The sequence below is a fragment of the Bifidobacterium pullorum DSM 20433 genome (assembly GCF_000771405.1).
Classification (GTDB): Bacteria; Actinomycetota; Actinomycetes; order Actinomycetales; family Bifidobacteriaceae; genus Bifidobacterium; species Bifidobacterium pullorum.
Map to the genome: position 1 here is coordinate 1 of NZ_JDUI01000016.1, position 41,328 is coordinate 41,328.

Annotated in this window: 32 protein-coding genes and 2 tRNA genes; 11 read left to right on the plus strand and 23 right to left on the minus strand. The window is 63.9% G+C overall.

Going from position 1 to position 41,328, the window contains the following annotated elements:
- The first annotated feature begins 402 nt into the window (after positions 1 to 402).
- Entirely contained in the window at positions 403 to 1,149 is a 747-nt protein-coding gene (locus tag OU11_RS08040; RefSeq protein WP_033516001.1) for an SIR2 family NAD-dependent protein deacylase, read from the plus strand.
- Positions 1,150 to 1,231: 82 nt separating this feature from the next.
- Here OU11_RS08040 and OU11_RS08045 read toward each other — a convergent pair whose 3' ends face one another.
- Complete coding sequence (locus OU11_RS08045; protein ID WP_033516003.1) at positions 1,232 to 2,926, minus strand: threonine/serine exporter family protein; 1,695 nt, start codon at positions 2,924 to 2,926, stop codon at positions 1,232 to 1,234.
- Between the two features lie 252 nt (positions 2,927 to 3,178).
- On the opposite strand from OU11_RS08045, the gene OU11_RS08050 reads away from it, so the two are divergent.
- On the plus strand, positions 3,179 to 5,926 hold the full coding sequence (locus OU11_RS08050; RefSeq protein ID WP_033516005.1) for a phosphoenolpyruvate carboxylase: 2,748 nt from the start codon (positions 3,179 to 3,181) through the stop codon (positions 5,924 to 5,926).
- Positions 5,927 to 6,040: 114 nt separating this feature from the next.
- Here the strand turns inward: OU11_RS08050 and OU11_RS08055 are convergent, their stop codons facing one another.
- On the minus strand, positions 6,041 to 6,430 hold the full coding sequence (locus OU11_RS08055; protein ID WP_152597125.1) for a hypothetical protein: 390 nt from the start codon (positions 6,428 to 6,430) through the stop codon (positions 6,041 to 6,043).
- A gap of 578 nt (positions 6,431 to 7,008) precedes the next feature.
- On the opposite strand from OU11_RS08055, the gene OU11_RS08060 reads away from it, so the two are divergent.
- The 4 genes from OU11_RS08060 to OU11_RS08075 all read left to right on the plus strand — a co-directional run bounded on the left by OU11_RS08060 (position 7,009) and on the right by OU11_RS08075 (position 12,298).
- Positions 7,009 to 7,593, plus strand: coding sequence for a MarR family winged helix-turn-helix transcriptional regulator (locus tag OU11_RS08060; protein ID WP_161782770.1), 585 nt, complete (start codon positions 7,009 to 7,011; stop codon positions 7,591 to 7,593).
- A 7-nt stretch (positions 7,594 to 7,600) separates the two neighbouring features.
- Complete coding sequence (locus tag OU11_RS08065) at positions 7,601 to 9,496, plus strand: ABC transporter ATP-binding protein (RefSeq protein WP_052122795.1); 1,896 nt, start codon at positions 7,601 to 7,603, stop codon at positions 9,494 to 9,496.
- On the plus strand, positions 9,493 to 11,391 hold the full coding sequence (locus OU11_RS08070; protein ID WP_052122796.1) for an ABC transporter ATP-binding protein: 1,899 nt from the start codon (positions 9,493 to 9,495) through the stop codon (positions 11,389 to 11,391). Before OU11_RS08065 ends, OU11_RS08070 begins: the two co-directional genes overlap by 4 nt.
- 232 nt (positions 11,392 to 11,623) lie before the next feature.
- Positions 11,624 to 12,298, plus strand: a complete 675-nt coding sequence (locus OU11_RS08075) for a carbonic anhydrase (RefSeq protein WP_033507766.1) — start codon at positions 11,624 to 11,626, stop codon at positions 12,296 to 12,298.
- Here OU11_RS08075 and OU11_RS08080 read toward each other — a convergent pair.
- Positions 12,295 to 14,064, minus strand: coding sequence for an FAD-dependent oxidoreductase (locus OU11_RS08080; RefSeq protein WP_033516009.1), 1,770 nt, complete (start codon positions 14,062 to 14,064; stop codon positions 12,295 to 12,297). The two genes, OU11_RS08075 and OU11_RS08080, sit on opposite strands and share 4 nt — an antisense overlap.
- 130 nt (positions 14,065 to 14,194) lie before the next feature.
- The gene (gene ahpC / locus OU11_RS08085) at positions 14,195 to 14,758 is read right to left on the minus strand and encodes an alkyl hydroperoxide reductase subunit C (RefSeq protein ID WP_033507768.1); all 564 of its coding nucleotides are present in this window, start codon (positions 14,756 to 14,758) and stop codon (positions 14,195 to 14,197) included.
- Between the two features lie 172 nt (positions 14,759 to 14,930).
- Between ahpC and OU11_RS08090 the strand changes: the two genes are divergently transcribed.
- Together OU11_RS08090 and OU11_RS08095 are read left to right on the plus strand one after the other, a co-directional pair.
- Positions 14,931 to 16,238, plus strand: coding sequence for a hemolysin family protein (locus OU11_RS08090; protein ID WP_033516010.1), 1,308 nt, complete (start codon positions 14,931 to 14,933; stop codon positions 16,236 to 16,238).
- Positions 16,239 to 16,444: 206 nt separating this feature from the next.
- Positions 16,445 to 16,924 carry a Dps family protein gene (locus OU11_RS08095; protein ID WP_033516011.1) on the plus strand — a complete coding sequence of 160 codons (480 nt, stop codon included), beginning with the start codon at positions 16,445 to 16,447 and terminating at the stop codon, positions 16,922 to 16,924.
- Positions 16,925 to 17,018: 94 nt separating this feature from the next.
- On the opposite strand, the gene OU11_RS08100 is transcribed toward OU11_RS08095, so the two are convergent.
- A complete protein-coding gene (locus tag OU11_RS08100; protein ID WP_161782771.1) occupies positions 17,019 to 17,684 on the minus strand; it encodes a M48 family metallopeptidase in 666 nt (221 codons plus the stop codon).
- Positions 17,685 to 17,792: 108 nt separating this feature from the next.
- Here OU11_RS08100 and OU11_RS08105 point away from each other — a divergent pair.
- Positions 17,793 to 17,866, plus strand: a tRNA-Ile gene (locus tag OU11_RS08105).
- A gap of 50 nt (positions 17,867 to 17,916) precedes the next feature.
- A tRNA-Ala gene (locus OU11_RS08110) sits at positions 17,917 to 17,989 on the plus strand.
- A 157-nt stretch (positions 17,990 to 18,146) separates the two neighbouring features.
- Here the strand turns inward: OU11_RS08110 and nrdF are convergent.
- From nrdF to OU11_RS08160, 10 genes are all read right to left on the minus strand, one after another.
- Complete coding sequence (gene nrdF, locus OU11_RS08115) at positions 18,147 to 19,139, minus strand: class 1b ribonucleoside-diphosphate reductase subunit beta (protein WP_033516013.1); 993 nt, start codon at positions 19,137 to 19,139, stop codon at positions 18,147 to 18,149.
- Positions 19,140 to 19,216: 77 nt separating this feature from the next.
- Positions 19,217 to 21,391, minus strand: a complete 2,175-nt coding sequence (gene nrdE, locus OU11_RS08120) for a class 1b ribonucleoside-diphosphate reductase subunit alpha (protein ID WP_033516015.1) — start codon at positions 21,389 to 21,391, stop codon at positions 19,217 to 19,219.
- Entirely contained in the window at positions 21,388 to 21,813 is a 426-nt protein-coding gene (nrdI, locus tag OU11_RS08125; RefSeq protein ID WP_033516017.1) for a class Ib ribonucleoside-diphosphate reductase assembly flavoprotein NrdI, read from the minus strand. The genes nrdE and nrdI overlap by 4 nt, the downstream gene beginning before the upstream one ends.
- A complete protein-coding gene (locus OU11_RS08130; RefSeq protein WP_033516019.1) occupies positions 21,810 to 22,088 on the minus strand; it encodes a glutaredoxin domain-containing protein in 279 nt (92 codons plus the stop codon). The genes nrdI and OU11_RS08130 overlap by 4 nt, the downstream gene beginning before the upstream one ends.
- A gap of 287 nt (positions 22,089 to 22,375) precedes the next feature.
- Positions 22,376 to 22,918, minus strand: coding sequence for a 6-phospho-3-hexuloisomerase (gene hxlB, locus OU11_RS08135; RefSeq protein WP_033516020.1), 543 nt, complete (start codon positions 22,916 to 22,918; stop codon positions 22,376 to 22,378).
- Between the two features lie 59 nt (positions 22,919 to 22,977).
- Positions 22,978 to 23,601 carry an orotidine 5'-phosphate decarboxylase / HUMPS family protein gene (locus OU11_RS08140; RefSeq protein ID WP_033516022.1) on the minus strand — a complete coding sequence of 208 codons (624 nt, stop codon included), beginning with the start codon at positions 23,599 to 23,601 and terminating at the stop codon, positions 22,978 to 22,980.
- Complete coding sequence (locus OU11_RS08145) at positions 23,598 to 24,569, minus strand: sugar kinase (RefSeq protein ID WP_033516023.1); 972 nt, start codon at positions 24,567 to 24,569, stop codon at positions 23,598 to 23,600. The genes OU11_RS08140 and OU11_RS08145 overlap by 4 nt, the downstream gene beginning before the upstream one ends.
- Positions 24,570 to 24,628: 59 nt before the next feature.
- A complete protein-coding gene (locus tag OU11_RS08150; RefSeq protein ID WP_033516024.1) occupies positions 24,629 to 25,372 on the minus strand; it encodes a sugar phosphate isomerase/epimerase family protein in 744 nt (247 codons plus the stop codon).
- 51 nt (positions 25,373 to 25,423) lie between these two features.
- Positions 25,424 to 26,749, minus strand: a complete 1,326-nt coding sequence (locus OU11_RS08155) for a hypothetical protein (protein ID WP_033516028.1) — start codon at positions 26,747 to 26,749, stop codon at positions 25,424 to 25,426.
- A gap of 762 nt (positions 26,750 to 27,511) precedes the next feature.
- Complete coding sequence (locus tag OU11_RS08160) at positions 27,512 to 28,525, minus strand: LacI family DNA-binding transcriptional regulator (RefSeq protein WP_033516030.1); 1,014 nt, start codon at positions 28,523 to 28,525, stop codon at positions 27,512 to 27,514.
- A gap of 133 nt (positions 28,526 to 28,658) precedes the next feature.
- Between OU11_RS08160 and gdhA the strand changes: the two genes are divergently transcribed.
- Positions 28,659 to 30,005: an NADP-specific glutamate dehydrogenase gene (gdhA, locus tag OU11_RS08165; protein ID WP_033516032.1), complete on the plus strand. Its 1,347-nt coding sequence runs from the start codon at positions 28,659 to 28,661 to the stop codon at positions 30,003 to 30,005.
- Between the two features lie 161 nt (positions 30,006 to 30,166).
- Here the strand turns inward: gdhA and OU11_RS08170 are convergent, their stop codons facing one another.
- The 8 genes from OU11_RS08170 to OU11_RS08205 all read right to left on the minus strand — a co-directional run.
- Positions 30,167 to 30,745: a DUF3566 domain-containing protein gene (locus OU11_RS08170; RefSeq protein WP_033516034.1), complete on the minus strand. Its 579-nt coding sequence runs from the start codon at positions 30,743 to 30,745 to the stop codon at positions 30,167 to 30,169.
- Positions 30,746 to 30,801: 56 nt separating this feature from the next.
- Positions 30,802 to 33,483 (minus strand): DNA gyrase subunit A, encoded by a 2,682-nt coding sequence (gyrA, locus tag OU11_RS08175; protein WP_033516036.1) that lies wholly within the window; start codon positions 33,481 to 33,483, stop codon positions 30,802 to 30,804.
- A 21-nt stretch (positions 33,484 to 33,504) separates the two neighbouring features.
- Positions 33,505 to 35,574, minus strand: coding sequence for a DNA topoisomerase (ATP-hydrolyzing) subunit B (gene gyrB / locus OU11_RS08180; protein WP_152597128.1), 2,070 nt, complete (start codon positions 35,572 to 35,574; stop codon positions 33,505 to 33,507).
- A gap of 183 nt (positions 35,575 to 35,757) precedes the next feature.
- On the minus strand, positions 35,758 to 36,225 hold the full coding sequence (locus OU11_RS08185; RefSeq protein ID WP_033516040.1) for a DciA family protein: 468 nt from the start codon (positions 36,223 to 36,225) through the stop codon (positions 35,758 to 35,760).
- Positions 36,222 to 37,445 carry a DNA replication/repair protein RecF gene (gene recF, locus OU11_RS08190; RefSeq protein WP_081963540.1) on the minus strand — a complete coding sequence of 408 codons (1,224 nt, stop codon included), beginning with the start codon at positions 37,443 to 37,445 and terminating at the stop codon, positions 36,222 to 36,224. Before recF ends, OU11_RS08185 begins: the two co-directional genes overlap by 4 nt.
- A gap of 17 nt (positions 37,446 to 37,462) precedes the next feature.
- The gene (gene dnaN, locus OU11_RS08195; protein WP_033516046.1) at positions 37,463 to 38,587 is read right to left on the minus strand and encodes a DNA polymerase III subunit beta; all 1,125 of its coding nucleotides are present in this window, start codon (positions 38,585 to 38,587) and stop codon (positions 37,463 to 37,465) included.
- A gap of 520 nt (positions 38,588 to 39,107) precedes the next feature.
- Positions 39,108 to 40,589 (minus strand): DUF1846 domain-containing protein, encoded by a 1,482-nt coding sequence (locus OU11_RS08200; protein ID WP_033516047.1) that lies wholly within the window; start codon positions 40,587 to 40,589, stop codon positions 39,108 to 39,110.
- Positions 40,590 to 40,615: 26 nt separating this feature from the next.
- Positions 40,616 to 41,328 (minus strand): chromosomal replication initiator protein DnaA (locus OU11_RS08205; RefSeq protein ID WP_033516049.1); only part of this gene is annotated, 713 nt, incomplete at its 5' end.

Sequence of the window (41,328 nt, forward strand, 5' to 3'; positions counted from 1 at the left end):
AAACACGCTCTTGAGTTCTCAAACCACCACCGCTCGGCCAACCCGAACCACCCCAGCGGGGCGACCCGCGCCGACCGGCAGCAAGGGAATAACTTACACCAACCCAGCCACCAACGCAAACCAGACCCAACCCAACACCCCCAAAACCCTTGAAACACAACACCACCACCGGCGTGTCGCAAACACCCAAAAAACACGTCGAAACCACCAACAACGGCCGTCACAACCACCAATGACCGCCCAAAAACCATCATCAACGGCACCGCACCGGCGTGTCGCGCCAACTTCAACTCCGGCAATTGTCCACCGACACCTAGGCGCACACCATGCAACCTCACGTACGTGTTGTCCTATGGAGACGACGGACGACGCGCACCCTCAAATCGTGCTAAGCCTGTAGTCATGAAGAACATCGCAGTATTGACCGGCGCGGGCATCTCCACGTCCGCGGGCATCCCCGACTTCCGCGGGCCGGATGGCGTGTGGACCAAGCATCCAGAGCAGCAGAGCGTCTATGACATCGACGCTTTCCTCTCCGACCGGGAGGCGCGCGAATACTCATGGCGCTGGCAGAAGGAATCACCGGTGTGGAACGCACAACCCGGCGAGGCGCATAAGGCGCTGGCTCGCCTGGAACAGGCCGGACTGCTCACGCTGCTTGCCACGCAGAACTTCGATGCCCTGCATGAGAAGGCCGGCAACACCGACAAGGTGATCGTGAACCTGCACGGCACCATCGGCACCTCGCACTGCATGAAATGCCACATGAAGTACAGCACCGCCGACATCATGACCAAGCTCGACGACGAGCCGGACCCGCATTGCCGTCGCAGGCTGCCGTACAGCGGCAATATGCCCTGCAACGGTCTGATCAAGACGGATGTGGTCTACTTCGGCGAAATGCTGCCGGACGGTGCCATGGAAACCTCCATGCAGCGGGTCTGCCAGGCCGATGAATTCTGGGTGATCGGCTCCACCCTGGAAGTGTTCCCGGCGGCCTCACTCGTGCCGGTGGCGGCGCAGGCGGGCGTGCCCATCACCATCATGAATATGGGTCGCACGCAGTACGACAGGCTGGCGGCACGCCTCATCCATGAGGACATCGCCGTGGCGCTGCCGCGGCTGGTCGACGAAACCATCGCCGAGTGAGGTTCGCACTACCTCAGGATTCGATTATCGGATGACGGAATATGGCCGATGTGGGATCCGATCCTTGAAGTAGTGCGAACCGCTATACGTCGTACCGCCAGGACTTGTCGGTGATCACCCGGGCCATGGCCAGGCCGATCGGCAGGCAGACGATGACCATGAACGCGCGGAACGCCCAATCCAAGGCGAGCTGCGTATCGAACTGGCCCAAGTGGAACATCGCCCGGTACAGATACATGCCCGGCACCATGATCACGATGGACGGCACCGTCAGGCAGATGCGCGGGTAATCCAGATACCTGGGCAGCCAGCCTCGCCGCACCGACGCCCGCCAGGCGGCGGCGAGCATGCCCGCCAGCAGGGCACCGATGAAGGCCCCCGCCTCGGCGGGCATCCCGTAATCGACGATGATCAGACGGAACGTATCGGTGATGGCGCCGATGGTGGCCGCCACCAGACACATGCGCTGCGGGGAGTTGAACAACACGGAGAACCCCCAGACGCCCACGAAGGCGGCCACGAAACGCAGGCAGTTGTTCAGCAGCGGGTCCAATCCCAGCGGTTCGAACCCTTCCGGGTTCAGATGCACCACAAACGCGATCATCCACCCGGCCAGCGTGGCCATCAGGATGATCGACAGGGTATAACACAGCCGCTGAATGCCGGACGGGAAATCGATCTTCGCGATATCCAGACCTCCGGTGATCAGCGGGAAACCGGGGATGACGAACAGCATGGCCCCGATGTACGCGGTATCGTGCTGCAGGGCCACCGGATCGATCAGCCCTATCGCGCGCAACATGCCCGTGCATGCGAGCGCGGCGACCGCCACGCACACGAAGGTGACGAAGAACTGGTTCAGATGTTTGGCGAACAGCCGCCGGCGCAGCCACTGGCCCAATCCGGCGCCGACGAACGCCCCCACCATGTCGTACGCGCCGCCTCCCAGCAGGAACACGAACGCGGCGCAGGCGATGCCTGCCGCCAGACCGGACTGCCATGGCGCGTACAGCGGTTTGCGGCGTTCGATCAGGTCCAGCCGGTCATGGGCCTGCTGCACGGTCAATGCGGGGATGTCACGCCCCGCATCCCCCTCCTCGGCGAGGTGGTCGAAGTGTTCGGCGTACCGTTTCGGCATCCGCCGGGTCTGGGGTTTGGATTCCGCTGAATCCGCGCTCCCGTTGGCATCGTCCCGGCCGCCGTCTCCGTCTTCGGGCCGTTCCTGTGACGTTATGGCGTCGATGATTTCCTGCGCGGTCTCCTGGGCCTCCTGGTCCTTCTCCACGGCCCTCATCAGCGAGGTGCGCGCCTCGGGATCGTCCAGATGCTCGACCAGTTCCTCGGACACCACCGACTGCGCGTGGTATACCGAGCCTTTGCCCAGATGCACATTGAACCAGTCCGCGAAATGTTCCAGCAGCCAGATGCGTTCGGTGTTCACACCAGTGGTCGGCAGGTCGATGACCTCGGTGATGCGGCTGCGCCCGTCGGTGCACGTGGCCGCGATATCGGTCAGGTTCACGTCCGCCCGTACATGAACGCCCAGCGGGTAGGCGATGCGGTGCATCATCTCCCGGACGCGGAAACTGCCGGTTCCGGCACCCAGGTCCAGCATGCCGACGCGTACGATCACGCTGGCCTTGGCGGCGATGCCCGCCTCCGCGATCGGCTTGTCCCAATCGCGTTCGATATCCTCCATATCCAACGGGATGGAGTGCGTGTGATAGTTGCTGACGGCCTTGGCCGTGCCATCGTTCTGCTCGCGCCGGAATCTCACGATTCCAGTAGTACCGCACGGCATGCCCGTATCCGATCCGCCGCGGCAGCCGTCGCGCATCATACCGGCATGATGCGCATGATGTGAACACCGTGTTACCGTCCTTCCAGAGACAAGTCGTACAATAAACGGGACAACCGCCGGACCCTGCGGCTTTGGGTTCGCAACGGTCGGCCAACACAACCACGGAGGAGCCGTGGATGGCCGACTGACCGAGCAACCGCAGACCGGGGCAAAGGAGGTCCGATTTACATGACAGATAACAATCACGCCATCACCGAGGAGCTGGCCGTTGTGGCTCCGGTGGGCGCGAAGGGGGATGAGGAGCACGAGCTGCCGCCCTCGCTGCGAAACAACATGGAGCTGTGTCTGCAGATCCTGCGCGAGGTACTCAAGGAGTTCGATCCCAAGCTGCTCGCCATGTTCGACGAGGTCCGCACCGACGCCGTCGAAGCCAGCGCCGAGCATTTCGCCGGGGTCCTGGAGGATCCCGATCCGGAAAACGATGGACTGCGCAAGGCGGTCGAAGTCATCGACACGATGAGTTTGCACGACGCCCAGCTGATGGCGCGTGCGTTCACCACCTATTTCCATCTGGCGAACCTGTGTGAGGAGAACCACCGTGTGGCGGTGCTGCGCCAGCGCGAATCCGAGGTGGACGACCAGCAGGCCGTCGACCCTGTCAATGCGCTGACCGTGGCCTACCATCAGCTGATCACCGAGATGGGCCCGGCCAAGGCCAAGGCGCTGCTGGACAAGCTGGAGTTCCACCCCGTGTTCACCGCGCACCCGACCGAGGCCCGCCGCAAGGCCGTGGAAGGCAAGATCCGCCGCATCGCCGATCTGCTCGACATCCGCCCGCTGCTCGGCGGTTCCGAGAAGCGTGAGAACTACCGTCGTCTGTTCAACGAGATCGACGCGCTGTTCCGTACCTCCCCGATCGAGCATCGCAAGCCGACCCCGGTCGAAGAGGCCAACACCATCATCGACATCTTCGATTCCACACTGTTCAACACGATTCCCCAGGTCTACCGTCGGTTCGACGACTGGCTGCTGGGCGACCAGGCTGGTCTGGTGGAGCCGGCCTGCCCCGCGTTCTTCCATCCGGGCAGCTGGATCGGCTCGGACCGCGACGGCAACCCGAACGTCACCGCCAAGGTGAGTCGCCAAGTGGCGCGCAACTTCAGCGATCACGTGATCGCCGCATTGGAGGAGGCCACCCGCACCGTCGGCAAGAACCTGACGATGGACTCCGAGGCGACCCCCGCCAGCGAGGAGCTCAAACTGCTGTGGGGCCGTCAGAAGGAGATGAGCGAGCGGCTGACCGACAACGCCGATCAGCTCTCCGTCAAGGAGCCGCACCGCGCGGTCATGCTGGTCATGGCCGACCGCCTGCATTACACGATCGCCCGCGACACCGATCTGATGTACCACAGCTGTGAGGATTTCCTCGCCGATCTGAAGATCGTGCAGCGTTCCCTGGCCGCCAGCGACCCGCGTTCGGCGTACGGCCCGCTGCAGGACCTGATCTGGCAGGCCGAGACCTTCGGCTTCCATATGGTCGAGATGGAGTTCCGTCAGCATTCCGTCGTGCACTCGCGCGCCCTGGAGGACATCCGCGAGCATGGCCTGCACGGCGAGCGTGGCCCGCTGCAGCCGATGACGCAGGAGGTGCTCGACACCTTCCGCGCGCTCGGCGCCATCCAGAAGCGCAACGGCATGAAGGCCGCCGGCCGCTACATCATCTCGTTCACCAAGTCGGCGCAGAACGTGCGCGACGTGTATGAGCTGAACCGTCTGGCCTTCTCCAACCCGAAGGACGTGCCGGCCATCGACGTCATCCCGCTGTTCGAGCAGCTGGAGGATCTGCAGAACTCGGTGAACGTGCTCGACGAGATCATCAAGATTCCGGAGATGCAGGCCCGGCTCAAGGCCACCGGCGGCAAGATGGAGGTCATGCTCGGCTACTCGGATTCCTCGAAGGACGCCGGCCCGACCACCTCGATCTTCGCGCTGCACGAGGCCGAGGGCAAGATCGTCGAATGGGCGGAGCACAACGGTATCGACCTGACGCTGTTCCATGGCCGCGGCGGCGCCGTCGGCCGCGGCGGCGGCCCGGCGAACCGCGCGGTGCTGGCCCAGCCGAAGGGTTCGGTCAACTGCCGGTTCAAGCTCACCGAGCAGGGCGAGGTCATCTTCGCCCGCTACGGCAACCCGACGCTGGCCGTCCGCCATATCGAATCGGTCGCCGCGGCCACGCTGCTGCAGTCCGCGCCGAGCATCGAGAAGACCAACACCGAGATGACCGAGAAGTACGCGGACATGACCCAGCAGCTCAACGACGCCTCGCATGAGCGATTCCTCGACCTGCTTGGCACCCCGGACTTCGCGCCGTGGTTCTCAATCGTCACGCCGCTGACCGAGGTCGGTCTGCTGCCGATTGGTTCGCGCCCGGCCAAGCGTGGTCTGGGCGCCAAGTCGCTGGACGATCTGCGCACGATCCCGTGGGTGTTCGCCTGGGCGCAGGCGCGCATCAACCTGGCCGCATGGTATGGCCTGGGTACCGCCTGCGAGCAGTTCGGCGACCTGGATACGCTGCGTCAGGCGTACAAGGAGTGGCCGCTGTTCTCCACGTTCATCGACAACATCGAGATGTCGATCGCCAAGACCGACGAGCGCATCGCCAAGATGTACCTGGCGTTGGACGACCGCGAGGACCTCAACGAGAAGGTGCTGGGCGAGATGGAGCTCACCCGCGAGTGGGTGCTTCGCATCGTCGGCGACGAGTGGCCGTTGGAGCACCGTCACGTGCTCGGCCAGGCCATTCGCATCCGCTCGCCGTATGTGGACGCGCTCTCGCTCACCCAGGTGCTGGCGCTCAAGTCGCTGCGTCGCCGCGTGGACAAGGAGGAGCTCAGCCAGAGCCAGCAGGCCGGGTTCATCTACCTGATCCTGTGCACCGTGTCGGGTGTCGCCGCCGGCCTGCAGAACACCGGCTGATTCGAAGCCTCTGCGCCATTGCGGGGCCCTGCGTATGCGGAACGTCGCCATGTTCGGCGACCCGCACGCGCAGGGCCCCGCCCGTATACGCGCAGCAGCGCAAAACCGCTTCGATTAGACCTGCGCGATCTCGATCAGACGGATCGTTTCGGGATGGCAGCGGGGGATGCGCACGCCGATCGTACCCAGAGCCGCACCGGTGATGGTGGCGTCCGGACCCAATGGGCCCGACTCCGGCAGCGGATCCCAGTCGCGGCGGGACGCCTCCCGCAGCACGTCCTCGGCCTCATCAGCCATCGGACCCGCCCACCGCAGCCGGTAGCGCGCGTCCGGAACCAACCCGGGAACACGCAGCCACACGCCGCGGCTGGAGGGCGACTCCTCATACTGCACGTGGGCGATGATCGCCCGGGAGGCGTCGCCGCCTTGCTGCCAACCGAACGGATCAGCCCACGGTAGCGTCGCTGCAGACGTACCCCACGATGTAGGCAGATTATCCCTCAAGTAGGCAGGTGGATTGGAGCAACACTCAGCCCGCGATGACGGAATCAGGCCGTTTTCCGGAAAGAGACCCACGGATGACCTGCCTACTTAGGCGCCCATCTGCCTACAAAAGCAGAATTCCTCACCAAGACGTACCGCGTCGTCTCGCACCTTTCTCACAGCTCCCCTTTCATTCCCCTTTCACGAGTTCCAACATGAAAGAATCCTCCGCCAACACGTTAGATTTCGCGCTTCAAGCCAACCACAACGACGTTTCGGGGCGGGTGTCACACGGCATCGCCAGCTTGCAAATGTACGAAATCGGATTATCATGAAATAAGACTGTCCGAACTTTGACAAAGCAAGCCGCAGCGATCATCGATTGCCGCGGCTTTCCTGACGTCAGAGACGAATCGGCATCAGGAATATCGTTGTACGGAAACCTCGGCCTCAGGTAACGACAACGGATGCGACCGACGCCCGAGCCCCATTCGGACCGGTACGCTGCATACGCCGGCAAGGCGTATACACCAACACGACGTATACAACGACACAGTGCACGCACCGACACGACACATGACAGAAAACGAGGGATGGCCATGTCCGACAACGCGACAACACTGCTGGAGCAGTTCAACCGCTCCTGGAAGGGCATCGACCGCGTCTACCACGAGATCGCCCGACGCAGCGGCCTGTCCGACTGCGCGTTCTGGATCCTGTACGCCCTGCGCGACGCCGGTACCGCCATGCCGCAGAACGAGCTTTCCCAGGTCTGGCTGTACAGCAGGCAGACCGTGTCTTCCACCCTGCGTCAGCTTGAGGAACGCGGACTCATCAGCGTCCGGTACGCCGCCGGCAGCCGGCGAGACAAACAGATCAGCCTGACCGAGGACGGTGAACGCTTCACCGGTGTCTACATCGAGCCGGCCATGCAGGCGGAGAAGAAGGCACTGATGGCGCTTGACGCGCAGGACCGGGATGCGCTGATTGCTGGCATCGACCGATACGCGGGACTGCTCAACGACGCGATGGAGGCCATACGCCTCCCCGGCCCGGCACCGGTTCGGGACGCCGACCAGCTGGCGGCGGACGGACCGGACGCCACGGACGCCACGGAAGCCACGGAAGCACCCGACACTTCAAATGACACCGAACCGAACGACTTGACCCAGGAAGGAGAGTAGAACACCCATGAAACTGCTGTTGCGTTTCCTCAAGCCGTACAAGGGCCTGATCGCGGCGACCACGCTGGCGCTGCTGCTGGATGTGGCCGGCGCGCTGTTCATCCCGACGATCCTCGCCGAAATGATCAACATCGGCACCACGGAGAGCGGCATCGACCACATCATCGTCACCGGCGCGGCCATGCTCGCCGTGACCGTAGTCTCCGGCGCCGCCGCATTGGCTGGCAGCTGGCTGTGCGCCAAGCTGTGCGCGAATGTCGGCCGTGACATCCGCAACGCCATCTACGATTCCTCGCTCGCCTTCTCGGACGGCGATTTCAAGGAGTTCGGCACCGGTTCGATGATCACCCGCACACTCAACGACGTCAACGTCATCCAGCAGGCGTTGATGATCGGCATGCAGATCCTGCTGCCCGTGCCGATCATCTGCGTGATGGGCGTGGCGCTGTCCTTCTCGCTCGACGTGCAGATGGGGTGGGTCATGCTCGCCGTGGTCATCTTCGTGCTGATCCTGGCGGCGATTATCGTGTGGAAGGCCGCCGGCATCTTCGAGAAACTGCAGGGCTTCATCGACCGCATGAACGTGGTGCTGCGCGAGAACATCACCGGCGTGCGCGTCATCCGCGCCTTCGGCCGGGACCGCCATGAGATCAAGCGACTCGACAAGTCGTTCTCCGACTACGCGAACAACGCGATCCGCGTCAACTATCTGTTCGCCGGGTTGGACAGCCTCACCTTCTTCCTGATGAACATCGCCATCGTGCTGATCATCTGGGTGGGCGGCGACCGCGTCGGCGCCCATGCGATGCAGATCGGCGACATCACCGCGCTGATCGAATACTCAATCCTGATCCTCTTCTACATCATGATGGCCCAGTTCGGCGCGCTGATGGTGCCGCGCGCGATCATCTGCATCGGCCGCGTGCGCGAGGTGGTCGAGAAGCAGCCGAGCATCCGCGACGGCCAGCCGACCGAGGCCTCCACCCGCGAGGCCACGCAGGCCTGGATCGGGCAGACCGACGACGGCCGGCAGATTGTGCCGCAACCGGACGCCGCAACCGGTGCGATGATGACGTTGGAGGAGATGGCCAAGGCCCGTGCCGCCAACAACCCGAACCCGAAGGTCGCCTGCTTCAACCATCTCTCGTTCCGTTTCCCGGACGCGGAGGAGGATACGCTGCACGACCTGACGTTCTCCTGCCGCCGCGGACAGACCACCGCCATTATCGGTCCGACCGGTTCCGGCAAGTCGACGGTCGCCCGGCTGATGCTGCGCCTGCTCGACGCAACCGACGGCCGCGTGCTCCTGCACGGCCGCAACGTCAAGGACATGACCCAGCACGAGCTGCGCGAGCACATCGCCTACGTGCCGCAGAAGGCCTGGCTGTTCTCCGGCACGATCGCAGACAACCTGCGGTACGGCAATCCCAACGCCACCGAGGAGGAGATGTGGCACGCGCTCGAGGTGGCCCAGTCCGGCTTCGTCAAGGAACTGCCGCTGGGACTGAACACCCGCGTGGCGCAGGGCGGCACGAACTTCTCGGGCGGCCAGCGCCAGCGTCTGGCCATCGCCCGCGCCCTGACGCGCAAGGCCGACCTGTACATCTTCGATGACAGCTTCTCGGCGCTCGACTTCGCCACCGACGCGGCGCTGCGCAAGGCGCTGGCCACCGAGGTCAAGGATTCGGCCATGCTGATCATCGCCCAGCGCGTAAGCACCATCGTGCACGCCGACCAGATCATCGTGCTTGAGGACGGCCACCTCAAGGGCCGGGGCACCCACGAGGAACTGATGCGCACCTGCGACACCTATCAGGGCATAGCCCGTTCGCAGATGCGGGCCGAGGACCTCGCCGCCCTCGACGAGGCCGCGGACGTCACCGGAAAGGAGGAGAACCGATGAGCACCACCGAACACACCGATGAGATTCGCCCGGAGCATGCCGGCCACGACGGTTCGGCCACCGATACGCCGCATGACCCCGTCGTACAGGCGGACCTCGCCCCGGAAGAGGAGGAGCTGGAGGTTCCCCGCGACCTGAAGGCCACCATCCGGCGCATGTGGGACGCGGCCCGCGAACAGCACTGGCGGCTCTATGTGGTCGGCACCGCGCTGGTGTTCTACGTGATCATCACGCTGGCCGGACCGATCTACACCGCCTACCTGCTCGACCTGCTGTGGGAGAAGATCCAGGCGGCGTGGAGCGGCGAGACCGCGTTCACCGTCACTTGGACGGACGGTGGCATCCAGATCATGGGATTGCTGCTGCTGTACACCGTGCAGTGGGTGTTCTACTCCACCCAGACCTTCGTGATGGCGAGTTTCGCGGAGCGGCTGAACCTGAAGCTGCGCAACCAGGTGGGCGTCAAGCTGACCAAGCTGCCGCTCAAGTACTATGACGCGCACCAGCCCGGCCGCATCATCAGCCGTGTGACGAACGACCTGGACAAGACCAGCGAGGTGCTGCAGACCGGTCTGCTGCGTCTGCTCACCGCGGTGGGCAACGTGACCGGCGCCGTGATCATGATGTTCACGATCAACGTCTGGCTCACGCTGATCTTCCTGGTGTTCGCCATCGGATCGTCGTTCGTCACCAAGGTCGTGGCGCACAAGACGCTGGTCCTGGCCGCCGAACGCCAGCGCAGCGTCGGCATCCTGACCGGCCACGTCGAGGAGGCGTACTCCGGGCGCGCGATCATCCGCGCGTTCAACCAGGAGGATTCCAGTTCCCGCCGCATCCATGAGGCCACCCAGGACCTGGCCGACACCACGCGCCGCGCCGACTTCATGACCAACGCCATCAACCCGGCGATCCGCCTGATCACCCGCTTCGCGCAGGTGTTCATCGCGGTGTTGGGAGGCTTCTTCCTGACCACCGGCACCCTGACGATCGGCACCTTCCAGGCCTTCTTCCAGTACATCAACCAGGCCTCCGAGCCGCTGACCGAGCTGTCGTTCATGATCAACAGCCTGCAGTCGGCCTTGGCTTCGGTGGAGCGCGTGTTCGACATCCTGGACGAGGAGGAGATCGAGCCCGATCCCGCCGAACCGGAGCATGTGCCCGAGCCGATCCGCGGACGTGTGGATTTCGAGCACGTCAAGTTCGGCTACGACCCGGACCGTCCGCTGATGAAGGACGTCTCCTTCACCGCGGAGCCCGGCCACCGCACCGCCATCGTCGGCTCGACCGGCGCCGGCAAGACCACGCTGATCAACCTGCTCATGCGGTTCTACGAGATCGACGGCGGCCACATCCGCCTCGACGGCGTGGACACGCATACGATGGACCGGATGGACCTGCGCCGCCATTTCGGCATGGTGCTGCAGGACGCCTGGCTGTTCGACGGCACGATCGCCGAGAACATCGCCTACGGCCGCCCGGACGCCACGCGCGAGCAGATCATCGAGGCCGCCAAGATGGCGCGCGTCGACTACTTCGTGCGCACGCTGCCCGACGGCTACGACACCCGGCTGTCCAACGACGCGGAGAACATCAGCCAGGGCCAGCGCCAGCTGCTGACCATCGCCCGCGTGATCCTGTGCGATCCGAAGATCCTGATCCTCGACGAGGCCACCTCCTCCGTGGACACGCACACCGAGCAGGAGATCGGCAAGGCGATGGACACGCTGATGCACGGCCGCACGAGCTTCGTGATCGCGCACCGCCTGTCAACGATTGTTGACGCGGACCTGATCCTGGTCATGGACCACGGCACGATCATCGAACAGGGCACGCACGCCGAGCTGCTGGCCGCGGACGGCGCCTACGCCAAGCTGTACAACAGCCAGTTCGCGTAGGATTCGACCGCCCACGGCAATACAAACCCGAACGGCCCCCGATTCCCGCAGGAACGGGGGCCGTTCGCATAGCATCCGCCGATGATCCAGCCATACCGCCGATGGATACCGAAACAACGTCGTCCACCTGATGAGCGTCGGCAGCGGCGGGTGGTATCATCTCGATACAACGTTGACGCATCCGCGGGGTGCCGCGGGACCGACTGCAACCAAAGGGGAGCGCGATATAGAGATGCAGGACGTCAGGGAATCGACGGCGAACGCGACCTGGAGCCGCATGCTGGCGGGCAACCGCCGGTTCGCCGAAGGCAAGGCCGAGCATCCGTGGCAGGATGCGGAGACACGCGAATCGCTGATCGACCGGCAGACACCGGATGCAGCCGTGCTGGCCTGCTCCGACTCGCGCGTACCGCCGGAGATCATCTTCGATGCCGGGCTCGGCGACCTGTTCACGGTCCGCAACGCCGGCCACATGGTGGACGACGCGGCGATCGCATCGCTGGAGTACGCGGTCGCCAAGCTCCATGTCAGCCTGCTGGTCGTCCTCGGCCATGAGCGCTGCGGCGCGGTCGCGATGGCGTCGGACGGCCTCGACGCCCTGCTCGCCCGGGCCACCGCCGAGATCGAAGACTCCCTGGCGGCGGCCGAGGCGATGGATACGCTGGACGAGCGCATCGCCGAGGACGCGTCGATCATCATGCGTCAGATCGGGTTCTCGGTCTGGCAGGCGCGCGAAGCGGAGCTGGAGGACGCCGCCGACTACGAGCGCGTGCACATCGCCCGCACGATCGAGGAACTGGTGACCCGGTCGGAGGTCATCCAGTCCGCGTTGGCCGAGGAGCGTCTGATGATCGTCGGCGCCCGCTACCAGCTGGAATCCGGCAAGGTGGAGGTCCTGAGCTTCTAGGCGCCGAGCAGGTCCAGCATCTGGGCCACGTTCCGCTTGCCGAACTCGATCGTCTGCGAGCCGTCGGCTTTCGTGATGACGATGCACGGCACGCTCATCACGTTGTAGTGGTCCTTGATGTCCGGGAAGTGCGCCACGTCATAAGCCTCGGCCCGTACCAGCGGGTTGGCGGCGGCGATGCGCTGCGCGGCGAGCACGGTCTCCGGGCACATCGTGCAGGTCAGCGAGACCAGCAGCATGATGTTCACCGGCTCCTTGATCGCGTCGATACGGGACGTCGCGTCGGCATCCAGCGCCTGGCCGGGGCCGGCCGCGTTATACAGGCCCAACACGAACGAGTTGAACTCGTGGCCGCTGGGCACGCCATGGAACGCGAGTCCGGTCGGGCGCACGTCGCCGTCCCCGTCCGCCACGCACATCCGCACGCAGGGCAGCGCCTCGGGCAGCACGCCGGCCGGGTCATACGCCGCATCGGCTGCGGCCGTATGCCGTTCGACGGCGATCCTGCCGCCGCTCAACGCGGCCAGTTCGCCGATGAAGCCGTCAAGCTGCGCCGACAGCGGGGAACCGTCGAGATCCAGACGCAGGGTCACCGGACGCGCCATGCGGCCGAACACCACGTCGAGCTGTTTGCGGATCGCGTCGTTGAAGAAGCCGGACGACTTGCCGACGGCACCGGATGCGGCATCGGCGGAACCCCCGTCGCGCGTGGACGCAGGGGCCGGGGACGTGCCGGAACGGGCCGCCGAAGCCGCCGCATCGCGTTCCCGACGCTCGTACGCCGAATCGACGGGACGCGGCGGCACCAGACCGGTCCGCTCGCTCATCTGCGAGGCGTACCGCTCCAATTCCACGGCCGCAATCGCACCGTCGGCGGTCGCGGTGACGACCTGCCGCAGGTTCTTGACGCGCAGGTCGCCCGCCGCATACACGCCCGGCACCGAGGTCTCCAGATAGCCGTGCGTGACCACATACCCCTGCTCGTCAAGTTCGACGACGCCGCGTACCAGGTCGGTGGCGGGCACGTAACCGGCGAATACAAAGACGCCGAATGTGCCACCCGCCGACGGCCGCCACGTCTCGACGGCCCCGGACGCCACGTCGCGGATCGTCGCCTCGGTCAGGCCACCCTGCCCGGCGGTGACGCCGTCGAGCACGGTGTGGTAGCGCACCTCGATCTTCGGGTTGTCCTTCGCCTCGGCGGCCACCGACGCATCGCAGGTGAAGTCGTCCTCGCGCACCAGGATCGTGACCTTGCTGGCGTACTTGGTGAGGAACACCGCTTCCTCGGCCGCGGCGAACCCGCCGCCGATCACCAGCACCTCACGGCCGGTGAAGAACTCGCCGTCGCAGGTCGCGCAGTAGGCCACGCCGCGGCCGGCGTATTCGGATTCCCCTTCGAACCCGAGCTTGCGCGGGCTGGCACCGGTGGCCACCAGGATGCCGAAGGTCCTCAAATCGCCGCGCGAGGTGTGCACGACCTTGACATCGCCCTCCACATCCAGACCGGTCGCCTCGGCGCTAAGGAACTCGGCGCCGAAATCCTGCGCCTGCCGGCGCATCGTGGCCGTCAGCGCCCTACCGCTGGTCGTGCCGACGCCCGGATAATTGACCACTTCATCGGTGATGGTGATCTGGCCGCCGAAATCGGCCTTCTCCAGGATCAGCACGCGGTAGCGCGCCCGGGCCAGATACAGGCCCGCGGTCAGGCCGGCGGGGCCGCCGCCGATCACAATCACGTCATAGAGATTCTCGTCCTGGACCATTGCGTCCTCCTTCCATCACCCCGTACCGGTAGTCCGACCGCGACGGTGAGGGGAGACCGTGCATCACGCACCGGTCTCCCCTCGTCATCGGTTGTCAGCCGTATCGACCGCTGTCAGGGGTGTACCCGAATCAGAGCTGGCCGACCAGATCCAGCGTCGGCTCGATGGTCTCGTCGCCGGGCTGCCACTTGGCCGGGCAGACCTGGTCGCCATGCTCGTACACGAACTGCGAGGCCTGCACGCGGCGCAGCAGTTCGTCGGCGTTACGGCCCACATTCGAGGAGATGACCTCATAGGCCACGACCTTGCCCTCGGGGTTGACGATGAAGTCGCCGCGCTCCGCCTGGCCAAGCTCCTCGTTGTAGGTGTCGAGGTCGCGGGCCAGCGCGGCGGTCGGATCGGCCAGCATCGGGTACTGGATCTTGGCGATCTTCTCGTTGGCGTCGTGCCAGGCCTTGTGCACGAAGTGGGTGTCGCAGGACACCGAGTAGATCTCGCAGCCGATGGCCTTGAACTCGTCGTACTTGGCGGCCAGGTCCTCAAGCTCGGTCGGACACACGAACGTGAAGTCGGCCGGATAGAAGAAGAACACCGACCAGTGACCGAGCACGTCGGCCTTGCTCACTTCATGGAAGGCGTCGTTCTGGTAGGCGTTGACGGTGAAATCCGTAAGTTCATGCTGCAGAAGGGTCATTGTCGTTCCTTTCGTTATGACGCGGGGACGGCGTGATCGCGCCGTCGCGTCTGCCTTCATCGTAGCCAAGAAACCTTGGAATTCCAGTCCTGGAACTGTGAGATTGCCCACACGGCCGACCCCCGAACGGCCGGCACCCCCATTGACGTGCCAATGCCCTAGTGTTGATGACATGTCACTTGGTTTGAACATCCTGCTCATCTTCGTGTTCCTGTTGGTCGGCGCCGTGTTCGCCGGCACCGAGCTGGCGCTGGTCTCGCTGCGCGGCTCCCAGATCGAGCAGATGGAACAGACCGACGCGAGAGGAGCCCGCGTCGCCAAAATCGCCCGCGACCCCAACACCTTCCTGTCCACCGTGCAGATCGGCGTCACGCTCTCCGGCTTCCTGTCGGCATCGTTCGGCGCCTCGTCGCTCGCCCCATACATCATCCCCGTCGTCCAAGGCTGGGGCGTGCCGAGCGTGGTGGCCAATCCGCTGGTCACCGTGGTGCTGACCCTAGTCATCTCCTACTGTTCGATCGTGATCTCCGAGATGGTGCCCAAGCGCATCGCCATGCAGAAGGCCGAGCAGATCTCCCGTGCCGTCGTGCCCGCCATCGACGCGTTCGCGAAGGTCTGCAAGCCGATCATCTGGCTGATCGGCAAGAACACGAACGGCATCGTCCGCCTGCTCGGCTTCGACCCGAACGAGACGGAAAGCGAGGTCTCCGACGAGGAGCTGCGCGTGCTCGTCAACACGAACACCAACCTGAGCAAGGACGAGCGCACCATCCTCGACGATGTCTTCGACGCCTCGGAGACCATCGTGGCCGAGGTCATGCGCCCGCGCGCCGACGTGGTGTTCCTGGACGGCGACATGACGCTTGAGGAGGCCGCCGCCTACGTGCGTGAGATGCCGTACTCCCGTTACCCGGTGACCGGCAAGGACTTCGACGACGTGCTCGGATTCGTGCATGTGCGCGACCTGCTCGACGTGCGCGACCCGAACGCCAAGATCGTGGCCGACGTGGTGCGCGAGGGCATCTCCCTGCCCGGCACGTCCAAGCTGCTGCCGAGCCTGTCGCTGCTGCGCAAGCGCGGCATCCACCTGGCCGTGGTCATCGACGAGTACGGCGGCACGGACGGCATCGTGACGCTGGAGGATATGACCGAGGAACTGGTGGGCGATATCCGCGACGAATACGACCTGCCCGAGGAGAAGGGCGGGGAGCACCGCGAAACGACCGTATTCGTTGACGGCGTGGCCACCATTGAGGGCGGCACCACGCTGGAGGACTTCGAGGACCTGACCGGCATCGAGCTCGCCGACGGCCCGTACGAGACGGTGGCCGGCTACTTCCTGGCCCAGACCGGCAAGATGGGTGCCGAAGGCGACGTGCTGCACTCCGACGACGGCTATGACATGGTGATCACCAAGGTCGACGGCCGCCGCATCGAGACCATCGAGGTCCGCAAGCAGACCGCGGAATCCAACGACTGATCCCGTCCGTCACCCATCGCCCGCACGCAGGCGCGACGCCCCCATTATCGGGGGCACGTCGCGGGGACGGGACGACCGCGGAATCCACGCGCCATCGCGGGCCGACCATGACGCGCCGGCCGTCCAGTACGTCGTCAGCGTAATCGCCAACCGGGTGGTTCCACGTAGACTGGAACCACCCATACCATCGAGGGAAAGGAAACGTTATGGCATTGACTTTTGTGGTTCCCGGTCTGGATGAGGCCGCTTCGGAGAAGGCCATCGCGATCCTGCAGAACCGGCTCAGCCAGGAGCAGGAGGCCGCGCTGGTGCTCAAGCATGCGCACTGGAACGTGACCGGACCGAACTTCATCGCCGTGCACGAGATGCTCGACCCGCAGGTCGAGGCCGTGCTCGGCATGGCCGACGAGACGGCCGAGCGCATTGCCACGATGGGCGGCGCACCGGACGGCAGCGCCGACACGATCACCCGCAACCGCACGTGGAAGCCGTTCGATCTGGAAGGCCGCCATTCTACGGAGGAGTATCTGCAGGCGCTGATCGAATACTATGACGCCATGATCGTCGACGACCGCAAGGCAATCGCCGAGCTTGACGAACTGGATCTGGTCAGCTCGAACATCATGCAGGACCATGTGCAGGAGCTGGAGAAGTTCCAGTGGTTCATGCGCAGCCATCTGGCCTGACCGGTTCCCGCATATACACAGAACGCGAATCGCACACCGCCGGAGGGTATTCCACAATCCTACGTGGAACGCCCTCTGGCGGTTCCGTATCGAACTACCCCGCCGTATAGCGATTGAGCTCGCGGCGCAGCCGACGCCAATCCGGCAGATACTGCGTCATACGGCGTTGGAACTCAGCCCCATGCCCGTTGGCCCACAGATGCGTCATCTCATGGACGAGCACATATTCGAGATACTGGGGCGGCAACAGCCCCAGTTGCAGATTCAACCGGATGCGACCGGTCCGCGGCGTGCAGGATCCCCAACGGGTCGTCATCGCACGCAATGTGATATGCGTCGGACGTTTGCCGATGACTGCGGACCAATGCTCCACCAATGCCGGCAGCCGCGCGTCGATCGCCGATGCGGCGCGCTCCCGGCGCTCCGGCGTCCACCAGGATGCCGCGTCATGGATGAAGCCGGCCGGGTCCCCGCCGTGCGGCGCACCAGGCTCGGCCCCCGTTCCGTCCGCCAGACGTTGCCGGGCCTCCCGTATGCGCTGCTGCTGCGCCAGTATCCATGACCGACGTTCACGCGCGAACCGTTCTATCTGTCCGTCGGTCATCCGCAGCGGTGCGGAGACGACGATGTCGCCCTGCGGCGGTTTGATGCGCAGATACATGTTCTTGATGGCTTTGCGCGTTACGTGCAGCACCAAACCGTCAACAACCAGCATCTCGGGTCTAGACGATCGGCTTCGGGCCGTGGCACGGTATGACATGCCCTCCATTGTCCCGCATGCCCACGTCACCCACTGCGACACGCCGGTTGACAAATTACGGCGAACTGGTAAGCTGTCTTTTTGTGCGCGAAAGCGTGCGATAACTTTGGGCCCGTAGCTCAGGTGGTTAGAGCGCATCCCTGATAAGGATGAGGTCGGAGGTTCAAGTCCTCCCGGGCCCACTTCAGAACAGGAAAGCGGCTTTTACGGCCGCCTTTTTTGTACTGGATGCGGGGCTATAGCGCAGCTGGTAGCGCATCTGCTTTGCAAGCAGAGGGTCGCCGGTTCGAACCCGGCTAGCTCCACTTACAAAACCCGCGGAATCGCAACGGTTCCGCGGGTTCTTCATATCACGCCGAAATGCCGTGTCGTCATGTCCACGCGACAACACGGCATCCTAGCGGACGCTACGCGCACGTGTTGTCGCAACTGTATGACGACACGGCATCCAAAGCGAGCGTGTCAGAAATCCCAATCGTCGTCATCGGTTTCGACGGCCTTGCCCATGACGTACGAGCTGCCGGAACCGGAGAAGAAGTCGTGGTTCTCGTCGGCGTTCGGGGACAGGGCGGCCAGAATCGCCGGGTTCACATCGCAGATCTCGGCGGGGAACAGCGCCGGATAGCCCAGGTTCATCAGTGCCTTGTTGCCGTTGTACCGCAGGAACTTCTCCACATCCTCGGTCAGACCCACGCCGTCGTACAGCGACCGCGTGTACTCCACCTCGTTGTCGTACAGCTCGTTGAGCAGATCGTACGTGTACTCCTCCATCACCGCGCGCTCCGCATCGGAGACCGCCGCCAGACCCTTCTGGTACTTGTAGCCGATGTAGTACCCGTGCACGGCCTCGTCGCGGATGATCAGGCGGATCACGTCGGCCGTGTTGGTCAGCTTGGCGTGCGCCGAGAAGTACATCGGCAGGTAGAACCCCGAGTAGAACAGGAACGATTCGAGCAGCGTGGAGGCCACCTTGCGCTTGAGCGGGTTGTCGCCCTCGTAGTAGTCGAGCACGATCTGCGCCTTGCGCTGCAGGTGTTCGTTGCTCTCGCTCCATGCGAACGCTTCATCAATCTCGGCGGTCGAGCACAGCGTCGAGAAGATCGACGAATACGACTTGGCGTGCACCGACTCCATGAACGCGATATTCGTGTACACGGCCTCCTCGTGCGGCGTCAGCGCGTCCGGGATCAGCGACACCGCGCCGACCGTGCCCTGGATGGTGTCCAGCAACGTCAGACCGGTGAACACGCGCATCGTCAGCGTGTGTTCTGCCTCGCTCATCCGCTGCCAGACCGGGATGTCGTTGGATACCGGGACCTTCTCCGGCAGCCAGAAGTTGCCGGTAAGCCTGTCCCAGACCTCAAGGTCCTTCTCGTCCTCCAGACGGTTCCAGTTGATGGCGGTGACGCGGTCGATGAGCTTGAGCGGCTGGCGGGGGATGGAGATGGGTGCCATGGTATGCTCCTGGTTCTTTCTACTGTGCGGTGGGTGATACGGGTGTGCGGTGTGTGATGAGGGGTGGAGGCGCGGCGTTACAGCATGCAGCTGACGCAGCCGGCGACCTCGGTGCCTTCGAGCGCCTGCTGGCGGATGCGGATGTAGTACAGGGTTTTGATGCCCTTGCGCCAGGCGTAGATCTGGGCTTGGTTGAGGTCGCGCGTGGTGGCCGTGTCCGGGAAGAACAGCGTCAGGCTGAGTCCCTGGTCCACATGCTGCGTGGCTTCGGCGTAGGTGTCCACGATGGCGCGCCAGCCGATCTCGTAGGCGTCGCGGAAGTATTCGAGGTTCTCGTTGGTCATGTATGCGGCCGGGTAGTAGACGCGCCCGATCTTGCCCTCCTTGCGAATCTCGATCTTCGAGGCGATCGGATGGATCGAGCTGGTGGCGTGGTTGATGTAGCTGATCGAGCCGGTCGGGGGCACGGCCTGCAGGTACTGGTTGTAGATGCCGTCGCACAGGATTGCGTCGCGCAGCTCCGCCCAGTCACGCGCCGTGGGGATATGGATGCCGCGATCGGCGAAGAGTTGCCGAACGCGTTCGGTGCGCGGCTCCAGCGACCGACGGCCGTCGGTGTACTTGTCGAAGTAGTTGCCTTCGCCGGCCGGCTTGGCGTAGTCCGACGTGGGGAACGAGGCGAACGCGCGCCCGCGCTCCACAGCCAGGGCGTGCGATACCCGGTAGGCGTGGTAGGCCACGGTCATGAAATACATGTCGGTGAAGTCCAACGCCTCCTCGCTGCCGTACTGGATGCGTTCGCGGGCCAGGAACCCGTGCAGGTTCATCTGCCCCAGACCGATTGCATGCCCTTCCTCGTTGGCGCGCAGCACCGACGGCACGCAGGCCATCGAGGTCTGTTCGGACACGGCGGTCAGCGCACGGATCGCGGTGCGCACGGTGGCGCCCAGGTCGGCGTCCATCGCCTTGGCGATGTTCAGCGAGCCGAGGTTGCAGGACACATCGCGCCCGACGTACTCGTAACTCAGATCCTCGCGGAACGTGCTCGGCTCCTGCACCTGCAGGATCTCCGAACACAGGTTGGACATCACCACGCGCCCCTCGATCGGGTTCGCCCGGTTGACCGTGTCCTCGAATACCAGGTAGGGGTAGCCGGATTCGAACTGCAGCTCGGCCAGCGTCATGAAGAACTGCCGGGCGTCAATCCAGGTCTTGCGGATGCGCTCGTCGGCCACCATGCGATCGTATTCCTCGGTCACGCTGATGTCGGCGAACGGTTTGCCGTACACCCGTTCCACATCGTAGGGGCTGAACAGCGCCATCCGTTCCTTGCGCTTGGCCAGTTCGAACGTGATGTCCGGCACCACCACGCCCAATGCCAACGACTTGATGCGAATCTTCTCGTCGGCGTTCTCGCGCTTGGTGTCCAGGAAGCGCAGGATGTCCGGGTGGTGCGCGTTGAGGTACACCGCGCCCGCTCCCTGCCGCGCGCCCAACTGGTTGGCGTAGGAGAACGAGTCCTCCAACAGTTTCATCACCGGCACCACGCCGCTGGACTGGTGTTCGATCTGCTTGATCGGGGCGCCCAGCTCGCGCAGGTTGCTCAGCAGCAGCGCCACGCCGCCGCCTCGCTTGCTCAGCTGGAGCGCGGCGTTGATGCCGCGCGAAATCGATTCCATGTTGTCCTCGATGCGGATCAGGAAGCAGCTGACCGGTTCGCCCCGCTGCGCCTTGCCCAGGTTCAGGAACGTCGGGGTGGCGGGCTGGAAGCGGCCCGCGATGATCTCGTCGGCCACACGCGTGGCCATCTGCTCGTCACCGGCGGCCAGCGCCAACGCCACGGCGGCCGCACGCTGCGGAAAATCCTCCAGGTATCGGGTGCCGTCGAAGGTCTTCAGCGCGTATGACGCATAGAATTTGAATGCGCCAAGGAACGTACCGAATTCGAAGCCCGACGATTCCACGTGCGCATAGAAGCGGTCCAGGAACTCGGGAGAGTAGCGGTCGAACACCGCACCGTCGTAGTAGTTATTGCGGATCAGGTAGTCCAGCCGCTGCCGGGTGGTGGGGAACGCGATGGTGTTCGCCGCCACATGACCGGTCACGTATTCGCGCTCGGCGGCCTTGTCCTTGTCGAACTGGATGCGCCCCTGCGCGTCGTACAGGTTGAGCATGGCGTTGAGCGCGTGATAGTCGTGCGACGGGTCGTAGGCGGCGTCCGCCGGCGGTACCGTGCCGTTCATGGTGGTCATGAGTGGTTGCCTTTCGTGAGGAAATCGATGACGCCCTGTCGGACCTTGTCCGCGTCTCCGGGCATGCCCATCAGTTCGAAGCGGTAGAGGAACGGGACGCCGCATTTGGCGGCGATGATGGTTCCGGCGGCGCAGTACGCTTCGCCGAAGTTGGTGTTGCCGGAGGCGATGACGCCCCGGATCCACGTCCGGTTGCCGGGGTCGTTCAGGAACCGTTTGACCTGAACGGGCACGGCCTTGCGGGAATCGCCGCCGCCGTAGGTCGGCACCATCAGCACGTAGGGTTCGCGTACGACGAGCGCGGGATCGCCCGCCCTCAGCGGGATGCGGTATACGGCGATGCCGGTGTCCTCGAACCGGCAGCGGGCGACGAATCGTGCGGTGTTCTCGGAGGCGGACGAGAAGTAGACGAGTGCGCTCATGCCGCCACCGCGGCCGCCGTATGGGAGGCGGCATGCGACTCCTCGCCATGCCGTTCAGCCAGGGTGCGCAGCAGGTCCGGCCGGTATCCGGTCCACACGCGGTCTCCGTCCATAACGACCGGTGCCTGCCGGTACCCGGCCGCACGCAGCATCGCCGACGCCTCGGTATCGACCGTCACGTCGATCTGCCGATAGGGCACACCCATGCGATCAAGCTGACGTTTTGTGGCGTTGCACTGCGGGCAGCGCGGGGTGCTGTAGACGATGACGGTCATGGCGTACTCCTCGGTTCCTTCTGGATCCTGTCGGTTGATGTGTCCCCTACGGTACCCCGAAAGCCACGCGACGTCACCACTATTTCTAGTGATACATATCACACCGAACCACCATATCTAGTGGTTATGGGCGTCATTACCCCAATCCGCCAACCACCTCGACACCCCCGACACGCCCCAGTTCCCCCGTAGCGGACGTAAGACCGTTCTGTGCATAAATACGTTTGGGTGCCGTGAACCGGCCGAGGTCCACGGCACCCAAACGTCATACAGCCGCCGACGGCCGACTACTCCACGTTGGCGTGGTTGGCGTTCGCGTCGGCGTCGGAGACCTCGTCACGGCGCGAGATCATCAGGCACAGCGCGTCGAGCGCAATGTGCACCGACTGGTCGAACAGCGAACTCAGCAGCTGGATGGATCCGCCGGCCTCGCCCTTGACACGCCCCGGCACCACGATCACCGCATCGGCCACGTCCGCCAACGGCGACTCGGGCTTCGAGGTGACGGCGATCACCTTGACGCCGAGTTTCTTGGCGGCTTCGGCATCCTCCACGGTGTGCTTGGTCTTTCCCGAGCCCGAGATAGCCACCAGCACGTCGCCTTCATGCATGGAGGGGCAGATGGTTTCCCCCATCATGTAGCTCGTATAGCCGATATGCATCATGCGCATCGCAAATGCGCGCGCCTGGAATCCGGACCGGCCCTCGCCGGTGGCGTAGACGCGATCGTTGCGCCCGATCACCCCCATGGCGTTGACCAGGTCCTGCTCGTCCATCTTGGCGATCACGCCGTTGATCTCCTCGGCGATCTGATCCAAAATACGGTTCATCGTATGTCTCCTTAGTGATTACCTGTAGTCCCGTTGACGTTCCGCGGCCGTTTCCGGACCTACACCGTCAAATCCTTGCAACGGCGGGCTGCCGCGGCGATGTCGGCGGCCTTGGTGACGGCCGATCCCATGATCGCGATCTCCACGCCTTCCGCCGCCAACCCGGCCAGCTGGTCGGGCTTGATGCCGCCGGCGACCGCGATGCGACGGATCTGCGGGAACCGCTCACGGAACGCACGCACCTGTCCGACCGGGTCCGCGGTGGTACCGGAGTCGACCGAAGTGTGCAGGCAGTACACGGCGTCGACGAATCCGCCGATTCGTTCGATACGCGCGTCGTCGCACTCCAACAGGTCGATCATCATCGTGCCGTGGTGGGCGGCCGCGGACGCCGCGCACGCCTCCAACGTGCCCATCGACGCCGACCCCATGACGGTCAGGTATGTGAACCCGCAGTCGTACCCCAGATCGAACTCGTACTTGCCTTCGTCGCAGGTCTTGATGTCGGCGAGCAGCGCCACTTGGCCGCCATAGTCCTCCGTCAGCCTGGTCAGCGCCCGCAGACCGTATTCCTTGGTCAGCGACGTACCGATCTCCACGATGTCGGCGGCATCCGCCACCTGCGCGACGATCGATCGCGCCTGCAGCATGTCGACCCGGTCGATGGCCACCTGCAGCTTCACAGCTCCACCTCCTTGCGCGGCGTGAACGCGATGAACTTCCGCAGCTCTTCCACGGTCGGCAGCCCCTCCGAATCGGAGACGCTGGTGACCTGGATTGCGCCGACGGCGTTCGCCCGCTCCAGCAGCGCATCGTCGTCAAGGTCCTCAAGCAGACCGGTGATCACGCCGGAGGCGAACCCATCGCCGGCACCGACGGTGTCGACCACGTCCACCACGAAGCTGGGCACCACAATCTCCGTGCGGCCGCCGTCGGCATTGCGCCCGAACGCCACCGAGCCGGTGTCACCGAGCTTGATGATGACCTTGCTGATGCCCATATCCAGATAGTAGTCGGCGATGTCGCGCGGGTCCTGGCGCCCGGAGAACAGCTGCCCCTCGGACAGGCCGGGCAGAAACACGTCGCATTTGGCGGCGAGCCGGTTGGTCGCCTCAATCATCGCCTGCTGGCTCGGCCACAGGGTGGGCCTCGGGTTGGGGTCGAAGACCACCGTCACACCGTGCGCCTTGGCGGCGTCCACCAAGGCGTTGACGGTCTCATACGTCTGGTCGGTGAGCGCGGAGAAGATGCCGGTGACGTGCAGGATGCGCACACCGGTGAAGTCCACGTCGTTCACGATGTCCGGGGTGGTCTTCGACGCGGCGGAACCGGCGCGGAAGTAGATCACCTTGGGCTCGCCGTCGCTGGAGCGGACCTTGAGCTGGAAGCCGGTGGCCGCGCCCGAGACGCGGCGGATGGCCGAGGTGTCGATGCCGGTGGCGTTCATGTAGTCCACGATGAGGTCGCCCTGCCAGTCGTCGCCCAGCTGCGTGACGTACCCGATGCTGTGCCCCTGGCGGCTGACGCCGATGGCGACGTTGAATTCGGCGCCGGCCATCTGTCGGGGCAGCTGCCGGGCTTCGAGATAGGTTTCGGTGGAATCGGCGATGAGGTTCACCATGGGTTCGCCGATGGTCATGACTTCAGGCATGATGCGCTTCTTTCTGATGCTGTTTGGCGTGTCGATTCGGTTTTGGGATGACAGCGGGGTCAGGCGACCGCCTGGCGGACGAGAGCGACCTGTTCGGCGACGCGATCGGCCGGAATCGGGAACTCCAGGAAGACCGGCACGCTCGGGGCCAGCTGCGGCAGCATCGCCTGCCAGTCGATGACGCCGTCCTGCAGCATCGTGGTGGATAGCGCGGCCCGATCCGTCGCCCCGTTGACGTTCTTCAGATGGAAGACGGTGATGTCCGTCAGCAGTTGGGCGAACGCCGCGTCGGCGTCCTCGCCGCGCCAGAACCAGTTGCCTAGGTCGAAGGTGTATCCGATGGCGCCGCCGACCTCATGGATATGGGCGAGCGATGCTGCGGTGCAGGCCAGCGTGCCGTTCTCCGGGGTCTGGTCGTTCTCGATGGTCAGCGTCAGGCCGCATGCGGCGGCGGCATCGTCGATCGCGGCGATCACCGCCGCATCCACGTCCTTGACGTCGCCTTGGTTGAATTTGACGTTCCGGACGCCCATGCGCACCGCCTCATCCAGGAAGCCCTCGAAACCGGGGTTGGCCGCGCCGCCGATGGTCAGGGATTCCGGCACCGAGTAGAACAGGTCCAGCCCGTTGGCTTCGGCCGCCTCGCGGATGCGGTCGAATTCCGCATCATCCTTGATGTATTCGCGGCGGACCTCGGCCAGGGTGACGCCGTGTCCCGCGATGGTCGGCAGCAGCGCGGACTGCGCGATGCCGTTGTTGAGTTCCTGCATGTAGACGAGCAGGTTGATGCCGATGGTGGTCATATCAGCTCCTTGATTGACATTGGTGACGATGTTGACGATGTTGGATACGGATCAGAACAGGGTGAGCGCGGCGAGTCCCATGATCGGGAACGTGCACAGCCAGTAGACCGGCACACCGTTCTTCAGGAAGGTCTTGGGCTCCAGCTCGTTATATTCCACGGCCCACATGTTCCAGGACTGGGTCACGCAGCTGGAGATGCAGGTCATCGACGGGACCACAAGCATGGCGAACAGGAACCAGACGTCGAAGATGCCCATGCCCATCAGGATGCCGATGACGGCCGAACCCGCGCCGTACAGCTCCAGCGGGCCACGGAACAGGGCGAGCGGCGCCAGGACGCAGACGGCCAGGCCGAGGATCAGCTCGTTGTTCGGCACCACCGAGGTCAGCGCCGGTCCGAAGTCGGCCATGACGGTGACGGCGGTCTGCTGGAAGAACCGCAGCACAAGCAGCATGATGATCAGGCTGCCGATGTCGCCGATGGCGGTTTTGGCGGTGGAGTTGAGCATGTCCACGAAGCCCTTGTAGGTCTTCATATGGCCGGTGCCGAGGAAGGCCAGGATGGAGGCCAGGAACAGGGCGGGGACCGAATCCCACTGGAACAGGATGCTCAGCGCCACAGGCACGATCGGCAGCACGTAGGTCCATACCGGCACCTGCGGGATCTCGCCGGTGCGATCGGCTGGGTTGCCCACCTCGTACGGGGTGCCGTTCTTGATGGCCTTCGAGTTGATCAAGATGAAGATGATGACGGCCACCATCTGGATGACCATGGCGGGGATGCCGAAGCCCAGATAATGGCTGCCCCATTCAACCACCTGGCCGTCGGGGGAGTCGTAGTTCTGGTAGAAGGCCGCGAACTGCGCGAACATCACGCTGTTAATCCACATGGCGGCGCCGATCGACAGGGTGAACACCGGCACGGACACGCGCTTGGGGACGCCCAGATGACCGAGGATCGGGAACAGGATCACGCCGATGGCGATAGCGGAGCCGACGCCGTAGGCGCTGGTGAAGATCAGGCAGGTCACCAGGGCCACGGCGATGGTGGCCAGCACCGGGCTTTTCTCACCGACCTTGGCGGTGCGGTAGGAGATCGAGGCGGCGATGCCGGTATCAACCAGCACACGGCCGAACCATGCGCCGCAGACGATCTGGATGATGGTCGGACCGTACGTCAGGGCCGGTTGCGCGAAGACATCATTGATGATGTCGAACGGCTCGCCGACTCCGAAGGCCACGCCGAGGAAATAGATGGCCAACCACACGATGGTCAGAATGAAGAACCCCACGGTGAGGTTGCCGCCACGCATGGCATAGAACACGAAGCACGCGAACGATGCAATGAGCAGTATGCCCATGATCCAGATAATCACGTCACTTCTCCTCTCTACGTTGAGCGGAACCGGCAATACCATCGCTGCCATCACCGTTTCCATTGTTACATCCATGTATTGTGTACCGATTTCGTTTATCGGTTACGTTAATCGGTAAACAACATGATATACCCGTCTTGTTTATCGGTTAACCACGGCGTGTCGTAAGTCAACAGTTGAACAGGCTGCGCAGATACGCTGGTTTACGCGCATCAGTCAACGGTTGAAAAGATGGTGGAACCACGCCGATTCCGCACACTTTTGCACAGCACCACTAGTCAACAGTTGCAAAGGTTGCGCCAACAGGCCGGTCTATGCGCGTAAGCCAACAGTTGAATACCTTGACCCGTACATACCGCCACGCAAACAGGCCCATCCGTGCACGATCCCCCCAGCGCCACATCATCAACAGCTGAAAAGGTGGCGGAAACAAGCGCACCTATGCGCGTAAGTCAACAGCTACAAAAGGGACTGTTGAAAACCTTGCGTCCAAAGACCCATTTAAGCGCGTAATTCAACAGTTACAACGGTGGCCGTGTAGAAAAGGTGGCGGAAACAAGCATAGTTAAGCGCGTAAGCCAACCGTTGAAAGTGAGACTGTCGAAAACCTTGCGTCAACAGCCCTGCTTACGCGCGTAAGCCAACCGTTGGAAAGACGGCGACAACGGACATGACCGCTCAGATAAGGCAACAACTGACCGGTCTCACGACCGGAAACCCGGCATGACCGGTCTCACGACCGCCCCCCTGATATGGACGGGCTCATCGTGTCGAATCGAATATGCACAGCCGTGCGGGGACATCCACCACGGCATACGGCGCGTCGGAACCGTCATAGACGCGGGCCATCAGCGTCTCGGCGGCCACCCGCCCCATCTCGACCGGCCCCTGGTCCAGACAGGTGATGCCGAACCCGCAGAACCGGGCCCACAGCTCCTCGGCGAACGCGCACAGCCCGACACCGTCCGGCAACGGCTGCGGCAGCGTCTCCAACAGGTCGCGCATCGTCTCCTCGTTGTTGGAGAACAGGCACACCCGGCCGTCGGCATACCGGGACAGCACTTGCGGCAGCATCGCCCGCAACCCGTCGACGGTCTCATACACCGCGATCTCGCCGCGGACATCCCCATCCCGTAGGTATGACTCCACCGCACCACGCCTGGCGGTACGCGTGCTGATCCCCTCCGTCGGCCGGGTCACGAAAACCACGGCGTCGAACCCCCGCTCACGCAGATGCCCCATCATCGCCGACACGGCCGCAGGATTGTCGGTCTGCACGCAGTCGCAGGCGATCGGCTGCACAATGCGGTCCAACAGCACCATCGGCTTGTGTCCGTCGGCGGCGCAATACGCGGTCAGCCACGTGTCGTTGCCACCCACGGTGTTCACGATCAGACCGTCCACCTGCGCGTCAAGCAGCGATTCGATGTTTGCCTGCTCCAGCTCACGCCGGTTGTTGGAGTCGCTGACCAGCAGCTGCACGTCACGTTCGCGGCACACCTGCTGGATGCCCTTGAGCAGCAGCGAGCTGAACGGGTTGCCGATGTCGGCGATCGTCACGCCGATCATGTGACTCACGGTGGCCTTCAACCCCTGCGCCATGCGGTTCGGCCGATATCCGAGTTCGTCGATCACCTGGGCGATGCGCGCCTTCGTCTCGTCGGACATATACCCGAAGTTGCCGTGCAGATACCGCGAGATCGTGGTCTTCGACACCCCCACGGCCGCGGCCACGTCACCCATGCTGGGTTGCCGGTTCGTCGTTCTCCTGCTCATGCCTCTATTGTCCACCATTTTCCGCCGCACTCCGGCAACATCCCGTAATCGGATGTTGGACAGTTCCGTGGGACTTGCCGCACCACCGCATAGAATATTGCCGTTTGGCAATGACCCAAGGTAGGGAGAGACTATGTTCACCAACGAATATGTCAAGCGCGTGTATGCCCAGGTGGAGCAGCGCGACGGCGACCAGCCCGAGTTCCTGCAGGCCGTGCGCGAGGTTTTCGAGACCCTGGAACCCGTGTTCGACAAGCACCCGGAGTATGAGGCGAACGGCGTGCTCGAACGGTTCGTCGAGCCGGAGCGCGTGGTCAAATTCCGCGTGGTCTGGATGGACGACGAGGGCAAGCCGCAGGTCAACCGCGGTTACCGCGTCCAGTTCAACTCCGCCATCGGCCCCTACAAGGGCGGTCTGCGCTTCCACCCGACCGTAACCGAATCGGTAATCAAGTTCCTCGGCTTCGAGCAGATCCTCAAGAACTCCCTGACCACGCTGCCGATGGGCGGCGGCAAGGGCGGCTCCGACTTCAACCCGAAGGGCCGTTCGGATGCCGAGGTCATGCGCTTCTGCCAGGCCTTTATGACCGAGCTGCAGCGTCACATCGGCCAGTTCACCGACGTTCCGGCGGGCGACATCAACGTCGGCGCCCGTGAAATCGGCTATCTGTTCGGCCAGTACAAGCGCATCCGCGACGAGTATTCGGGCGTGCTGACCGGCAAGGGCTTGGAATTCGGCGGCTCGTTGGCCCGTACCGAGGCCACCGGCTACGGCCTGTGCTATTACACGCAGGAGGCCCTGCGCGTGCTGCGCGGCGATTCGTTCAAAGGCAAGACCGTGGCGATCTCCGGCTCCGGCAACGTGGCGATCTTCGCCACCGAGAAGGCGCAGTCCCTCGGCGCTAAGGTGGTGACCGCCTCCGATTCCAACGGCTACATCTACGACCCGAACGGTATCCAGCTCGATGTGGTCAAAGACATCAAGCTCGGACACCGCGGCCGCATCAAGGAGTACGCCGACCGGGTGCCCGGCTCCGAATACCACGAGGGCTGCAAGGGCGTGTGGACCGTGAAGTGCGACATCGCCCTGCCGTGCGCCACCCAAAACGAGATCGACGGCGAGTCGGCCCAGGCGCTGATCGACAACGGCTGCACCGTGGTGTGCGAGGGCGCGAACATGCCGTCCACCCCGGAGGCCATCGAGGTCTACAAGGCCAACAACGTGCTGTACGGCCCGGCCAAGGCCGCGAACGCCGGCGGCGTGGCCGTCTCCGGTCTGGAGATGAGCCAGAACAGCTACCGTCTGTCTTGGACCTTCGAGGAGACCGACGCCAAGCTCAAGGGCATCATGGAATCCATCGTGGCCAACACCCTGGCCGCAGCCAAGGATTTCGGCATGGAAGGCGATCTGATGGCCGGCGCGAACATCGCCGGCTTCGTCAAGGTGGCCGACGCGATGGTCGCCCAAGGCTGGTGCTGACGCCGTTTACCGCCCGGTAGCATCCGGTAAACGTGTGAAGGCTCTCGCGATTGCGGGAGCCTTCGTCGTATCCGGATGCCTCGCCCATATCGGCGCATACGAAAAGATCCCGCATCGGTGATGATGCGGGATCTGCAGTATCTGCGGACCAGTGTGAGCCGTCAGTCGTCGCCGAGCGTCATGTGGACGCCACCGACCAGCGAGCTGACCACGTTATAGAGCAACGCGATGATGGTGATCAGCACGGTGAACAGCACGACCTCGATGATCGAGAAAATCGTGACGGCGGACAGCACGGTGCTGAGCGAGAACACGTTTGCCAGATCCAAACCGCCCGCATCCAGGCCGGTAGAGGATACGATCTGCGTGACGGAATCGAACACGCCGACAATGTTCAGCATCACCCACAGCAGGCCTGCGGCCACGATCTGGATGATGCCGCCGGCGATCGACAGCATGAACGTCACCTTGGCCACGGACCATGCGTCCACACGTGTCAGCGACAGGCTCATACGCCGGGCGCGGGGCACGGCGCGGCGCACGGGGCGGACCGGGGTGGACGCACCGGCATGTTCGCGGGCCTGCTCCTCGCTGATCAACGGCTGGTTGGAAGCGGAACGAGCCACACGCGGGGCGGCCTCCTCCGATTCCTCCCCCTCGGGCTGCACGTCGATTTGATCGGCGACCTGTTCGTCGACCTGATCCATCTCGGGGTTCTGATCCTCAAGATTCTCGCTCATCGTTGCTCCTTGGAATCGATCTTCTTGTACGTGACGCTACCAGCGTTTCGGGACGATTACTCGCCGTCCGACACGGTCTGCACATTCTCGCCGGATTGCGACTGCCCCTTTTCGGACGGTTCGCCGGCCGTCGCCTCCGTTGCGGCGTCGGACGGGGCATCGTCCTCGTCGTCACGTTCGGCGTTGCGGGCGATCGAGATGATCACGTCACCCTTGTCGGGCTTGGCCAGCGTCACGCCCTGCGTGGTACGGCCCGTGCGCTTGACTTCGGAGACGTCGGAACGGATCACCTTACCGGAACGCATGATGGCCAGCACCTGGTCGGCCTCGTCCACCACCAGCGCGCCGACCAGCGAGCCGCGCTCGTCGGTCAGCTGCACCGCCTTGACGCCGAAGCCGTTACGCCCCTGCAGACGGTACTCGCTGATCGCCGTACGCTTGGCGAAGCCCTCGTCGGTGACCACGAGCAGATCCTTGTCGGTATCGCCCCAGACCACGTCCATGGCCAGCAGTTCGTCGCCGTCGCGGAACTTCATGCCCTGCACACCGGCGGTCTGACGGCCCATCGGGCGCAGCTGCTCATCGTCGGCCTTGAATTTCAGGCTCATGCCGTGGCGGGAGACCAGGATGATGTCGTCGTCCGCGTTGCACAGCGCGGCGCCGATCAGCTCGTCGGCGTTCTCGCCGTTCTCGTCGACCATCAGGCGCACCGCGATCAGACCGCCCTGGCGCGGCGAATCGTATTCGGACAACGCGGTCTTCTTGATCTTGCCAGACCGCGTGGCCAGCACCAGATACTTGGCCACCTCGTAGTTCGGGATGGACAGCACGGTCTGGATCGTCTCCTCGGGGCCGAACTGCAGCAGGTTCGCCACATGCTGGCCCTTCGAATCACGCGATCCCTCGGGCAGCTCGTACGCCTTCAGACGGTACACGCGGCCCTTGTTGGTGAAGAACAGCAGCCAGTTGTGCGTCGAGGTCAGGAAGAAGTGGTCGACCACGTCGTCCTCACGCAGCTTGGCGCCCTTGATGCCCTTGCCGCCGCGATGCTGGGCGCGGTATTCGTCGGCCTTGGTGCGCTTGATGAAGCCAGAGTGGGTGACCGTCACGACCACGTTCTCCTCGGCGATCAGATCCTCGACGTTCATCTCGCCCGAGTACGGCAGGATGCGCGTGCGGCGCTCGTCACCGTACTTGGCGACGATCTCGTCGAGTTCGTCGCCGACGATCTTGCGCTGGCGCTCGGGCTTGGCGAGGATGTCGTTGTAGTCCGCGATCTTGCGCATGAGCTCGTTGTGCTCGTCGACGATCTTCTGCGCCTCCATATTGGCCAGACGCACCAGCTGCATCGACAGGATGGCATCGGCCTGGATCTGGTCGATGTCCAGGAACTCCATCAGCTTGGGCCGGGCGTCCTCACGCCCCTGGCTGGAGCGGATGAGTCGGATGACCTCCTCGATGGCGTCCAGCGCCTTGAGCAGGCCCTGCAGGATGTGATCGCGTTCCTCGGCCTCACGCTTGAGATACCGGGTACGGCGTTCGATGACGTCGAGCTGGTGGTTCACCCAATGGCGGATGAACGCATCCAACGACAGCGTGCGCGGCACGCCGTCGACCAGCGCCAGCATGTTCGCGCCGAACGTCTGCTGCAGCTGCGAATGCTTGTACAGGTTGTTGAGCACCACCTTCGGCACGGCGTCACGCTTGAGCACCAGCACCAGACGCTGTCCGGTACGGCCCGACGTCTCGTCGCGCATATCGGCGATGCCCTGGATCTTCCCGTCGCGTACAGCCTCGCGGATCGAGGCGGCCAGACGGTCCGGATTGACCTGGTACGGCAGCTCGGTGACCACCAGGCACATGCGGCCCTTGATCTCCTCCGTGTTGACGACCGCGCGCATGGTGATCAGGCCGCGGCCGGTGCGGTAGGCCTGTTCTATTCCCTTGCGGCCGAGAATCGTGGCGCCGGTGGGGAAATCGGGGCCCTTGATCCGCTGGATCAGGGCTTCGAGCAGCTCCTCGCGGCTGGCGTCGGGATGGTCCAGCGCCCAGTGCACGCCGTCGGCGACCTCACGCATGTTGTGCGGGGGGATGTTCGTGGCCATGCCGACGGCGATGCCGGAGGAGCCGTTGACCAGCAGGTTCGGGAAACGCGCCGGCAGCACGGTCGGCTCCTGCGTCTTGCCGTCGTAGTTGGGCACGAAGTCGACGGTGTCCTTGTCGATGTCGCGCACCATCTCCATCGCCAGCTGCGCCATGCGGCATTCGGTGTAACGCATGGCCGCGGCCGGATCGTCGCCGGGGGAGCCGAAGTTGCCCTGGCCGTCCACGAGCAGATAGCGCATCGACCACGGCTGGGCCATGCGGACCAACGTGTCGTAGATCGCGGAGTCGCCGTGCGGGTGGTACTTGCCCATCACGTCGCCGACGACGCGCGAGCACTTGTTGTAGCCGCGGTCCGGACGGTAGCCGCCGTCGTACATCGCGTACACCACGCGGCGGTGCACCGGCTTCATGCCGTCGCGCACATCCGGCAACGCACGTTCCACGATCACCGAGAGCGCGTAGGCCAGATAGGATTCGCGCATCTCCTTCTGCAGGTCGGTCGGCTGGATGCGTTCGCCGGTCATCAGACCGTAGTCGGTGTCATCGGCCTCCTGGGGGCTCAACGGCTCCATCGACCCGTCGGGCAGGTTCTGTTCCTCCATGCCCTCGTTCGTGTTCATTTCGTCTGCCACTGTGTCCTATCCCTTCAAATCTCAGGCGTCGATGAAACGGGCGTCATGGGCGTTGCGCTGGATGAACAGGCGACGCGGTTCGACCTCGTCGCCCATCAGCATCGAGAACGTCTCGTCGGCCTGTGCCGCATCCTCGATATGGATCTGCTTCAGGATGCGGTGCTCCGGGTCCATCGTGGTCTCCCACAGCTCCTGGTAGGTCATCTCGCCCAGGCCCTTGTATCGCTGGATGCCTTCGCCCTTGGGCAGCTGGCGGCCGGCAGCCTTGCCCTCGGCCAGCACGCGGTCACGCTCCTTGTCGGTGTACACGAAGTCGTGCGGCCCCTTGGTCCACTTCAGGCGGTACAGCGGCGGCATGGCCACATACACGTATCCAGCCGTGATCATCGGCCTCATGTACCGGAAGAACAGCGTCAGGTTCAACGTGGCGATGTGCGCGCCGTCCACGTCGGCGTCGGCCATGATGATGACCTTGTGGTAGCGCACCTTGGAGATGTCGAAGTCCTCGCCGTACCCGCCGCCGATTGCGGTGATCAGCGATTCGATGGTGTCGGACTTCATCATGCGGTCGATCGAGGCGCGCTCGGTGTTCAGGATCTTGCCGCGCAACGGCAGGATCGCCTGCGTGATCGGGTTGCGGCCCTGGATGGCGGAACCGCCTGCGGAGTCACCCTCCACGATGAACAGCTCGCACTCGGTCGGATCGTTGGACTGGCAGTCCTTGAGCTTGTCCGGCATGCCCGCCGTCTCGAAGATCGACTTGCGCCGCGTGCTCTCACGCGCCTTCTTGGCTGCGATGCGCGCACGCGAGGCCTCGATGGCCTTCTGGATGATGTTCTTGGCCTCCGAGGGATGCGCGTCGAACCAATCGCCGAGCTTGTCGGTCATCACGCGCTGTACGAAGGTCTTGGCCTCCGAGTTGCCGAGCTTGGTCTTGGTCTGGCCTTCGAACTGCGGCGTGGTGAGCTTGACGGACACCACCGCGGTCAGACCCTCGCGCACGTCGTCGCCGGACAGGTTCTCGTCCTTGTCCTTGAGGATGTTCTTCTCGCGCGCGTACCGGTTGACCAGCGAGGTCAGCGCCGCGCGGAAGCCCTCCTCGTGCGTGCCGCCCTCGGTGGTCGAGATGGTGTTCGCGAACGTGTGGACCGCCTCCGAGTACGCGGTGGTCCACTGCATCGCGATCTCCGCGGAGATGCCGATCTTCAGGTCCTCCGCCTCGAAGTCGATCACCTCGGGCTCGATCGGCGTCGCCTTGCGCGACTTGACGAGGTAATCCACGTAATCCTTGATGCCGTTGGCATAGCGATAGGTCACGCTGCGGTGCTGCGCCTCGGCCGATTCCTCGCCGTCGCCGGCCACCTCGTCGCCGGCCTGGTCGACTTCGCGCAGGTCGGTCAGCGAGATCTTCAGTCCCTTGTTCAGGAAGGCCATCTGCTGGAAGCGGGACCGCAGGGTCTCGAAATCGTATTCCGTGGTCTCGAAGATCACCGGGTCGGCCCAGAACGTCACCGACGTGCCGGTCGACTCGTCGGCGGTCATCGGCTCGCCCTGCTTGAGCGGCGCCGTCGGCTTCTGGTCGATGTAGGTCTGCGTCCAGTGGAAGCCCTGACGACGCACCTCGATGTCCACTCGCGTCGACAACGCGTTGACCACGGAGATGCCCACGCCGTGCAGACCGCCGGAGACCGCATAGCCGCCACCACCGAACTTGCCGCCGGCGTGCAGCTTGGTCATCACGGTTTCCACGCCCGAGATCCCGGTCGCCTCGACGATGTCCACCGGGATGCCTCGGCCGTCGTCGTCCACGCGGATGCCGTTGCCCGGCAGGATGGTCACTTCGATATGCGAGGCGAAACCGGCCAGGGCCTCGTCGACGGAGTTGTCGACGATCTCATACACCAGATGGTGCAGGCCGCGGGGGCCGGTCGAGCCGATGTACATGCCCGGACGGATACGCACCGCTTCCAGGCCTTCGAGCACCTTCAGATCGCTGGCTTCGTAATGTTCCGGGGACAGCGAGTCATCGAGCTGGGCGTCGCGCAGGGTGCTGTCATCCGTATGGGTCGGTGCGGTATCGGGGTCGTTCAGCGAGTCCACTTCAGGGTCTGCCACAGAACTTCCTTCCTATGGGTTTTTCCTCTCGCACAGGGGACGTTCTCCCATGCGATATGCCCCAGAACACGAATAACGGGGCCTTCTAGGGTTGCAATAGTCTGTATGACATTCTACTCGTCCACGACGACTTGCGCCCAGCGCGCGAATTTTCGCCTGCTACCGCATACGGCCGTATCGTCCGCGGGACTGCCGCGGACCCGTGACGACGACTTGCCGAACATCCAATCCCGGCAACCGCCCCCGGATCGTCTCCGTCAGTTGGGGAATCAGATAGGTCAATTGGGTCGCCCACACCGGCGACTCGGCCTGGATGTCCAGCACGCCGTCACGGAAACCGGCCACCTGCGAATGCGCCGCGATGGCATCCCCCACCACCAGATTCCATTGCGTACGCAACTTGGCGACCTCCAGATGAGGCATCCAATGCCCCTCCCCGGCGATGATGCCGAGCACCCCGCCCAGCGTCGCCGGATCGCGGCCGGGTTTGCCGAAGTTCTCCCATGCCAGCTCGGCGTCCCGCTCACGTTCGCGTCGCGACCCCGCGCGTGAGGCCAACCGCCCATACACCTCGGCGGGCAGCTTCCGCTGGTCCAGTTTGAGCAGCACCACGGGAGGCGGCGTCATAATCGCTCCGTATCCAATTGTTCGGCGAAATGCCGCGCCATCTCGGCCGGATCGTGCATCGCCGCCTGTTCTTCGGCCAGACGGCCGACATCGATGATGCGCAGGGCATCGTCACCGCCGGAGATGGTCCGGGGGATGTCCCCGACGGATGCGGCCGTGATCAGCACCTGTCCGCGTTCCCGCGCGAATTCCATGATCTGTCCGCGGCGGGAATCGTCCAATTGGGCGAACACGTCATCCAGGATCACAATCGGCGTGACGCCGCGTTCCTCCCCCACCGTCTCGTCGATCGCCATCTTCAGGGCCAACGCCAAGGTCCACATCTCGCCGTTGGACGCATATTCACGGGCGGGCATGCCGTTGAGCAGCACGTCCATATCGTCGCGCTGCGGACCGATCAGGTTCTGGCCACGAGCCACCTCGCCGGGGTATAGCCGCTGGAAATGGCGGCTGAGCTCGGCTTCCGGCGCATCGAGGAGCAGCACCTCGTCGAATGATGGGGCGTACTGCAGTTCGGCCCGCTCCCCGCGTCCGGCCAGATCAGCATAAATCCTGGAGAACGGCTCACGCAACCGCTCGACGATCGCGGCCCGCAGCCGGGTCAACGCCACACCGGCTTCGATGAACTGCCCCGTCCATATCTCCAACCCCTGCAACGACAGCTCACGGCCGGGATCATCCGCCACGTCGCCGCTATGGGCAAGCTGTTTGAGTAGGGCGGACCGCTGCTTCGCGATATGCGTGCATTCCTGAAGCAGGGTGGCGTATTCCGGGGCGAGCAACACCCCCGCCTGATTGAGCAGCATGCGGCGCGACGCCGGATCGCCCGCCACCAGTCGCTGGTCCTCGGGGGCGAACGTCACGCAGGCGATCCGCCCCACGATATCCCGCATGTACCGTGACGGGCCGCCGTTGATCCGTCCTCGGTTGGCGCCGCGGGCGTTGAGCGTGACCTCGTAGGTGGTGGCGGATGCGTCGTCCTGCCCGGTTTCACCGGCCACGTTGACGCGGATTGTGGCCGACGAGGCGCCGCGGGCGATCAGCGGCGCCAACGTGGATGTCCGATGGCTGACACCGGTGGCCACCACCTCGATGGCCTCGACCAGATTGGTCTTGCCCAGGCCGTTGGCCCCCAGCAACACCGTGACGCCCGGTTCGAGATCCAGGACGCAATGCTCCCAAGACCGGTAATGGTCCAGCGCCAGCCGTGCGATATGCAATCGTGGCCCCGTACCGGTCAGTTGTTGAAGCGCATCGGCACCAGCAGATACCGGTAGTCCATCGACTCGTCGGAATCGGCTTCCTGCTGGCCGTTGAACTCCACCGGCTTGACGGCGGTGGTCATCTTCATGCGCACATACGGCTCGGTGATCGCGCTCAGACCTTCGATAAGGTAGGACGGGTTGAACGCCACGGTGATGTCGTCGCCGTCCATGTCGATATCGATCGTTTCGATGGCCTGGGCCTCGTCCACGGCGCCTGCGGACAGCGTGAGCTCCTGGCCTTCGAAGACCATGCGGATCGGGGCGTTGCGTTCCGCGACGAGCGCCACACGCTTGATGGCGCCGAGCAGGACCTGCTTGTCGATGACGGCCTGAATCGGGTATTCGTCGGCGAACAGGCGGTCCACGGCGGGAAACTCCCCGTCGATGATCTGCGAGGTGGAGACGCGGCCGGCGTTTTCGAAGCCGAGCAGCGACGGGGTGTCCGTGTCGAAGTCCAGGACCACGTTCTGATGCTCGTCCAGCGAACGTGCCACGTCACGCAGCAGGGAGCCGCGCACCAGCGTGGTGGTGCTCACATCGCGGTTCTGCGGGGTCCAGGAGAAGCTGGAACGGGACAGGCGGAAGCGGTCGGTCGCCGTCATGATGACCTTCTCACCCTCGAACTGGATGCGGACGCCGGTCAGCACGGGGCGGTTCTCCTCGCGGGAGACGGCGACGCTGGCCTGCGAGACGGCCTGCACGAACGTGGGGGCATCGACCTGACCGAGTTTCGCCGGCACGATGGGCAGGTCGGGGTATTCGCCGTCCGGCATCAGCTGCAGGGTGAACGTCGACTTGCCCGAGCTGATGGTCAGCGTCGACGACGTGGTCGACAGGTAGGTCTTCTCGGCGGGCAGGGACTTGGTGATGTCGGCGAGCAGTTTGCCGAGCACCAGTGCGGTGCCGGGTTCGTCCACGCCGGCTTCGATGTGGTGACGGGCCGAAATTTCGTAGTTGAATGCCGAAAGTTGCAGTGCACCGTCGGCCGCCTCCAGGCGGATGCCGGCGAGGATCGGATTGGCGGGACGGGCGTCGATGACGCGGGTGGTCCAGGCTACGGCGTCAGCCAATGCGGCGGAATCGATTTCGACTTTCATGGGGACCTCGTTTCTTCGTGTTCTGTGCTCATTCTAGCGGTTGGCGTGCGTAACCGCGCTGTCCGGGACGACGTGCGTGATGACGATGGCGATGAACGTTACATACGGTAAATAGTCACCACCATAAGCACGGTGGAAATGTGGAAAACACGGCGAAGCCCAGGCGGCAGAAGGATTCCGTGCATCGTGAGGAATGTGGATAACCCTCTGGAGGAATGTGGATAACCCCGCGAGTTATCCACCGTTTCGGGCGACTTGCTGAGTTATCCACACTCGGGGCCTCGTTATGCACGAGTTATCCACCGAGGTTTTGCGTGTCGTCCACGGGTTTTCCAGAGGGTTTACCCACATTTGTGCATAACTATGTGGATAACTCGGTGGCGTTTTGGGGTATTGCCGACCGGTATGACACGCAAAAAGGTCCTGACCGTGAACCTGCTCCGCTCTCGCTACGAGGAGGGGAAGACGGTTCACAGCCCGGACCTTTGCACGGTATGACCGAACGGTCGGGATGTACGGATTACTTGTGGTAATACGTGGAGCGTTCGAACTTGGGTTCGCAGCAGACGTTGATGCCAAGCTGTTTGAGCAGGCTCTCGTCCGATGCGGAGATGATGACCGAGAAGAACGCGTCGCATCCACGCAGCTTGGGCAATCCCTCCAGAACACGCGCGGCGACTTCGCTGGTGGCCGATGTGATGGACAGTGCGATCAGCGTCTCATCCGGGTGCAGACGTGGGTTATGGCTGCCCAATTGCTGGGTTTTGAGCCGGCTGATCGGCTCGATCGCCTCATTGGAGATGACCTCGAGCTCCATGTCCACACCGGTGACCTGCTTGAGTGCGTTCATCAGCAGCGAACTGGCGGCACCCAATCGGTCGGACGTCTTGCCGGTGACCACCGTATCGTCCGGCATCACCATGGCGCCGGCGGGGCCTCCGGTGGCCTCCTCCTTGTTCAAGGCGGCCGCACGTGCGGGGGAGAAGTCCTTGGTGACGCCCGCCTTCTTCATGATGACCTTGAGCTTGTCCACGTACTCCTGGCCGGTGCCGGTGCGCTTGACCTGCACCGCTGCGGTGAAGTAGCGGCGCACGATCTCCATCCGGGCCGCTTCGGCGCAGACCTCGTCGTCGGTGATGGCGAAGCCCACCATGTTGACCCCCATGTCGGTGGGGCTATGGTAGGGCGACTTGCCGAGGATCTTGTCCATCAGCGCCTTGACGACGGGGAACGCCTCCACGTCGCGGTTGTAGTTCACCGTCGTCGTATTGTACGCCTCCAGATGGAACGGGTCGATGATGTTGGAATCGTCCAGATCGACGGTCGCGGCCTCGTAGGCGATGTTGACAGGGTGCGTCAGCGGCAGGTTCCACACGGGGAAGGTCTCGAACTTGGCGTATCCGGCGGCGATGCCCCGCTCATGCTCGTGGTATACCTGCGACAGACATGTGGCCAGTTTGCCCGAGCCCGGGCCGGGCGCGGTCACGACCACCAGTGGACGGGTGGTCTCCACGTATTCGTTGCGCCCGTAACCGTTCTCGGAGACGATCAGGTCGATGTCGTGCGGATACCCTTCGATCGGGTAATGCAGCCGGCAGGGGATGCCCAGCATCTCCAACCGGTGACGGAACACGTCCGCCGCGGGTTGTCCGGCGTATTGCGTCAGCACGACGGCCGCCACGGACAGCCCGTTGGTGCGGTAGACGTCGGCCAGGCGCAGCACGTCCTCGTCGTAGGTGATGCCCAGATCGCCGCGTTCCTTGTTCTTCTCGATGTCGTTGGCGTTGATGGAGATGATGATCTCGACGTCCTCGGCCAGGCTCTTGAGCATGCGGAACTTGCTGTCGGGCTGGAATCCCGGCAGCACGCGGCTGGCATGGTAGTCGTCGAACAGCTTGCCGCCGAATTCCAGATAGAGCTTGCCGCCGAACTGCGCGATGCGTTCGCGGATGTGCGCGGCCTGCATCGTGATGTACTTGTCGTTATCGAACCCCTTGCGCATGCGTGGACTCGCCTTCCTTCCCTGATCTATTCGGACGATCGTTGCTTGAGTCGTACCGTGAGTTCCATGACGTAGTTGTAGATCTCCTGCTTTTCGCGCATCTCGTCGCTGATGCGGGTGCACGCGTACATCACCGTGGTGTGGTCGCGTCCGCCGAAGACGTCGCCGATGTCCTTGAGGCTGATGCTGGTCATCTCACGGGACAGATACATCGCGATCTGGCGTGCGAGCACCACGTTCTTCGTGCGTGCGCGGCCGACGATCTGATCGAAGGTCAGATGGAAGTACTTGGCCACCTGGCCGATGATGTCGGAGGGCTTGACCTCCACGTCGGTGGTGAAGAAATCCTGCAGGGTCTGTTCGGCCAGCGCGCGGGTGACGGGCTGGTTGCTCAGCGACGCCACGGCGGTGACGCGTGTCAGGGCGCCTTCCAGTTCGCGGATGTTCTCGGTGAACCGTTCGGCGATCAGGTCCAGGACGTCATTGGGGATGTTGGCGCCGTTCATGCCACTCATCATCCTGAGGATGGCGATGCGGGTCTCCAGGTCCGGCGGCTTGACATCCACGGTCAGGCCGGCGTCGAACCGGCTGATCAGGCGTGCTTCGAATCCTTTGAGGTTTTTGGGTGCGACGTCGCTGGCGATGACGATGCGTTTGTTGGCCTGGTAGAGGCTGTTGAAGGTGTGGAAGAACTGTTCGAGGGTGGCTTCCTTGCCGCCGAGGAACTGGATGTCGTCGA

Bases quoted from the DNA above. Each gene is read 5' to 3' on its own strand.
- OU11_RS08080 (WP_033516009.1), bottom strand. From the start codon at position 14,064: ATGGTCCAGGACGAGAATCTCTATGACGTGATTGTGATCGGCGGCGGC.
- OU11_RS08200 (WP_033516047.1), bottom strand. From the start codon at position 40,589: ATGCGCAAGGGGTTCGATAACGACAAGTACATCACGATGCAGGCCGCG.
- ahpC (WP_033507768.1), bottom strand. From the start codon at position 14,758: ATGACCCTTCTGCAGCATGAACTTACGGATTTCACCGTCAACGCCTAC.
- OU11_RS08065 (WP_052122795.1), top strand. From the start codon at position 7,601: ATGAAACTGCTGTTGCGTTTCCTCAAGCCGTACAAGGGCCTGATCGCG.
- OU11_RS08050 (WP_033516005.1), top strand. From the start codon at position 3,179: ATGACAGATAACAATCACGCCATCACCGAGGAGCTGGCCGTTGTGGCT.
- OU11_RS08075 (WP_033507766.1), top strand. From the start codon at position 11,624: ATGCAGGACGTCAGGGAATCGACGGCGAACGCGACCTGGAGCCGCATG.
- OU11_RS08145 (WP_033516023.1), bottom strand. From the start codon at position 24,569: ATGCCTGAAGTCATGACCATCGGCGAACCCATGGTGAACCTCATCGCC.
- OU11_RS08100 (WP_161782771.1), bottom strand. From the start codon at position 17,684: ATGTCATACCGTGCCACGGCCCGAAGCCGATCGTCTAGACCCGAGATG.
- OU11_RS08070 (WP_052122796.1), top strand. From the start codon at position 9,493: ATGAGCACCACCGAACACACCGATGAGATTCGCCCGGAGCATGCCGGC.
- OU11_RS08060 (WP_161782770.1), top strand. From the start codon at position 7,009: ATGTCCGACAACGCGACAACACTGCTGGAGCAGTTCAACCGCTCCTGG.
- nrdI (WP_033516017.1), bottom strand. From the start codon at position 21,813: ATGAGCGCACTCGTCTACTTCTCGTCCGCCTCCGAGAACACCGCACGA.
- OU11_RS08130 (WP_033516019.1), bottom strand. From the start codon at position 22,088: ATGACCGTCATCGTCTACAGCACCCCGCGCTGCCCGCAGTGCAACGCC.
- nrdE (WP_033516015.1), bottom strand. From the start codon at position 21,391: ATGACCACCATGAACGGCACGGTACCGCCGGCGGACGCCGCCTACGAC.
- gdhA (WP_033516032.1), top strand. From the start codon at position 28,659: ATGTTCACCAACGAATATGTCAAGCGCGTGTATGCCCAGGTGGAGCAG.
- dnaN (WP_033516046.1), bottom strand. From the start codon at position 38,587: ATGAAAGTCGAAATCGATTCCGCCGCATTGGCTGACGCCGTAGCCTGG.
- OU11_RS08150 (WP_033516024.1), bottom strand. From the start codon at position 25,372: ATGACCACCATCGGCATCAACCTGCTCGTCTACATGCAGGAACTCAAC.
- OU11_RS08170 (WP_033516034.1), bottom strand. From the start codon at position 30,745: ATGAGCGAGAATCTTGAGGATCAGAACCCCGAGATGGATCAGGTCGAC.
- OU11_RS08160 (WP_033516030.1), bottom strand. From the start codon at position 28,525: ATGAGCAGGAGAACGACGAACCGGCAACCCAGCATGGGTGACGTGGCC.
- hxlB (WP_033516020.1), bottom strand. From the start codon at position 22,918: ATGAACCGTATTTTGGATCAGATCGCCGAGGAGATCAACGGCGTGATC.
- OU11_RS08185 (WP_033516040.1), bottom strand. From the start codon at position 36,225: ATGACGCCGCCTCCCGTGGTGCTGCTCAAACTGGACCAGCGGAAGCTG.
- OU11_RS08040 (WP_033516001.1), top strand. From the start codon at position 403: ATGAAGAACATCGCAGTATTGACCGGCGCGGGCATCTCCACGTCCGCG.
- OU11_RS08095 (WP_033516011.1), top strand. From the start codon at position 16,445: ATGGCATTGACTTTTGTGGTTCCCGGTCTGGATGAGGCCGCTTCGGAG.
- OU11_RS08090 (WP_033516010.1), top strand. From the start codon at position 14,931: ATGTCACTTGGTTTGAACATCCTGCTCATCTTCGTGTTCCTGTTGGTC.
- nrdF (WP_033516013.1), bottom strand. From the start codon at position 19,139: ATGGCACCCATCTCCATCCCCCGCCAGCCGCTCAAGCTCATCGACCGC.